The 57270-nt window shown below is 72.2% G+C and carries 52 protein-coding genes and 2 tRNA genes (2 of these 54 only partly in view); 28 read left to right on the top strand and 26 right to left on the bottom strand.

Annotated elements, in window-relative coordinates:
- Window positions 1-448: the 5' portion of a SigE family RNA polymerase sigma factor gene (locus KLP28_03520; protein ID QWC86778.1), read on the bottom strand. It extends 53 nt beyond the left edge of the window; the window shows 448 of its 501 coding nt (coding positions 1-448); its start codon is at window positions 446-448; its stop codon lies beyond the left edge, outside the window.
- A gap of 167 nt (window positions 449-615) precedes the next feature.
- Between KLP28_03520 and KLP28_03515 the strand changes: the two genes are divergently transcribed.
- The 7 genes from KLP28_03515 (at window position 616) to era (ending at window position 6352) form a co-directional block, all read left to right on the top strand.
- Window positions 616-996, top strand: coding sequence for a histidine triad nucleotide-binding protein (locus KLP28_03515; GenBank protein ID QWC85828.1), 381 nt, complete (start codon window positions 616-618; stop codon window positions 994-996).
- A 124-nt stretch (window positions 997-1120) separates the two neighbouring features.
- The gene (locus KLP28_03510) at window positions 1121-2182 is read left to right on the top strand and encodes a PhoH family protein (protein QWC85827.1); all 1062 of its coding nucleotides are present in this window, start codon (window positions 1121-1123) and stop codon (window positions 2180-2182) included.
- Complete coding sequence (gene ybeY, locus KLP28_03505) at window positions 2179-2799, top strand: rRNA maturation RNase YbeY (protein ID QWC85826.1); 621 nt, start codon at window positions 2179-2181, stop codon at window positions 2797-2799. Before KLP28_03510 ends, ybeY begins: the two co-directional genes overlap by 4 nt.
- Window positions 2796-4157, top strand: a complete 1362-nt coding sequence (locus KLP28_03500; protein ID QWC85825.1) for a hemolysin family protein — start codon at window positions 2796-2798, stop codon at window positions 4155-4157. The genes ybeY and KLP28_03500 overlap by 4 nt, the downstream gene beginning before the upstream one ends.
- Window positions 4158-4249: 92 nt before the next feature.
- Entirely contained in the window at window positions 4250-4561 is a 312-nt protein-coding gene (locus KLP28_03495) for a cytidine deaminase (GenBank protein QWC86777.1), read from the top strand.
- A gap of 7 nt (window positions 4562-4568) precedes the next feature.
- On the top strand, window positions 4569-5387 hold the full coding sequence (locus KLP28_03490; protein ID QWC85824.1) for a siderophore-interacting protein: 819 nt from the start codon (window positions 4569-4571) through the stop codon (window positions 5385-5387).
- 38 nt (window positions 5388-5425) lie between these two features.
- Window positions 5426-6352, top strand: a complete 927-nt coding sequence (gene era / locus KLP28_03485; protein QWC86776.1) for a GTPase Era — start codon at window positions 5426-5428, stop codon at window positions 6350-6352.
- Window positions 6353-6585: 233 nt separating this feature from the next.
- Here the strand turns inward: era and KLP28_03480 are convergent, their stop codons facing one another.
- The 5 genes from KLP28_03480 to KLP28_03460 form a co-directional block, all read right to left on the bottom strand.
- On the bottom strand, window positions 6586-7275 hold the full coding sequence (locus KLP28_03480) for an SDR family oxidoreductase (GenBank protein ID QWC85823.1): 690 nt from the start codon (window positions 7273-7275) through the stop codon (window positions 6586-6588).
- Between the two features lie 101 nt (window positions 7276-7376).
- Window positions 7377-8267 carry a septum formation family protein gene (locus tag KLP28_03475; GenBank protein ID QWC85822.1) on the bottom strand — a complete coding sequence of 297 codons (891 nt, stop codon included), beginning with the start codon at window positions 8265-8267 and terminating at the stop codon, window positions 7377-7379.
- A gap of 16 nt (window positions 8268-8283) precedes the next feature.
- Entirely contained in the window at window positions 8284-9171 is an 888-nt protein-coding gene (locus KLP28_03470; protein QWC85821.1) for a septum formation family protein, read from the bottom strand.
- Between the two features lie 89 nt (window positions 9172-9260).
- Window positions 9261-9752, bottom strand: coding sequence for a flavodoxin family protein (locus KLP28_03465; protein ID QWC85820.1), 492 nt, complete (start codon window positions 9750-9752; stop codon window positions 9261-9263).
- Between the two features lie 31 nt (window positions 9753-9783).
- Window positions 9784-10452, bottom strand: coding sequence for a hypothetical protein (locus tag KLP28_03460; protein QWC85819.1), 669 nt, complete (start codon window positions 10450-10452; stop codon window positions 9784-9786).
- Between the two features lie 255 nt (window positions 10453-10707).
- Between KLP28_03460 and leuA the strand changes: the two genes are divergently transcribed.
- A complete protein-coding gene (gene leuA / locus KLP28_03455) occupies window positions 10708-12432 on the top strand; it encodes a 2-isopropylmalate synthase (GenBank protein QWC86775.1) in 1725 nt (574 codons plus the stop codon).
- On the opposite strand, the gene KLP28_03450 is transcribed toward leuA, so the two are convergent.
- Complete coding sequence (locus KLP28_03450) at window positions 12419-14944, bottom strand: PAS domain S-box protein (protein ID QWC85818.1); 2526 nt, start codon at window positions 14942-14944, stop codon at window positions 12419-12421. The two genes, leuA and KLP28_03450, sit on opposite strands and share 14 nt — an antisense overlap.
- Before the next feature lie 154 nt (window positions 14945-15098).
- Here KLP28_03450 and KLP28_03445 point away from each other — a divergent pair, with 154 nt between their 5' ends.
- From KLP28_03445 to KLP28_03430, 4 genes are read left to right on the top strand one after another with little or no spacing between them, the layout of a single operon-like run.
- Entirely contained in the window at window positions 15099-15950 is an 852-nt protein-coding gene (locus tag KLP28_03445) for an alpha/beta hydrolase (protein QWC85817.1), read from the top strand.
- A 5-nt stretch (window positions 15951-15955) separates the two neighbouring features.
- Entirely contained in the window at window positions 15956-17584 is a 1629-nt protein-coding gene (locus KLP28_03440; GenBank protein ID QWC85816.1) for a HAMP domain-containing histidine kinase, read from the top strand.
- Between the two features lie 4 nt (window positions 17585-17588).
- Window positions 17589-18320 carry a DNA repair protein RecO gene (recO, locus tag KLP28_03435; GenBank protein QWC85815.1) on the top strand — a complete coding sequence of 244 codons (732 nt, stop codon included), beginning with the start codon at window positions 17589-17591 and terminating at the stop codon, window positions 18318-18320.
- A gap of 9 nt (window positions 18321-18329) precedes the next feature.
- Window positions 18330-19094, top strand: coding sequence for an isoprenyl transferase (locus KLP28_03430; GenBank protein QWC85814.1), 765 nt, complete (start codon window positions 18330-18332; stop codon window positions 19092-19094).
- A gap of 180 nt (window positions 19095-19274) precedes the next feature.
- Here KLP28_03430 and KLP28_03425 read toward each other — a convergent pair whose 3' ends face one another.
- Genes KLP28_03425 through KLP28_03405 form a run of 5 tightly spaced genes read right to left on the bottom strand, consistent with a single transcriptional unit; the run spans window position 19275 to window position 22952 of the window.
- Window positions 19275-19688 (bottom strand): transcriptional repressor, encoded by a 414-nt coding sequence (locus tag KLP28_03425; protein ID QWC85813.1) that lies wholly within the window; start codon window positions 19686-19688, stop codon window positions 19275-19277.
- Window positions 19675-20682, bottom strand: a complete 1008-nt coding sequence (locus tag KLP28_03420; protein ID QWC86774.1) for a metal ABC transporter permease — start codon at window positions 20680-20682, stop codon at window positions 19675-19677. The genes KLP28_03425 and KLP28_03420 overlap by 14 nt, the downstream gene beginning before the upstream one ends.
- Window positions 20682-21527 (bottom strand): ABC transporter ATP-binding protein, encoded by an 846-nt coding sequence (locus KLP28_03415; GenBank protein QWC85812.1) that lies wholly within the window; start codon window positions 21525-21527, stop codon window positions 20682-20684. Before KLP28_03415 ends, KLP28_03420 begins: the two co-directional genes overlap by 1 nt.
- On the bottom strand, window positions 21521-22588 hold the full coding sequence (locus KLP28_03410) for a metal ABC transporter substrate-binding protein (GenBank protein ID QWC85811.1): 1068 nt from the start codon (window positions 22586-22588) through the stop codon (window positions 21521-21523). The genes KLP28_03415 and KLP28_03410 overlap by 7 nt, the downstream gene beginning before the upstream one ends.
- Window positions 22589-22634: 46 nt before the next feature.
- Window positions 22635-22952 carry an antibiotic biosynthesis monooxygenase gene (locus KLP28_03405; protein QWC85810.1) on the bottom strand — a complete coding sequence of 106 codons (318 nt, stop codon included), beginning with the start codon at window positions 22950-22952 and terminating at the stop codon, window positions 22635-22637.
- 138 nt (window positions 22953-23090) lie between these two features.
- Here KLP28_03405 and KLP28_03400 point away from each other — a divergent pair, with 138 nt between their 5' ends.
- The 7 genes from KLP28_03400 to KLP28_03370 all read left to right on the top strand — a co-directional run bounded on the left by KLP28_03400 (window position 23091) and on the right by KLP28_03370 (window position 31972).
- A complete protein-coding gene (locus tag KLP28_03400) occupies window positions 23091-24503 on the top strand; it encodes a glycine--tRNA ligase (GenBank protein QWC85809.1) in 1413 nt (470 codons plus the stop codon).
- A 153-nt stretch (window positions 24504-24656) separates the two neighbouring features.
- On the top strand, window positions 24657-26531 hold the full coding sequence (gene dusB, locus KLP28_03395; GenBank protein QWC85808.1) for a tRNA dihydrouridine synthase DusB: 1875 nt from the start codon (window positions 24657-24659) through the stop codon (window positions 26529-26531).
- A gap of 185 nt (window positions 26532-26716) precedes the next feature.
- Window positions 26717-27775 carry a hypothetical protein gene (locus tag KLP28_03390; GenBank protein QWC85807.1) on the top strand — a complete coding sequence of 353 codons (1059 nt, stop codon included), beginning with the start codon at window positions 26717-26719 and terminating at the stop codon, window positions 27773-27775.
- 240 nt (window positions 27776-28015) lie between these two features.
- Entirely contained in the window at window positions 28016-29320 is a 1305-nt protein-coding gene (locus KLP28_03385) for a deoxyguanosinetriphosphate triphosphohydrolase (protein QWC85806.1), read from the top strand.
- Window positions 29321-29331: 11 nt separating this feature from the next.
- Window positions 29332-31254 carry a DNA primase gene (dnaG, locus tag KLP28_03380; GenBank protein ID QWC85805.1) on the top strand — a complete coding sequence of 641 codons (1923 nt, stop codon included), beginning with the start codon at window positions 29332-29334 and terminating at the stop codon, window positions 31252-31254.
- Window positions 31251-31796 carry a hypothetical protein gene (locus tag KLP28_03375; GenBank protein ID QWC85804.1) on the top strand — a complete coding sequence of 182 codons (546 nt, stop codon included), beginning with the start codon at window positions 31251-31253 and terminating at the stop codon, window positions 31794-31796. Before dnaG ends, KLP28_03375 begins: the two co-directional genes overlap by 4 nt.
- 100 nt (window positions 31797-31896) lie before the next feature.
- Window positions 31897-31972: transfer RNA gene (locus KLP28_03370), tRNA-Asn, on the top strand.
- A gap of 74 nt (window positions 31973-32046) precedes the next feature.
- On the opposite strand, the gene KLP28_03365 is transcribed toward KLP28_03370, so the two are convergent.
- From KLP28_03365 to KLP28_03340, 6 genes are all read right to left on the bottom strand, one after another.
- A complete protein-coding gene (locus tag KLP28_03365; protein QWC85803.1) occupies window positions 32047-33513 on the bottom strand; it encodes a SulP family inorganic anion transporter in 1467 nt (488 codons plus the stop codon).
- Between the two features lie 286 nt (window positions 33514-33799).
- Window positions 33800-34738, bottom strand: a complete 939-nt coding sequence (locus KLP28_03360; protein QWC85802.1) for a mechanosensitive ion channel family protein — start codon at window positions 34736-34738, stop codon at window positions 33800-33802.
- A gap of 3 nt (window positions 34739-34741) precedes the next feature.
- Entirely contained in the window at window positions 34742-35524 is a 783-nt protein-coding gene (locus KLP28_03355; GenBank protein QWC85801.1) for a PIG-L family deacetylase, read from the bottom strand.
- Between the two features lie 9 nt (window positions 35525-35533).
- Window positions 35534-38431, bottom strand: coding sequence for a response regulator (locus KLP28_03350; GenBank protein ID QWC85800.1), 2898 nt, complete (start codon window positions 38429-38431; stop codon window positions 35534-35536).
- Between the two features lie 79 nt (window positions 38432-38510).
- Window positions 38511-39743, bottom strand: coding sequence for an acyl-CoA desaturase (locus tag KLP28_03345; protein QWC85799.1), 1233 nt, complete (start codon window positions 39741-39743; stop codon window positions 38511-38513).
- A 53-nt stretch (window positions 39744-39796) separates the two neighbouring features.
- A complete protein-coding gene (locus KLP28_03340) occupies window positions 39797-40939 on the bottom strand; it encodes a ferredoxin reductase (protein QWC85798.1) in 1143 nt (380 codons plus the stop codon).
- A gap of 104 nt (window positions 40940-41043) precedes the next feature.
- Here KLP28_03340 and KLP28_03335 point away from each other — a divergent pair, with 104 nt between their 5' ends.
- Window positions 41044-42243: a helix-turn-helix domain-containing protein gene (locus KLP28_03335; GenBank protein ID QWC86773.1), complete on the top strand. Its 1200-nt coding sequence runs from the start codon at window positions 41044-41046 to the stop codon at window positions 42241-42243.
- On the opposite strand, the gene KLP28_03330 is transcribed toward KLP28_03335, so the two are convergent.
- Window positions 42241-42314: transfer RNA gene (locus KLP28_03330), tRNA-Ile, on the bottom strand. The two genes, KLP28_03335 and KLP28_03330, sit on opposite strands and share 3 nt — an antisense overlap.
- Window positions 42315-42461: 147 nt before the next feature.
- On the opposite strand from KLP28_03330, the gene KLP28_03325 reads away from it, so the two are divergent.
- The 5 genes from KLP28_03325 (at window position 42462) to KLP28_03305 (ending at window position 46985) form a co-directional block, all read left to right on the top strand.
- On the top strand, window positions 42462-42920 hold the full coding sequence (locus KLP28_03325) for a hypothetical protein (protein QWC85797.1): 459 nt from the start codon (window positions 42462-42464) through the stop codon (window positions 42918-42920).
- 52 nt (window positions 42921-42972) lie between these two features.
- The gene (locus tag KLP28_03320; protein ID QWC85796.1) at window positions 42973-43236 is read left to right on the top strand and encodes a hypothetical protein; all 264 of its coding nucleotides are present in this window, start codon (window positions 42973-42975) and stop codon (window positions 43234-43236) included.
- A 58-nt stretch (window positions 43237-43294) separates the two neighbouring features.
- Window positions 43295-45325: a fatty acid desaturase gene (locus KLP28_03315; protein QWC85795.1), complete on the top strand. Its 2031-nt coding sequence runs from the start codon at window positions 43295-43297 to the stop codon at window positions 45323-45325.
- A 242-nt stretch (window positions 45326-45567) separates the two neighbouring features.
- Window positions 45568-46554, top strand: coding sequence for a DUF808 domain-containing protein (locus KLP28_03310; protein QWC85794.1), 987 nt, complete (start codon window positions 45568-45570; stop codon window positions 46552-46554).
- Entirely contained in the window at window positions 46551-46985 is a 435-nt protein-coding gene (locus KLP28_03305) for a hypothetical protein (GenBank protein QWC85793.1), read from the top strand. Before KLP28_03310 ends, KLP28_03305 begins: the two co-directional genes overlap by 4 nt.
- 22 nt (window positions 46986-47007) lie before the next feature.
- Here the strand turns inward: KLP28_03305 and KLP28_03300 are convergent, their stop codons facing one another.
- The gene (locus KLP28_03300) at window positions 47008-48381 is read right to left on the bottom strand and encodes an NAD-dependent succinate-semialdehyde dehydrogenase (GenBank protein ID QWC85792.1); all 1374 of its coding nucleotides are present in this window, start codon (window positions 48379-48381) and stop codon (window positions 47008-47010) included.
- Between the two features lie 172 nt (window positions 48382-48553).
- Between KLP28_03300 and KLP28_03295 the strand changes: the two genes are divergently transcribed.
- A complete protein-coding gene (locus tag KLP28_03295) occupies window positions 48554-49087 on the top strand; it encodes a gluconokinase (GenBank protein QWC85791.1) in 534 nt (177 codons plus the stop codon).
- Between the two features lie 10 nt (window positions 49088-49097).
- On the opposite strand, the gene KLP28_03290 is transcribed toward KLP28_03295, so the two are convergent.
- The 4 genes from KLP28_03290 to KLP28_03275 form a co-directional block, all read right to left on the bottom strand.
- Window positions 49098-49469, bottom strand: coding sequence for a GNAT family N-acetyltransferase (locus tag KLP28_03290; protein ID QWC86772.1), 372 nt, complete (start codon window positions 49467-49469; stop codon window positions 49098-49100).
- A 152-nt stretch (window positions 49470-49621) separates the two neighbouring features.
- The gene (locus KLP28_03285) at window positions 49622-50437 is read right to left on the bottom strand and encodes an inositol monophosphatase (protein QWC85790.1); all 816 of its coding nucleotides are present in this window, start codon (window positions 50435-50437) and stop codon (window positions 49622-49624) included.
- The gene (locus tag KLP28_03280; GenBank protein ID QWC85789.1) at window positions 50434-52602 is read right to left on the bottom strand and encodes a S9 family peptidase; all 2169 of its coding nucleotides are present in this window, start codon (window positions 52600-52602) and stop codon (window positions 50434-50436) included. The genes KLP28_03285 and KLP28_03280 overlap by 4 nt, the downstream gene beginning before the upstream one ends.
- A gap of 42 nt (window positions 52603-52644) precedes the next feature.
- Window positions 52645-53832, bottom strand: a complete 1188-nt coding sequence (locus tag KLP28_03275; protein ID QWC85788.1) for an acyltransferase — start codon at window positions 53830-53832, stop codon at window positions 52645-52647.
- A 151-nt stretch (window positions 53833-53983) separates the two neighbouring features.
- Between KLP28_03275 and KLP28_03270 the strand changes: the two genes are divergently transcribed.
- Window positions 53984-54175 carry a hypothetical protein gene (locus KLP28_03270; protein QWC85787.1) on the top strand — a complete coding sequence of 64 codons (192 nt, stop codon included), beginning with the start codon at window positions 53984-53986 and terminating at the stop codon, window positions 54173-54175.
- Window positions 54176-54181: 6 nt separating this feature from the next.
- On the opposite strand, the gene KLP28_03265 is transcribed toward KLP28_03270, so the two are convergent.
- Both KLP28_03265 and KLP28_03260 read right to left on the bottom strand, forming a co-directional pair.
- Entirely contained in the window at window positions 54182-55240 is a 1059-nt protein-coding gene (locus KLP28_03265; GenBank protein ID QWC85786.1) for a formate/nitrite transporter family protein, read from the bottom strand.
- A gap of 22 nt (window positions 55241-55262) precedes the next feature.
- Entirely contained in the window at window positions 55263-56348 is a 1086-nt protein-coding gene (locus KLP28_03260; GenBank protein QWC85785.1) for a formate/nitrite transporter family protein, read from the bottom strand.
- A 69-nt stretch (window positions 56349-56417) separates the two neighbouring features.
- On the opposite strand from KLP28_03260, the gene KLP28_03255 reads away from it, so the two are divergent.
- Window positions 56418-57270: the 5' portion of a DEAD/DEAH box helicase gene (locus tag KLP28_03255; protein ID QWC85784.1), read on the top strand. Its footprint extends 1022 nt past the window's final position; the window shows 853 of its 1875 coding nt (coding positions 1-853); its start codon is at window positions 56418-56420; the stop codon falls past the right edge of the window.

Below are 57270 nucleotides of genomic sequence, written 5' to 3'. Positions count from 1 at the left end.
GGGTCTTCACCGACCCGCGCGAGATCTCGAGGACGGAGGCGATCTCCTCCTCCGACATGTCGCGGTAGTACCGCAACGTCAGCACCTCGCGCTGCCGACGCGGCAGGTCGGCGAGCGCATCGAGGACACGGTCGCGCCTCTCGGACGCGAGCACGGCGTCGTCGGCCCCCGGAGCCAGCGACTCGCGGGGGTCCTGTCGCTGGATCCACCGCGTCGCGACCACCCGACGACGCTGCGCCGAGCGACATCCGTTCACCACGCTGCGGTGCAGGTAGCCGACGGCGCCCGCGGGATCGTCCAGGCGGTCCCACCTGCGGTGCAGGGTGATGAACGCGTCCTGCACGACGTCCTCCGCGAGCAGCTGGTCGCGCACCAGGAGCACCGCGAGACGCACCATCTCGGTGTGGTGCGCGGAATAGAGGTCGGTGATCGCCTCGTCGGCGTTCATCACGACGCCGTTGCCTCCACGGAGGCGCACGCTACCGGCGGTCCTGCTCCACGACGGAGCGCTCACTGCCGGCGCGTACGACACTGCGATCTCCTCCCGCTCTCCGTGACCACCACGCGTTGCCGGCCGCTGCGGTTGACACCGCCGCTCGACTTCTCGGCGAGCGGATGGGCAGGCTGGGGGACATGAGCGACACCGACTGCCTGTTCTGCACGATCGTCGCCGGCGACGTCCCCGCGGACGTCGTGGCCGAGACCGACGCGTGCGTAGCGTTCCGCGACATCAACGCCCAGGCCCCCACACACGTGCTGGTCATCCCGCGCGAGCACCACGAGAACGCGGCAGCCCTGGCGGCCGAGGACCCGGATGTGCTCGCCGACCTCGTGCGTACGGCCCACCAGGTCGCCGCCGACGAGGGCCTGACCGACGACCTCGACGAGCGCGGTTACCGGCTCGTCTTCAACACCGGCGCGGGCATCGGGCAGAGCGTCTTCCACGTGCACCTGCACGTGCTCGGCGGACGCCCGATGAGCTGGCCGCCGGGGTGAGGGGCATCGCGTACGCGGCACCACGAGACGGAAGAAGCGGCCCTGCGCGCGCGTTACGTACCATGAGAGCCAGAACGGCCCAGTCCTGCTCACCCACACAGGAGGCAGCCCCCTCGGGGCATCCATGAGCGCAGCGAACCGACACGCAGACTCCCCGCGACACTCCTTCACCGTCCCGAACAGCATCAACATGGTGTCCCTGCTCGGGCCGCGTGACGAGCACCTGTCGCTGATCGAGCAGGCCTTCGACGCCGACGTGCACGTGCGCGGCAACGAGTTCACCGTGCGCGGCGAACCCGGTGAGGCCGCCAGCGTCGAGCGGCTGGTCGACGAACTCGTTACCATCCTCCGCACGGGGCAGGGCCTCACCACCGAGACCGTCGAGCGGGCGGTGGAGCTGATGCGCACCGAGACCCAGGAGCGACCCGCCGACGTCCTGAGCCTCAACATCCTCTCCAACCGCGGCCGCACGATCCGGCCCAAGACGCTGAACCAGAAGACGTACGTCGAGGCCATCGACAAGCACACGATCGTCTTCGGCGTCGGCCCCGCGGGCACCGGCAAGACCTACCTGGCGATGGCGAAGGCCGTGCAGGCGCTGCAGGCCAAGGCGGTCAACCGCATCATCCTCACCCGGCCCGCCGTCGAGGCGGGCGAGCGGCTGGGATACCTGCCGGGCACGCTGACGGAGAAGATCGACCCCTACCTGCGGCCGCTGTACGACGCGCTGCACGACATGCTCGACCCCGAGACGGTGCCGAAGCTGCTGGCCAGCGGCACCATCGAGGTCGCCCCGCTGGCGTACATGCGCGGACGTTCCCTCAACGACGCCTTCATCATCCTCGACGAGGCCCAGAACACCTCGCCCGAGCAGATGAAGATGTTCCTCACCCGCCTCGGCTTCGGCTCCAAGATCGTCGTCACCGGCGACACCTCCCAGGTCGACCTGCCCAGCGGCACCAAGTCGGGCCTGAAGGTGGTCGAGGACATCCTCGACGGCCTGGAGGACGTCAGCTTCCACAAGCTCACCGCCGCCGACGTCGTCCGCCACCGGCTCGTCGGCAAGATCGTCGCGAAGTACGACGAGTACGACGCCCGCCGCGAAGCGGCCCGGCTGCGCCGCGAGGAGCAGGCCGAGCGCGCGACGGCGCCGGAGTCGATCAGCGGCGGTCCGAGGCGCTCATGAACATCGAGGTCCTCGACGAGTCCAGTCCGGAGGGCGACGAACCCGGGTCTGCTGACCCGGGTGTCCTGGCCGACCCGGCCGATCGTGCTCCGTCGCCCGACGATGTCGCACGCCTGGCCGCGTACGTCATGCACGTTATGCGTGTGCACCCCGAGGCCGAGCTGGCCGTCCGTCTGGTCGAGCCCGACGTCATCGCCGCCCTGAACGAGCAGTGGATGGGCAAGGAGGGCCCCACCGACGTGCTCGCGTTCCCGATGGACGAGCTGCGGCCCGCCGCTCCCGGTGAGTCGCCGGAGGAGGGCGTGCTCGGCGACCTGGTCGTCTGCCCGGCCGTCGCGGCGCAGCAGGCCGAGACCGTCCGCGCCCAGGGCGACGCCGCGTACACGACCGCCCGTGAGGTCGAGCTGCTCGTCACCCACGGCATCCTGCACCTCCTCGGGCACGACCACGCCGAACCCGAGGAGCACCGCGTCATGTTCGGGCTCCAGGCCCAGCTGCTCGAGGCGTGGTGTGCAGGAGGCACCACTCCTGAGGGCTTCGACCCGCTCGCCGGACCCGAGGCGTTCCCTGCCACGACCACCTCGACCACGGCCTCGACCCAGGGCGGCAGCTCATGACCGCCGAGCTGCTGCTGATCGTCGCGACCGCCGTGCTCGTCGTGGCAGCCGGCGCCTTCACCACCACGGACGCCGCGTTCAGCGCGCTCTCGCGAAGCCAGGCCGAGGACCTCGCCGACGAGGGTCGCGCGGGCGCCAAGCGCCTCGTCGCGGTGCTGGACGACCTGCCGCGCCACCTCAACACCGTGCTGCTGCTGCGCATGGCGACCGAGGTCGGCGGCATCGTCACCGCGACCATCGCGGCCGTACGCGTCGGCGCCGGACCGATCGGTCTGATCGCGACGGCGCTGCTCATGGCGGTGCTGTCCTACGTCGTGGTCGCGGTCGCGCCCCGCACGTTCGGCCGCCAGTCCAGCGAGCGCGTCGGTCTCCTCGCCGCCGGTCCGGTCTCGCTCCTGACCAGCCTGCTCGGCCCGCTCGCCTCGCTGCTCATCAAGCTCGGCAACGTGCTGGCCCCGGGCAAGGGCATCGAGGAGGGCCCCTTCTCCTCCGAGGCGCAGCTGCGTGAGCTCGTCGACGCCGCCGAGGCCAGCCAGCTCATCGAGTCCGGTGAGCGGCAGATGATCCACTCGGTCTTCGAGCTCGGCGACACCCTGGTGCGCGAGGTCATGGTCCCGCGTCCCGACGTGGTCTTCATCGAGCGCCACAAGACGCTACGCCAGGCCATGAGCCTCGGTCTGCGCTCGGGCTTCTCCCGCATCCCCGTCATCGGCGACAACCTCGACTCCGTCGTCGGCGTCGCCTACCTCAAGGACGTCACCAAGCGTGTCTTCGACAACCGCGACGCCGAGTCCACCGAGAAGGTCGACTCGGTGATGCGGCCCGTGACCTGGGTGCCGGACTCCAAGCCCGTGGACGCGCTGCTGCGGGAGATGCAGGCGGAGCGTACGCACCTCGCGGTCGTCGTCGACGAGTACGGCGGCACCGCCGGACTCGTCACCATCGAGGACATCCTCGAGGAGATCGTCGGCGAGATCACCGACGAGTACGACGCCGCGCAGCCCGTGCTCGAGCACCTCGACGACGGTCGGCACCGCGTCACCTCGCGCCTGCCCGTCGACGACCTGCTCGACGCTGTGGGCGTCGAGGTCGAGGAGGAGGACGTGGAGACCGTCGGTGGTCTCATGGCCAAGCACCTCGGCAAGGTGCCGATCGCGGGCTCGGTCGTCGAGGCGCACGGGCTCCGGTTCGAGGTCGAGTCCACCGGTGGACGCCGCAACCAGGTCGCCACCGTGCTGATCACGGTGCTTCCCGACCCCGAGGTGGCAGGCGCGGTCGACGGGACCGCCCGGGTGCACAGGGCCGGCGGGGACGCAGTGCCCGTCGAGGAGAGCGAGTCGCGCGGGGTCCTACGCTGAGCCGCATGGCAGATCCCGCACCGCAGTCGGCAGGGCAGCCTGCACCCTCCACGGATGCCGGTCGTCTCGAGGACCCCGAGGACGCCAAGCTCGTGACGCTGGCCCGGTCCGCCCGGGCGCGTACGCGTGCCGCCCAGGGTGCCGCCGTGCGCGACCTCGACGGACGCACGTACGCCTCCGCGACCGTGGAGCTGCCGTCGTTCTCCGCGACGGCCGCCCAGGTCGCGGTGGCGATGGCCGTGGCCAGCGGGGCCCGCGGCCTGGAAGCCGTCGTCGTGCTCGACGACGGCGACGGCGGCCCGGGTGACGCCGACGTCGCCGTGACCCGCGACCTCGCAGGTGACGGCTGTCCCGTGCACGCGGTGACGGCGACGGGCGACCTGCGCGCCACGGTGACCACGTGAGCGCCCGATGAGCGTCAGGCCGGGCCAGCATGCCGGGCGCGTGGTGCAGCGCGAGCAGCTCTCCGCCCACCTCGTCCGTCTCGTCATCGGCGAGCTGGGCGGCTTCACCACCACCGGTGTCCCGGACGAGTGGGTCGCGCTGACCGTGCCGGGTCAGTTCCAGACCCGCTACTACACGGTGCGGACCTTCGACCCCGCGACCTCGACCATGGTGCTCGACGTGGTCGTGCACGAGCACGGCCTGGTCACCGACTGGGCGGCAGGGGACTGCGTCGGCGACGAGGTCGGCATCTCCTCGGCCAAGGGCTCCTTCGCCCTGCCGGAGGACGCCGGATGGGTCGTGCTCGCCGGCGACCTCACCGGTCTCCCGGCCATGGCACGCATCGGGGAGACCCTCGCGAACCTCGCGCCCACGGTGCCGGTGACCGCGTACGTCGAGTCACCCGAGCCCGCTGACGCCCTGCCCGACTACCTGCCCGGCACGATGCAGGCGCTCTGGTCGTCTCCACCCGACGTCGAGCAGTCGGGACTCGCTGACCTCGTCGCCGGCCTGACCTGGCCCGAGGGGCCCGGCTACTTCTGGATGGCGGGGGAGTCCGCGCAGATGCGGCGCATCCGTACGCACGCGCGGCGCGAGCTCGGCTGGAGCGGCGACCGGCTCGATGTCATGGGCTACTGGTCCGCCACCCGCGGGCGGCAGCGTCGCGCCGTCGACCCCGGCCCCATCTACGCGCGGGGCAAGGCGCTCGGCAAGTCCGACGAGGAGATCTGGGCCGAGTACGACGAGGCTCGCGACGAGGCCCGCGACGACAAGGACACGCGATGACACCCGGACCCCGCGGACCTGCTGCACCACCGCCGGAGATGCCGTCGTACGAAGGACACCGGTCGGGCTTCGCCTGCTTCGTCGGGCGCCCGAACGTCGGCAAATCGACCCTGACCAACGCGCTGGTCGGCACCAAGGTCGCGATCACCTCCTCCAAGCCGCAGACGACCCGCACGGTCGTACGCGGCATCGTGCACCGACCCGACGGGCAGCTGGTGCTGGTCGACACCCCCGGCCTGCACCGCCCGCGCACGCTGCTCGGCGAACGGCTCAACGACCTCGTCCACTCCACGTGGTCCGAGGTCGACGTCGTCGCGGTGTGCTTCCCCGCCGACGAGAAGATCGGGCCGGGCGACAGGTTCCTGGTCTCCGAGCTCGCGAAGGTGCGCCGCGGCCCGCGCGTGGCCGTGGTGACGAAGACCGATGCAGCCACACCGGACCAGATCGGCGAGCAGTTGCTGGCCGTGCAGGCGCTCGGTGAGGAGACCGGCACCGAGTGGGCCGAGATCGTGCCCGTCTCGGCACTGGAGGGTGAGCAGGTGGCGCTGCTCTCGGACCTGCTGCTCGGCATGCTCCCCGAGGGGCCTCCGCTCTACCCCGACGGCGACCTCACCGACGCCCCCGAGGAGCAGCTGGTCGCCGAGCTCGTCCGCGAGGCGGCGCTGGAGGGCGTACGCGACGAGCTGCCGCACTCGATCGCCGTCGTCGTCGAGGAGATGACGCTGCGCGAGGGCCGCCCCGAGGACAAGCCGCTGCTCGACGTCTACGCCCACCTCTTCGTCGAGCGCGACTCCCAGAAGGGCATCGTGATCGGCAAGGGCGGGTCGCGACTGAAGGAAGTGGGGTCCGAGGCCAGGCAGCAGATCACGGCGCTGCTGGGCACCCCGGTGCACCTCGACCTGCGCGTCAAGGTCGCCAAGGACTGGCAGCGCGACCCCAAGCAGCTGCGCCGCCTGGGCTTCTGACCCTCGCGCCTCCCCCGAGGGGTCACTTCCCGCGAGGGGTCCCTTTCGGCGAGGGGTCAGTTCCCGCGAGAGGTCACTTTCGGCGAGAGGTCAGTTCTCGCGGGACTGACGCTGACATGTCCGATGCGTACGACCCATGCCACCCCGCCCGGCGGCGTCGATCGCCCAAGAGCCTCGCGAGAGTCGACCTCTCGCGAGAACCGACGTCTCGCGAGAACTGACCTCTCGCGGTGTCAGGAGGTGGTGAGCTCCCCGCTGTCCATCTTGATCTCGGTGGCATCCCCGGCGAGAGCCTCGACGACCTGCTCGACAACCTTCCCAGCAGGCATCGGGTCGGGCATCTTCGGCGGCTCGGCCCCCATCGCGCGCTGCTCCAGCCCGGTATCGAGGTGCGGCGGCCGGATGTCGAGCACCCGCAGCTTCTTGCGGTTCTCCCGACGCAGCACCTGGAGCCAGACCGAGAGGGCCGACTTCGCCGCCGAGTAGTCGGCCATGCCTGCAGTCGGCATGTCGGCGAGGATCGCGGAGAAAACCGCGACCGTGCCCTTCTCCGCAAGGTGCGGCGCGGCGGCGCGTACGAGCGAGATAGGTGCGAGCACGTTGACCGCGAAGAGCTCCTCGGTCACCGCCGCTTCGGTGTCGAGCGCGGGGCCGAAGCCTGCGTTGCCGACGGTCACGACGATCGCGTCGAGGCCGCCCAGCTGGTCGGCGGCCTGGTCGACCGCAGCGCGGCAGGAGTCGACGTCGACGGCGTCGAAGCGTACGCCCTCGGTACCGCACCGCTCGGCGACGTCCGTGAGCCGGTCGGCGTCCCGCCCGCCAGGCACCACCTTCGCGTTCTTCTCGAGCAGCGCCGTCGTCAGCGCCCCACCCAGCTCACCGGTCGCGCCGGCCACCAGCACACGTGCTCCATCCAGATCCATGACCCACCTGTGCCCGGCACGCCGGTCGGCTATCCGGGCAGGAACGCGCTTCGCGGGAAGTGACCTCTCGCGGGAAGTGACCTCTCGGGGGAAGTAACCCCTTAGCGGGAGGGCAGCCAGCACGTGCCCAGACGACGCCCGTCGTTCCACTCGCCCCGCGACGGAAACTGTGCGCTGTAGCGGAATCGCACCGTGCCCTGCTCTCGCTGCGCGACGCGCTCGCACGCCGTGCGGGTCGTGGCGGCGACGGCGCCGCGTCCCGGGTACGACGCCTGCTCACCCCTGGCCCCTGCCGGCGCGACCGGCACTGCCGCGACCGCACGCCAGCGGTGCGCCCTGCTGCAGACGACCTCGCGCGAGCGTTCCGCGCCAGGCACGCCCGTCGAGCAGCGACCCACGCGACGCGGCGGGACGGCCGCGCCGTCCAGCGCGCCGCGGATCCCGCCGGGCAGCGGAGCGAGTCGTCCCTCGCGGCCGAGCAGAACGACGTCGCAGCGGAACCAGGACGCGCCCTCCAGGTACGCCTCGAAGCTCGGAAGCACCCAGACCGGTCGCAGCAGGGTCAGTGACCGGGTGCGTTCGGTGCCGCCGACGCGGTCGTCGAACGTCGCCTCGCACGACCGCGCCGCGTCGGCCTGCACCGCCGGGGCGTCGAGGGCGAGGAGGTGGCCGTCGGCGTACGCAGCGAGCCCGCCGACGGCCAGCGTGGTCGCGGTGTGGTCGCTTCCGCACGGCACGGGCCGCTGCACCGGCACGGTGCCGGTCGCGGCGACGGCCGCGCGGAACCCGTAGGCCCAGCAGTCACCCGTCTCGGGCGACACCGCCGCCTCCGCCGTCTCCGTCGCTTCGGGCGACGCCGTCGAGGGCACCGGTGACGGGGTCTCCACGGCCACCGAGGGCGTGCCCGGGACGAGAACGGCCATCACCGCCATCACCAGCACGGCCATGGCCGCGACGGCCATCGCGCGCACGAGCCGGAGCGAGGAGAGCACCCGGTGAGCGTACGACTCAGGCGCTGGAGCGGGCCCAGCAGACGGCGACGCGGTTGCCGGCCTTCCACTCGGCCTCGTGGAACCAGGAGTAGGCGAACTCGTACTCCGGCTGGTAGTCGAGATAGTCCGCCACCTGGTCCGAGCAGCCGTCGCGGGCCCGCGAGGCGACGATCTTGTCGCCGGGGTACTTCTCCTTGGGCCCGTTCGTCACCTTCACGAAGCGGATCGCGCGCCAGGTGTGCTTCTCGGTGCACGGGGTCGCGGGTGCCGAGGTGATCGTGGGGCCGTCCACGCACTGCATCCACTGCTCGACCGGCCCGCGGGCGAAGAGCCCCTTCGCGTCCCGCGGCAGGGGTGCGTACGACGCCGCGGCCGGGGTGCCGCCGACGATGTCGCAGCGGAACCAGCGGGCGCCGTCGGCCCACTGTTCCTCGGTCGGCCGGAACCAGGCCCACGAGACCAGCGAGCGCAGCCTGATCGACTCGTCGCCGCCGACGAAGGCGGCGAAGCGCCGGGTGCACTCGTCGTAGATGTAGGCGCCGAGCGCCGGGGAGTCCCACGCGGTACCGCGGGTGACGCGCTCGGGGAAGCTCCCCACGACGAAGGTCTGCGCGGTGTGCTTCTCGGCGCACGCGACGGGGTCGGTGTCGTCGGCCGGCTGGGCGACGTCCTCGGGGGTGAGGTCGCGGCAGGCGCCGAGCTGCGGCGCGTCGGCCAGCGCTGGGGCGTCGGACTGCTCGATCGCCCCGCCCGACCCGTCGGCAGCGTCTGAGGTGGGCGGGGACGACTGCCCGGCCGCCGAGGCGGACGGCGGGGTCTCGACGGGGTCGTCCTCGGAGCCGCCGCACGCTGCGAGGGGCAGGAGCAGCGCGAGCGACGCAACGGTCAGTCGGACTCGGGTCACGCGCAACCTCGCACTCGTGGCATTCGTCGCATCAGGGACGGTCATCGTAGCCGCGGTCACACAGACCGACGGTCAGCAACGACGTGCGTTCACGGCATCAGCAGTGCCGCCAGGGTGCCGCCGAGCTCGTACGCCCGCTCGGTCGCGGCGTCGTCGACGTCGCCGATCACGCTCAGCACCTCCGCGGCCTGCGTCCAGGGCAGGGCGCCGACGATGGTCTGGACCGACTGCTCCGCGCCGGTGGTGTCGTAGCGGCCGTGGACGCAAAGGCCGTACGGCTTCTTCCCGCCGCCACCCGCCGACCCCTCGCCACTGCCGTCGTCGGAGAGCGCGCCGCCGATGTCGAGGAAGGTCCGGTCGAACATGTCCTTGACCATCCCGGCCATGTAGCCGAAGTTCGCGGGCGTGAGCAGCAGCACGCCGTCGGCGTCGATCAGGTGCTCGGCCTGCACGTCCGCGACGGAGCGTACGTCCACCTCGACGCCCTCGATCGCGTCGTCGGTCGCGCCCGCGTGCAGGGCGTCGCGGAGCGCGGCGACGTGCGCGGTCGGGGAGTGGTGGGCGATCAGGAGCGTGGTCATGCGGACGAGCCTGCCTTGTCGGGCCCGCGCGTCACAGCAGACGATGCCCGTCCGGGTCCACCCCGACCGCGCCGTGCTCGTCGAGGAGCGTGCGCAGCCGCACCGCGTCGGTCTCACGCAGCCGAAGCACGGCCAGGTGAGGGTCGAGCGAGTCGATGTCGCGCACGAGGCCGGCGTCCTCGAGCGCCCTCACCGCATTGTTCAGCGGTCGCGTATCGGCCATCCACGCCGGATCGAAAGATCGCTGGCGGCGTGCCAGCTGCGTCATCGCATCGGTCAGCGACTCCGGTCGGGTTCCGACCCAGACGGCGAGACGCGAGATCGTCGCCGGCGAGAAGGCCCGCTTTGGTGCACCCGCCGACTCCCAGCACTCCTCCACCTGCGGATCCCACACCGTGACGCCATGTGCGGCAGCCGCACGCCGGATCACGGCCTCACCACGTTCGACGCCGTCGAACGTCATGACGATCTCGACGACCCATCCCTCGGGCTCCAGGGTTCCGCTCATGGCCCAGGGCGGTGGGGGCTCGACGTCGAAGGCGGCCGGGTCATCGGGCGCCTCGGCGCGCACGGCCGTCACGAAATCCAGCAGCGCCTGCGGGGGAGCGTCCGAGCGCCGCGCCAGGTCGTCCCAGATCTCCTCGGCGGCGTCGGCGTCGACGGGAGCGCTTCCGATCCAGCACCCCACGTCGTAGGACATGCGGCGAATCTAGCCCTCAGCACCGGCCGGGTCGGGAGGCCTGACTTCCGGCGTACGCGTCATCCGCGTAGGGTGAGTGTCCTCATGAAGATGCGCAGCCTCCTCCTTCGCTGCCGCAGCGGGGCCTGACCGACCGGCTCCCTCGCTGCGGAGTCGCGTGATGCCCGGTCAGCCCATCCGGGGCACGTCCCCGTCACGACCAGCACCAGCGAGGAACCCATGAGCGACTACATCTCCACCCAGGCCCCCAGCGGCATGCCCTTCGGCCGCTACGCGCCGTTCGACCCCGTCGACCTGCCTGACCGCACCTGGCCCGACGGCCGCATCACCAAGGCCCCCCGGTGGCTCTCGACCGACCTGCGCGACGGCAACCAGGCGCTGATCGACCCGATGACGCCGGCGCGCAAGATGGCGATGTTCGACCTGCTGATCCGCATGGGCTACAAGGAGATCGAAGTCGGCTTCCCCAGCGCGAGCCAGACCGACTTCGACTTCGTGCGGCAGCTCATCGAGGGTGACCGGATCCCCGACGACGTACGCATCTCCGTGCTGACGCAGGCGCGCGAGGACCTCATCGAGCGCACGGTGCAGAGCCTGGTCGGCACCGACCGCGCGACCGTGCACCTCTACAACGCGACCGCGCCACTGTTCCGCAGCGTCGTGTTCGGCGTCGACCGCGACGAGTGCCGCGCGATCGGCGTCCGCGGCACCGAGCTGGTCGTGAAGTACGCCGAGCAGCTGCTCGGCGACCAGGTCTCCGCCGGGCAGTTCGGCTACCAGTACAGCCCGGAGATCTTCACCGACACCGAGCTGGAGTTCGCCCTCGACGTCTGCGAGGCCGTCAGCGACGTGTGGCAGCCCGAGGCGGGCCGGGAGATCATCCTGAACCTGCCGGCGACGGTCGAGATGAGCACGCCGAACGTGTACGCCGACCAGATCGAGTTCTTCAGCCGCGGACTGACCCGTCGCGAGCACTCGGCGATCAGCCTGCACCCCCACAACGACCGTGGCACGGCCGTCGGCGCCACCGAGCTGGCCCTCATGGCCGGGGCGGACCGCGTCGAGGGCTGCCTGTTCGGCCACGGCGAGCGCACGGGCAACGTGTGCCTGGTGACGCTGGGCATGAACCTGTTCAGCCAGGGCGTGGACCCGCAGATCGACTTCTCCGACATCGACGAGATCCGCCGCACGGTCGAGTACTGCACCCAGCTGCCGGTGCACCCGCGTCACCCGTACGCCGGCGACCTCGTCTACACCGCCTTCTCCGGCTCCCACCAGGACGCGATCAAGAAGGGCCTGGAGGCCCTCGAGGTCGAGGCCGCCGCCGTCGGTCACCCGGTCTCGGAGCACCCGTGGAAGGCGCCGTACCTGCCGATCGACCCGAAGGACGTCGGACGCACGTACGAGGCCGTCATCCGCGTCAACAGCCAGTCCGGCAAGGGCGGGGTGGCCTACATCCTGAAGTCCGAGCACAAGCTGGACCTGCCGCGCCGGCTGCAGATCGAGTTCTCCCGTGCGGTCCAGCAGGTCACCGACGACTCCGGCCTCGAGATCACGCCCGCGCAGATCTGGGAGCACTTCCGGGGGGAGTACCTCGACCGCACCGCCCCGCTGGAGGTCACGGCCGTCCGCTCCACCTCGACCGCCGACAGCGCCGACCACCTCGAGGTCGACATGGTCGTCGACGGTGAGACCCGCACGATGACCGGCACCGGCAACGGCCCGGTGGCCGCCTTCGTCGACGCGGTCAACGAGCTCGTCACCGAGCGTCAGGAGGCGGGCGACGCCGACTGGCTGCGTCGCGGGGAGGTGCGGGTGCTGGACTACACCGAGCACGCGATGAGCGCCGGAGGTGACGCGGTGGCCGCAGCGTACGTCGAGTGCGCCGTCGGCGACAGGGTGCTGTGGGGCGTCGGCATCGACGCCAACATCGTGACGGCGTCGCTCAAGGCGATCCTCTCGGCGGTCAACCGCTCCTGAGCGGGCCGGGCCGCAGCTGACGTTGCTGCGGGAAGACGACGTCGACCTGGGTGCCGGCGCCCTCGGTGGAGCGCAGCACCAGCTCGCCGCCGTGCAGTCGCAGGATCGTCTCGGCCAACGACAGGCCGAGCCCCGGCCCCTGGATGGCGTGCTCGTTGGCGTTGCGCGCCCGGTAGAAGCGCTGGAAGACGTGCTCCACCTCGTCGGCGGGGATGCCCATGCCCTGGTCGCTGACCCTGACCCGGATGCCGTCCTCGTGCGGCTCGAGGCACACGGTCACCTCGGCGCCGTCGGGGGAGAACTTCAGGGCGTTGTCGACCACGTTGCCCAGGGCACGGCGCACGTGCTCGCGGTCGCCCTGCACCCGGCAGGGCGTGGTCTCGTCGAGCAGGTCCTGGAAGACCAACGACTGGCAGCGCGTGTGGGCGGTGGGTGAGAGATCGGCGAGCACCCCCTGCAGCTGGGTGCGCAGGTCGACGGGGCCGGTGTCGGTGGCACCGCCCTGCTCGAGGTCCGAGAGGGTCACCAGGTCGTTGGCGAGATCGCGCAACCGGTAGCCGTTGCGGGCGATGGCGTCGAGCAGGCACCGGGTGGCGTCGTCGGTGACCTCTTCGCGGACGACCTCGGCGTAGCCGACGATGCTCGAGATGGGCGTACGCAGCTCGTGGCTCACGGTGGTGACGAACTCGTTCTTCGCCCGATCCAGCGACCGCAGCCGGTCGACGGCCTGCCGTTCGCGCTGCAGGGCGGCGAGCAGGATCTCCTGCGAGCGCCGCCGTTCGGTGACGTCGCGGGCGACGACGAGGTAGCCCGTACGACGGCCGGCGCCGTCGGTCACCTCGTCGAGGGTCTGGCTGACGGCGACGCGCTCGCCGTCCGCGCACTCCCACCACCAGTCGTGCGCGGGACGCTCGGGCCCGGTGCCGAGCACGTCGAGGATGCGCGCGGTCTCGGCGGCCGGGGACGCCGCCGGGTCGATGACGACCGAGCCGTCGCAGGTGCCACGGGCGATGAGGGTGGTGAAGGCGGCCCCGAGAGCGTCGTCGGCCTCGAGACCGAGCAGGTCGACGGCGCCGCGGCTGAAGACGGTGATCGTGCCGTCGGGGTCGAGCCCGATCGTCGCCGTGCTGGAACCGGCCTCCAGCATCCGGGCGAGGAGGTCGCCGGTGTGGCGCTCGTCGGTGACGTCGATGCCCGTGAGGACCACCGACCCGGGCTCGCCGGGGCCGGTGTCGAACGCCGAGGCCGTGAGGCGTACGCGGCGCACCTTGCCCGAGGTCGTCGCCAGCTCCCGTTCACCGCTGAGGTCTGCCTCGGCGAGGCGAAGGCCCTCGGCGAAGGCCTGCTGGGCGAGCGCTCGGTTCTCCGGAGGGGTGAGCGTCTCCCAGATCGGACGCCCCTCCAGGTGCGCGGCGCTGAATCCCGTCGCCCGGGTCACGGCGTCGTTGACGAGCAGCACCGTGCCGTCGGCGGCCACGACGGCCGTGAGGGCGTCGGTCGACCGCAGCACGGTGCGGGTGAAGTCGGCCTCGCGTCGGGCGGCCTCGGCCGCGTCACGCTGCTGAGCACTGGCGGTGGCCACCACCAGCGCGGTGAGGGCCAGCGCGCTGAGGTAGAGCTGCAGGGCGATGGTCGCAGCGGTCCAGTCGGGGTAGGTCCCGCCGACCCCGACGGTGAACGGGCCACGTCCCACGCTGAAGGCCAGCACCGCCACCACGGCGACGACGGTCGACTGGATGGCGGTGGCCCGCGGGCTCTGACGGACGGCCCCCCACAGCAGCACCGGCAGGAGCGCGACGGCGACACCCGCGCCGCTCGCGGTGCCGAAGACCCAGAGCTCGACCGCCACCAGGACCGCCCACTGGGCGTACTGCTCGCGGGAGCGGCGCCAGGCGCCGGCCGGGGTGAGGAACAGCGGCCCGAGGCACAGCGCCGCGGTGACGTGGCTCAGCGTGGTCTGACCGACGAGCTCGAGGTAGTCCGCCTCCGGCAGGAACACCATGAGCGGGGCCAGGCCGGCAGCGAAGACGACGGCGCCGGCCAGGTCGGCGAGCAGCAGCCGTCCCACCGCACTGACCGAGGTGAGCAGGGCGCTGCCGGGCAGCCCTCGCAGCACGAGTGCGATCACCAGGCTCTCGAGCGCGGTGAGGAGCCCCATGCCGATGCTCAGGTCGACCTGGCGTTCGGCGAGCACCTGGCCGAGCGTGATGGTGCCGGCCACCACGGGCACCAGCACCACCCACTGGCGGCGCGGTGCCTGCAGCAGCAGGCCCACCCCGACGAATGTGGCGGGCCACCAGATCGCCAGCGAGGACTCCGGCGGGCTGATCACCACCGCTCCGAGGGAGGCTGCGAGCAGCCAGCCCAGGAGCCACAGGTGGCTGCTGGGCCGCAGGTCGTCGGCGCCGGGGTCGACGTACCCGACGGGATTGCCGAGCCTCCCCACGCGGTGGGACCGCCGCACCCGCGGCGCGCCGAGAGGCGCGAGCGCACGGGGTGCGGTGGTGGCCATGGGCACATCCTGGCGCGCCTGAGGGTCGGGTGGATGCACTACGGGTCAGGTGAGGTCTTTGGTCCCCTCTTGTCCGTCTCCTCGGCCCTGCCCCACTCGTCCCTTCGTCCTAAGCCTCCCGGTGAGGCGCCGCGATTCCCCTACCCTGAGGATCATGAGTCTGGTGTCCGAGCGCGTCGGTCAGTTCTTCTGTGACGGCGACCGCCTCGAGTTCACCGAGTACGGCGGCGGGGACCGTTGGGTGGTGCTGTTGCACGGCCAGCTCATGCCGCGGCGCATGTGCCAGCCGCTCGCCCGCGTGCTGGCGGCCGCCGGGCACCACGTCGTGGCGCTGGACCTGCTCGGCCACGGGCGGTCCGACCGACCCGCCGACCCGACGCTCTACTCGATGACGGCGTTCGGGGAGCAGGTCATCGCGCTGCTGGACCACCTCGGCGTCGAGCAGGCGGTCGTCGGCGGCACGTCGCTGGGCGCCAACGTCTCGCTCGAGGTCGCCGACGCCGCGCCCGAGCGCGTCCGCGGCATCATCGCCGAGATGCCGGTGCTCGACAACGGCCTCGAAGCGGCCATCGTCGCCTTCGCGCCCCTGATGTTCGTCGGCCGGCTCGCGCCGGTCCCGGTCAGCGCGCTGCGGCGGGCCTCCCGCTCGGTGCCCCGGGGCCTGGTGCCGTTCTGGGCCGGCATCGTCCTCGACACCCTCAACCAGCGGCCCGCCCCGATGGCCGCCGCGGTGCACGGGCTCTTCTTCGGTCGCGTCGCACCCCCCAGCGCGCGGCGGCGCGCCATGCAGGTGCCGGCGCTCGTCGTCGGGCACCGCCGCGACCCGATCCACCCGTACGCCGACGCGGCCCTTCTCGCCGAGGAGATGCCCCGCGCCAGGTTCGTCCCGGCGAAGGGCATCCTCGAGTGGCGCTTCTCGCCCGAGCGACTCGACGAGGCCGCGGTCGAGTTCGTCCGCGACTGCTGGACCGAAGCGGAGCAGCGACCGCACCTGGTCCTGTCCTGAGCGACATGCACGACAGGTCCGACCACGATCGGCTCCCGACCGCCCTGCAGAGGCGGTCCAGCACGATCGGGCAGGGCCCCGAGCTGCTGGTCCACCTGCTGATCATGGCCGTGCTCGGGGCCGAGGTGCTCGCGCGGGCGGTCACGGGGGAGGAGCCCGGGGCGCTCGCGCTCGCGGCCGGGGTGGTCGCGGCGATCGACACCGTGCTGATGGCGGCGGCGACGCGAAGCACCCGGGGACCCCGCGCCCAGACCCTCGCCTTCGTCGCGGCCCTCGGCAACCTCCTGGTCTTCGGGCTGCTGCTGGCCGCCGTACCCGATCTGGTCGCAGGGGCCCTGGTGCTCCTCACCCTCGTCTACCTCGGTCGGCTGCGACACCGTGCCGGGGTGCACGCCGCGGCCGGGGGTGTACTGCTGCTCTACCTCGGGCCCTCCCTCATCGCGGGACGCTCGGACGTGGCCGGTGCTGCAGGTCTCGCTGCCGTGGGCCTGCTGCTGGCGCTGTTCGTCGCGGTGGCCACCCGCGCCTGGGACGAGGACCGCGCCCGGCTGGACCGCCAGCGATCGGTGGTCGAGACGCTGATCCAGACCGTCGACGTCGGGCTGGTGCTCATGGACGCCGGGGGACGCTACGAGCTGATCAACCGTCGCCATGAGGAGTTCATCCGCCTCGCCTACCCCGACGGTCGCGACGACGAGGACGGGCCGCTGCCCGGTCACGTCTACGCCGCGGACCGCACCACCTGGCTGCCGCCCGCCGCACGGCCCTCGGTGCGTGCCGCGGCGGGGGAGGAGTTCAGCGGCGAGGTCATCTGCATCGGCCCGCGGGGCTCGGTGCAGCAACGGGCCGTCGCGGTGTCCGCGCGCGCCGTCCACGACGAAGCGGGCGTACGCCAGGCGACGGTGCTGGCGTACCACGACATCACCGAGGCGCTGCGTGCGCTGCACGCGAAGGACGACTTCATCGCGATGGTCTCCCACGAGCTGCGCACCCCGCTGACCTCGATCCTGGGGTACCTCGACCTCGCCCAGGACGCACCCGAGGTGCCGGCGCAGGTCCGCAGCCACCTCGACGTCGCCGAGCGCAACGCCCACCGACTGCTCGGACTCGTCGCCGACCTGCTCGACTCGGCCAGCCACGGCGACAGCAGCATCGAGCTCGCCATGCAGACCCTGCGGCTCGACCGGCTCGTCGCCGAGACCGTCGCCGAGCTCGAGTCGTATGCGCGGGAGCACGACATCGAGGTGCGCTGCGACCTGGAGGAGGTGCCGCCGCTGGTCGGTGACGGGCTGCGCCTGTCCCAGGTCGTCGCCAACCTGGTCTCCAACGCCGTGAAGTACGCCGACAGCTCCCGCGTCGTCGACGTCTCCGTCCGTCGCCACGAGGGTCACGCCCGGCTCGTCGTCGTCGACCGCGGCCGCGGCATGAGCCCCGAGGAGCTCGAGCAGGCCTTCTCGCGCTTCTTCCGGTCGCCGTCGCTGGCCGACCAGTCCATCCAGGGCGTCGGGCTGGGCCTGCCCATCACCCGCACCATCGTCGAGCGGCACGGCGGACGCATCAGTCTCGAGAGCACCCCCGGACACGGCACGACCGCGACCGTGGACCTGCCGCTCACCGTCGACCGGGCAGGCTGAGACCGTGCCCCTCTACCGCGACGAGGCCGTCGTCCTGCGTACGCACAAGCTGGGTGAGGCCGACCGGATCCTCACCCTGCTCACGCGACGCAGCGGTCGTGTCCGCGCCGTGGCCCGCGGCATCCGGCGCACCACCTCGAAGTTCGGTGCGCGTCTCGAGCCCTTCAGCCACGTCGACCTGCAGCTCGCCGAGGGCCGCACGCTGGACGTGGTCACCCAGGCGGTCACCCTGACCCCGTTCGCCCTGCGCCTCGGCGGTGACTACGAGCGGTACACCGCCGGCACGGTGATGCTCGAGACCGCGGGCCGCGTCGTGCCCGAGGAGGGCGAGCCCGCCACGGCACAGCACCAGCTGCTCGTCGGCGCCCTCCGTGCCCTGACCGGCGGGGAGCGTACGGCCACCGAGGTGCTCGACTCCTACCTGCTGCGCGCGCTGGCGACCGCCGGCTTCGCGCCCAGCTTCGAGGCCTGCGCACGGTGCGGCGAGCTCGGCGACCACCGCGCGTTCTCAGCGATGGCCGGCGGGATCCTGTGCACCGGCTGCCGGGTGCCCGGGGCCGCGCACCCGCAGCCGGAGACCGTACGCCTCCTCGGCGCGCTGCTCACCGGCGACTGGGACACCGCCGCGGGTGCCGACGCGCGCCATCGCCGTGAGGCGTCCGGCCTCGTCGCCGCGTACGTCTCCTGGCACCTCGAACGCGGCCTCACCTCCCTGGCCCACCTCGACCGCGGCTAGGTTGCGCCCGTGCCACGTCCCGTCCGCGAACCCCACCCGCACCCGTCCGGGGCCACCGCCCCGAGGCTGCCCGCCGACCTCGTCCCGCACCACGTCGCCGTCGTCATGGACGGCAACGGCCGGTGGGCCAAGGAACGCGGTCTGCCCCGCACCGCCGGCCACGAGCGCGGCGAGCACGCGCTCTTCGACGTCGTGGAGGGCGCGATCGAGGTGGGGGTCAAGGCGATCAGCGCGTACGCGTTCTCCACCGAGAACTGGTCACGCAGCCCCGACGAGGTGCGGTTCCTGATGGGCTTCAACCGTGACGTCATCCGCAGGCGCCGCGACGAGATGCACGAGCTCGGGGTCCGGGTGCGCTGGGCCGGGCGACGTCCGCGGCTCTGGCGCTCGGTCGTCAAGGAGCTCCAGGTCGCCGAGGAGCTGACCGCAGCCAACACCCGGATGACGCTCACGATGTGCGTGAACTACGGCGGACGCGCCGAGCTCGGCGACGCGGCCCGCGCCCTCGCCCAGGACGTCGCCGCCGGCCGGGTCGACCCGGACCGGGTGACCGAGAAGACCCTCGCGCGCTACCTGTACGTGCCCGAGCTCGCCGACGCCGACCTCGTCTGGCGCACCTCGGGCGAGCAGCGGCTCTCGAACTTCATGACCTGGCAGAGCGCGTACGCCGAGTTCGTCTTCTCCGACGTGCTGTGGCCCGACGTCGACCGCCGCGACCTGTGGCGAGCGGTCGAGGAGTACGCGCGGCGCAACCGGCGGTACGGGTCGGCCTGAGAGCCGGACGCGGGGGCGCCGGTCCGTGAACCGGAGACGGCGTGCGACCCAAGCGTCAAGCGGCTTGGCCGCGGCGCGGCCCGGCGGTCGCAACCCCCGGGACGGCCGTGGCCGCGACGCGCCGCCGCAGCGCAGGGCGTACGCGGTCGCAGGGACGCGGATCAGTGCCCCCGCGGCCCCTCAGGCCTGCCCGCAGCTGGCGCAGATGCCGAAGATCTCCAGCGTGTGGGAGACGTCGGTGAAGCCGTGCTCGGCCGCGACCGCGTCGGCCCACCGCTCCACCGCCGGCCCCTCGACCTCGACCGTCTGTCCGCACGCGCGGCAGACCAGGTGGTGGTGGTGGGTCATGCTGCAGCGGCGGTAGGCGACCTCGCCGGACTCGGTGCGCAGCACGTCGACCTCGCCCGCGTCGGCGAGGGCCTGCACGTGGCGGTAGACGGTGGCGAGACCGACGTTGTCGCCGGACCGTGAGATCGCGGCGTGCAGCTCCTGCGCGGTGCGGAAGTCGTCGAAGGACTCCAGGGCGGCGGTGACGGCGCGACGCTGACGCGTGGGACGCCCGCCCCCGTCAGGGCGCTGCTCAGTGCTCGTCATAGTGCTCTCCGTGCGGTGCGTGACGGTGGCCGTCGTGAACGTAGTCCACATGGTCGCCGTGCACCACCGCCGGGTGACCGCAGTCGGGGCCGTGGCGGTGGGGGTGCTCCCCGGTCTCGACGTGCTCCTCGTCGTGGGCGTGGGCCGCCGGGAAGGGCGTCCGGGCGCGCGCCCGTCGCCGCATCACGTAGCCGACCGGCCAGCTCAGCATGAACATCGCCAACGCCAGCAGCACGATCGTCGCGCCGGTGGCCACCTGCGCGTCGTAGGTCACCGACAGCCACGCAGCCACCAGCAGCCCGCCGACCGAGGCGATCACACCGAGCACCACCGCGAGCGCGAGCGTACGCCGGAAGGTCCGCATCACCTGCTGGCTCGTCGCGACCGGCACCACCAGCAGCGCGGAGACGAGCAGCAGTCCGACCGTGCGCATCGCGACGGTGACCGTCACGGCGGCGAGCACCGCGACGAGGAGGTTGTAGCGGCGTACGTCGAGGCCCGCGACGCGTGCGAAGTCGGGGTCCTGGGCGACGGCGAACAGCTGCGGTGCGAGGCCGATGCCGAGGGCGACGACCAGGACGGCCAGCGCGATCGTGAACCACACGTCTGCTGCCGCGAGCGTGGTCAACGACCCGAAGAGGTAGGAGTTCAAGGTGCTGGCGCTCTGACCGTCCAGCCCCGTCAGCAGGATGCCGCCGGCGATGCCGCCGTAGAAGAGCAGTGCCAGGGCCACGTCGCCGCCGGTGCGGCCGCGCTCCCGGATCAGCTCGATGGTGATCGCACCCAACGTCGCGACGACCACCGCCGTCCACGTGGGCGCGAGCCCCGTGACCAGTCCCAGCGCGACCCCCGTCACGGCCACGTGCCCGACCCCGTCGCCCATGAGGGCGAGACGGCGCTGCACCAGGTACGTGCCGACCACCGGCGCAGCCAGACCGGTGAAGACGGCCGCGATGAGCGCGCGCTGGAAGAACTCCAGGGCGAACAGGTCGATCACGGGTGCTCCTCGTGGCCGGACCGGGCCAGGTCGAGCGGGTGGTCGGCGGCGGAGCCGAAGGGGTGCGCGACGTGCGGCAGGTGGTCCACGGGCGTACGCGGTGCGTGGTGGCCGTGGTGGGTCTCCCCGGCCAGGTCGGCAGCCGCGCCCTCGCGTCGGACGCGACCGTCACCGAGCACGACGGCCCGGTCGATGAGCGGCGTCAGCGGACCCAGCTCGTGCGCGACCAGCAGCACGGTGACGCCGCGGTCCGAGAGCCTCTCCAGGGTGCGGGCGAGCGCCTCCTGGTTCTCCGCGTCGACGCCGGCGGTGGGCTCGTCGAGCACCAGCAGGTCCGGACGAGCGGCGAGCGCCCGCGCGATGAGGACGCGCTGCTGCTGCCCACCCGAGAGTGAGGAGACGGGCTCCTCGGCGCGGTGCGAGAGACCCACGGTCTCGAGCGCCTCGTCGACGGCCGCGCGGTCCTCCGCGCCGAGCCGCCGCATGATGCGCCGGTGACCGAGGCGACCCGAGGTGACCACCTCGTGGACCGAGGCCGGCACACCGGAGCCCGCTCCTGCTCGCTGCGGCACGAAACCGACCCGTCGCCAGTCGTGGAAGCGCTCCACCGGCTCACCGAACAGCTCGACCCGGCCCCGGGTGGTGGGCAGCAGCCCGACCACGGTGCGGACGAGGGTCGACTTGCCCGACCCGTTCGCGCCCAGCAGGGCCACGAACTCACCGGACCCCACGCGCAGGTCGATGCCCCGGAGCACGGGTCGCCCCTCCAGGGCGACCGCGACGTCGTCGAGGGCGACTGCGGGCGGGTCGGTGCGCGGGTCGGCGGGGTCGGGGCTCAGCATCCGTTGGCGCGCTCCAGGGCAGCGAGGTTCTCGCGCATCAGGGACAGGTAGTCCTCGTCGGCGGTCTCGTCGGTGAGGCCCTCCAGCGGGTCGAGCACGGCGGTCTCGACACCCGTGTCGGCGGCCAGGACCCGGGCGGTCTGCGGGCTCACGAGTCGCTCGTAGAACACGGTCGTGATCCCCTCCTCCGCGATCAGGTCCTGCAGCCGCGCCAGGTCTCCGGCGGTCGGCTCCGCGTCGGGCGAGATGCCCGTGACCGGCTCGAACTCCAGACCGTAGCGCGTGAGGTAGCCGAAGGCGTCGTGGTTCGTGACCACCACGTCACGCTCGCACCGGGCGAGTCCGTCGGTGTACGCCTGGTCGAGCTCCTCCAGGGAGGCGACCACGCGGTCGGTGTTGGCCTCGTAGGCCTCGGCGCCGTCGGGGTCGAGCGCGGCCATCCGCTCGCCGACCGCCGACGCGAGCTCCGCCATCCGAGCGGGGTCCTGCCAGAAGTGCGGGTCGAGGTCGCCCAGGTCACCGTGGTCGTGGTCCTCCCCGGCGTGCTCCCCGGCGTGCTCGTCGGCGTGCTCGTCCGCGTGGTCCTCCCCGGCGTGCTCGTCCGCGTGCTCCTCACCGTGCTCCTCGCCGTGCTCCTCGAAGGGCTCGAGCTCCACGACCTCGGCGACGTCGAGGGCCACGCCGTCGAGCTGCTGCGCGATCGCGGCGTCGACGGCGGGCTGGAAGCCGGCCTCGTACACGACCAGGTCGGCGGCGGAGACCTCAGAGGTCTGCTGGACGCCGAGCTCGAGGTCGTGCGGCTCGCCGCCGGGTGTGGTCAGGTTGACGACGTCGGCGCGGTCGCCGGCGATCTGCTCACTGACCCAGGCCAGCGGGTAGAAGGCCGCCACCACCTGGGGGGAGCCCTCGACGGGCGCGATCTCCCCCGCGGACGCGCTCGAGACCCCGGTCGTCCCCTCATCGTCGGAGAGTCCCAGTGCTCCGCAACCGGTGAGCGTGAGGCAGCCGGCGGTCACGGCCGTGGCGAACAGGGACAGGCGGGGTGCTCGAGACGTGCGCATGAGCCTCATTCTCAACCGAATGAGAATGAGAGTCAAAACGAGCGGGTCACGTGGCCCGCGGCTGCTCGCGGTTCAGCTCGTGCCCGGGCGCCACGATCTCGTACGCACTCGGCTCGTCCAGGGCGCGCGAGAGCAGCGGCACCGCGCCGAGCTTCACCTCGTAGGACGACAGTGCCCGCCGGTAGGCGCCGACGCTCTCCCAGCGCGTGGTCAGGGTCCACAGCACGGGGTCGTCGACATTGCGGCCCACGTCGCCGTGCAGGTATCCCGGTCGCGCCGCCAGCAGCGCGTGGGCCGCGGCGAGGCCGTCGCGGAAGGTCTCGGCCTCGGCCGGGGGGACGTGGAAGCGGGTCACGACGAGCACGGCACGAGCGTACGGAGGTCGCGGCGCGGCCCGGTGGGCGATCACCTGACGGGACTCGCCTACCCTGGCTCCTCGGCCGACCGGCCGACCGACACCGCCAGCCAGGCGGTGCGCCCCGAACGCCCGAGGATCTCACCAGTGGCCAAGAAAGCCCCGTCCACCCTCGACCAGGTCGTCTCGCTCGCCAAGCGCCGGGGGTTCGTCTTCCCGTGTGGCGAGATCTACGGCGGCACCCGCTCGGCCTGGGACTACGGACCGCTCGGCGTGGCGATGAAGGACAACATCAAGCGTCAGTGGTGGCGCTCGGTGGTGCAGGCGCGTGAGGACGTCGTCGGTCTCGACTCCTCGGTCATCCTGCCCCGCGAGACGTGGGTGGCCTCGGGTCACGTCGGCACCTTCTCCGACCCCCTGACCGAGTGCCAGAGCTGCCACAAGCGGTTCCGCGTCGACCACATGCAGGAGGCGGAGGCAGACAAGCGCAGCGCGAAGTCCGACGAGGAGGTCGACCCCGACTCGATCGACATCGCCGAGCTGGCCTGCCCGAACTGCGGCAACCGCGACACCTGGACCCCGCCGCGCGAGTTCAACATGATGCTGAAGACCTACCTCGGCGTCATCGAGGACGAGTCCGGGCTGCACTACCTGCGTCCCGAGACCGCGCAGGGCATCTTCCTCAACTTCGCGAACGTCGTCACCACCGCTCGCAAGAAGCCGCCGTTCGGCATCGCCCAGATCGGCAAGAGCTTCCGCAACGAGATCACCCCCGGCAACTTCATCTTCCGCACCCGCGAGTTCGAGCAGATGGAGATGGAGTTCTTCGTCAAGCCCGGCGAGGACGAGGAGTGGCACCAGTACTGGATCGACGAGCGCACGCGGTGGTACACCGACCTCGGCATCAGCCCCGAGAACCTGCGACACCTCGAGCACCCGGCCGAGAAGCTCAGCCACTACTCAAAGCGCACCGTCGACATCGAGTACCGCTTCGGGTTCGCGGCCGGCGAGTGGGGAGAGCTCGAGGGCTTGGCGAACCGTACGGACTTCGACCTCAAGAGCCACTCCGAGCACTCCGGCACCGACCTGTCCTACTTCGACCAGGCGGCCGACGAGCGCTACACGCCGTACGTCATCGAGCCGGCGGCGGGCCCGAATCGCGCGATGATGGCGTTCCTCGTCGACGCCTACACCGAGGACGAGGCGCCCAACGCCAAGGGCGGTGTCGACAAGCGCACCCTGCTGCGGCTCGACCCGCGACTCGCCCCGGTCAAGGCCGCCGTGCTGCCGCTGTCGCGCAACGAGGACCTCACCCCCAAGGCCAAGGGGCTCGCGGCCGAGCTGCGCCAGCTGTGGGACGTCGACTTCGACGACTCCGGCGCCATCGGACGTCGCTACCGCCGCCAGGACGAGATCGGTACGCCGTACTGCATCACCGTCGACTTCGACACCCTCGAGGACGATGCCGTGACCATCCGCGACCGCGACTCCATGGAGCAGGTGCGCGTCGGTCTCGGGCAGGTGCGCTCCTGGCTCGGCGAACGCCTGCTGGGTTGCTGAGGTCACGCGGGCGTCGACGTTGGTCGACTCGACCGCGTTGGGCACAATGACGCCCGTGACGACCCTCGTACGCGCCTCCGCCTCCCGCCCCCGCGTCCGCCTGCGCGCCCTGGCGCTGACCGCCGCGGCCGTGATGCCGCTGGTGCTGGCCGGATGCTCCTCGGAGACCGACCCCGACGCGGACGCCACCGGCTCGGGCTCGGTGTCCCCGACGCCGTCGGAGGCGGCCGCCGCGCCGACACCGACCGGCTTCGAGGTGCCGGAGGGCGTCGAGCTGACCGAGCCCGGCAGCGAGCTGAGCCTCGGGGAGGCCGCGCAGGTGGCCGTGGAGCCGAGCCGGGCGCGCGGCACCGTGCTGTCGATGACGGTGGAGGAGATCCAGCGCGGGCGCACCGAGGACCTCAACTCCTACGTGCTCACCGAGCGCGCCGAGAGCGCGACGCCGTACTACGTCGACGTCAGCGTCACCAACGAGGGCCCGGGCAGTCTCGGCGACTTCGCCGTGCCGCTGTTCGGTCAGTTCGACGACACGGCGCTGGTCAGGAACACCACCTTCGCGACCACCTTCGACCGCTGCCCCTCGACCGCGCTGCCCCGGCAGTTCGGTCCCGAGCGGACCGTCGAGCGCTGCCTGGTCTTCCTGGTCCCCGACGGCGGCGACCTGCAGGGTGTGGCCTTCGCGCGCGCCGGCTCGGACCCGATCGCCTGGTCGGGCTCCATCACCCCACCCCCGGACCAGACCGGCAACGGCAACAACGGCAATGGCGGTGGCAACGGTGGCAACGGCGGCAACGGCGGCAACGGCGGGGGCGGCAACGGGTGACCTCGGTCCTGGCACCTCCCGGGTCCGACGCGTCGCACCCCGCACCGGCCACGCCCACGCCCACGCCGGCAGGGCTCCCCGGTCCGCTCCGCCTGGGTACGCTGGAGATCCCCACACCCGTCGTGCTCGCCCCGATGGCGGGCATCACGAACGCCGCGTACCGCCGGCTCTGCCGTGAGTCCGGAGCAGGTCTCTACGTCTGCGAGATGATCACCAGCCGCGGCCTCGTCGAGGGCGACGAGACCACCCGGTCGATGCTGGTCTTCGACGAGCTCGAGGACGTGCGTTCGGTCCAGCTCTACGGCACCGACCCGCACTACGTCGGTGAGGCCACCCGCATCCTCTGCGGGGAGTACGGCGTCGCCCACGTCGACCTCAACTTCGGGTGCCCCGTCCCCAAGGTCACTCGCAAGGGCGGGGGAGCCGCCCTGCCGTGGAAGGCGGATCTCCTCGCCGCGATCCTCGGCTCGGCGGTCGAGGCGGCCGCGGCGTACGACGTGCCCGTCACCATGAAGACCCGGCTCGGCATCGACGCCGACCACCTCACCTACCTCGACGCCGGTCGGGCCGCCCAGGAGAGCGGCGCCGCCGCCATCGCGCTGCACGGGCGCACCGCCCAGCAGGCGTACGCCGGACACGCGGACTGGGAGCCCATCGGGGAGCTCGTGTCCGCCCTGGACATCCCCGTGCTCGGCAACGGCGACATCTGGGAGGCCGAGGACGCGCTGCGGATGACGCGTACGACGGGCGCGGCCGGCGTCGTCGTCGGCCGCGGGTGCCTCGGCCGCCCCTGGCTGTTCCGGGACCTCGCCGCCGCGTTCGCCGGCGAGGAGGTGCAGGTGACCCCGCCGCTGGGCCACGTCGCCGACACGATGCGTCGCCACGCCGAGCTGCTGGTCCGTCACACCGGCAGCGAGGAGCGGGGCTGCAAGGAGTTCCGCAAGCACGTCAGCTGGTACCTCAAGGGCTTCCCGGTCGGCAGCGAGGCCCGTCGCGAGATGGCTCTGGTCTCCACGCTCGCCGAGCTCGACGCGTGGCTCGCGACCCTGGACCGTGCTGCGGAGTTCCCGCGGTCCGAGCTCGGCACCCCGCGTGGGCGCCAGGGCAGCCCCCGACGGCGCGTCGCCCTGCCCGAGGGATGGCTGGACGACCGCGAGACGCCCGGACTGGACGCCGAGGACCTGGACTCCGGCTCCGGCGGCTGACCCTCCACCGCTGCGCCGACACCTCACCCGGACGTGAGGCGCGCCACTCCCGACCCCCCTCGAGTAGCGTCCGTTACCAATCCGTGATTGATTGTCGGGCGTTCCGGCCCACCTCGCCCCGGCCCCCGGCCGCGGCCGCGAGCGGAACCCCGTCCTGTCATCGACACCCCGAGGTGAGTTCCTCCGTGCCCCGGTACACCCCCAAGCACCGCGCCGCCGGCAACCCGCTGCGCGACGCCCTCGTCCCCGACGCCCTCGCCGGCACCTCACGCACCGCCTCCCGCGCTGCGATCTCCGCCGCCGTCACCCTCCCGCTCGCGACCGCCGTGCTCGGTGGCGGCACTGCCGCGTACGCCGACGACAGCGTGGGCAGCACGGGCGCCGCCGCCCAGTCCGCGTCCCTCCTCGTCCGCCCCGACAGCAGCACCGCGCTGCCGCCGGCGTACGCGGACGTCCGCACCCTCGTCCCCGGCGCCCAGGTCGCCGAGCCCGAGCTCGCCCCCCAGCCGGGACTCGTCGTCCGCGGCGGCATGGAGCTCGAGCCCCGCACCACCAGCCCCTCACGGTCCAGCGAGCGCGACGCCGCCGGCCCCGAGGTCGCCGCCACCAAGGTCGAGGACAAGCGCTGGGCCCGCGAGGACGTCAACCTGCGGCTCGGTCCCGGCGAACGCTTCAAGGCGGCGGGCGCACTCGACTTCCGCGACGGCGTCGGCGTCACCGGCTTGACCTCCGGCAAGTGGCTGCAGGTCAAGCGCGAAGGACGCTCGATGTGGGTCCACCGCGCGTTCATGGCCAAGGAGCGCCCGCCCAAGCCCGAGCCCGTCGTGGTCGAGAGCACCGGCACCAGCGAGTCCACCGAGTCCGCCACCTCCGGCAGCAGCGCCGCGCCCGCGTCCTCCGGGGTCTGCTCCAACGGCACGTCGGTCTCCGGCGGCGCCAACGTGATCGCCGTCCACAACGCGATCTGCGCGGCGTTCCCCTCCATCACCAGCTACGGCACGTACCGCGCCGACTCGACCTACCACGCCACCGGCCGCGCCATCGACGCCATGGTCTCCGGCGACCTCGGCTGGCAGGTCGCCGAGTACGTCCGCGCCAACGCCTCATCCCTCGGCGTCTCCGAGGTCATCTACGCCCAGCAGATCTGGACCGTCGAGCGGTCCAGCGAAGGCTGGCGCCCCATGGAGGACCGTGGCTCCGCCACCGCCAACCACTTCGACCACGTGCACGTGAGCACGTACTGATGGTTCGTCCTTCGGCCTCACTGTTGCTGCGCTAGGGACCTCGTCTTCCTCCCTGCGCGCGAACGCCGCCACCACGACTTCGTCGGGTGGCGGCGTTCGTGCTCGTCCGTCCAGACGAGGTCGCGCTCCGCAACGGGTCACACCCTGTGGCTCGGTGGTCGAGGTGCGAGACGATGGCCGAGCCGCGAGATCCCGTGAGCCGAGGTGCACGCCGGAGCACCCCGGTAGGGTGCGTGCGCCATGGGTGAGCGCTGGGACCATCTCTACTCCGAGGCCGACCGTGCGCGCCGCGTCGCCGAGCCCGTCAAGCGGGTCGACGCCCCCGAGCGCACGCCCTTCGAGCGCGACCGCGCCCGCGTGGTCCACTCCGCCGCCCTGCGACGCCTCGCCGACAAGACACAGGTGCTCGGGCCGCACCGGGACTTCGTACGCAACCGGCTCACCCACTCCCTCGAGGTCGCCCAGGTCGGCCGCGACGTCGCCCACGTGCTCGGCTGTCACCCCGACCTCGTCGAGACCGCCGCCCTTGCCCACGACCTCGGCCACCCGCCGTTCGGTCACAACGGCGAGGTCGTCCTCGCCGAGCTCGCCGCGACCTGCGGCGGCTTCGAGGGCAACGCCCAGACGCTGCGCCTCCTCACCCGGCTCGAGGCGAAGTCCGTCGACGCCGACGGCGCCTCCGCCGGCCTCAACCTGACCCGCGCCACCCTCGACGCCTGCACCAAGTACCCCTGGACGCGCGAGGCGGCCTCACCCCCGACCATGCGCCACGCCGACGGGTCACCGCGGGGCGTGCCGAAGTTCGGGGTGTACGACGACGACCTCCCCGTCTTCGCCTGGCTGCGCGACCGCGAGCCCGCCACCCGTACGTGCGTCGAGGCCCAGGTCATGGACCTCGCCGACGACGTCGCCTACAGCGTGCACGACGTCGAGGACGGTGTCGTCGCCGGCGGCATCGACCTCACCGTGCTCGACGCCGCCGACGCACGGCAGGCCGTGTGGGAGACGGTGCGCGACTGGTACCTGCCCGGCGCGGCGGACGACCGGCTCGAGGACGCCTGGGCCGCCCTGCGCGCCGTCGGGTCCTGGCCGGAGGCGACCTACGACGGCACCCGTCCGGCCCTGAGATCCCTGAAGAACCTCACCTCCGACCTCATCGGCCGCTTCTGCGGGGCCGTGGAGAGCGCGACGCGCGAGGCCTACGGCGACCGACCCCTCGTACGCCACGACGGCGACGTCGTCGTCCCCGGTGCGACCCTCACCGAGATCGCCGTGCTGAAAGGCGTCGCCGCGCACTACGTGATGAGTGCCCCCGAGCGGGTGGCCACGATGGAACGCCAGCGGCAGCTGCTCGCCGAGCTGCACGAGGCGGTGTCCGCCGGCGCCCCGGACACCCTGCTTCCCGACCTCCGTGAGGACTTCGAGGCCGCGACCGACGACGCCGCCCGCGGCCGGGTGGTGCTCGACCACGTCGCCTCCCTCACCGACGGGGCCGCCGTCCACAGCCATGGCCGGCTGACCGGTCGGCCCACCTCACGGCCGTAGACTCACCCCTCGTGGCACAGGGGCGGATCCGCAGCGAGGACATCGCCGAGGTGCGTGAGAAGGCGCGCATCGACGAGGTCGTCTCCGACTACGTCACGCTGCGCAACGCCGGGTCCGGTGCGCTGAAGGGTCTGTGCCCCTTCCACGACGAGAAGTCGCCGTCCTTCCACGTCACGCCCTCGCGCAACCTGTACCACTGCTTCGGCTGCCAGGCCGGCGGCGACGTCATCAGCTTCGTCATGGAGATCGACGGGCTCACCTTCACCGACACCGTCGAGCAGCTGGCCGGCAAGTACGGCGTGACGCTGCGCTACGAGGAGGGCGGGCCCACCCCCGAGCAGCGCCGCGAGGCGTCCATGCGACCGCGCCTGCTCGAGGCCCACAAGCTTGCCGCGGAGTTCTACGCCGAGCAGCTCGCGAGCCCCGACGCGCTGCCCGCCCGCCAGTTCCTCGCCGGTCGCGACTTCAACCGCGACGACGCCGAGCACTTCGGGGTCGGTTTCGCCCCCACCGGCGGACGCGACCTGGTGGCACACCTGCGGGCGAAGGGCTTCGACGACGACGAGCTCATCACCGGCAACCTCGCCAACCGCGGTCGCTACGACCGCTTCCAGGGTCGGCTCATGTGGCCGATCCGCGACACCTCCGGCTCCACGATCGGCTTCGGGGCCCGCAAGCTCTTCGACGACGACCGCATCGAGGCGAAGTACCTCAACACCTCCGAGACGCCCGTCTACAAGAAGTCGCAGGTGCTCTACGGCCTCGACCTGGCGCGCCGTGAGATGGCACGCACCCGCCAGGCCGTGGTCGTCGAGGGCTACACGGATGTGATGGCCTGCCACCTCGCCGGCATCACCACCGCCGTCGCGACCTGTGGCACCGCCTTCGGCGAGGAGCACGGCCGCGTGCTGCGCCGGCTGCTGCTCGACCACGAGGACAACCGCGGGGAGGTCATCTTCACCTTCGACGGCGACGAAGCAGGTCAGCGGGCGGCACTGAAGGCCTTCGCGGGCGACCAGCAGTTCGCCTCCCAGACCTACGTCGCGGTCGAGCCCTCCGGCATGGACCCGTGCGACCTCCGCCAGGCACAGGGCGACGCGGCCGTACGCGAGCTCGTCGCCCGTCGCGAGCCGCTCTACCGCTTCGTGCTCGGCAACGTGCTGCGCCGCTTCGACCTCGACCGGGCCGACGGACGCATCGACGCCGTCCGCGAGGCCGCACGCCTCGTCGCCTCGGTCCGCGACCGGTCGAAGGTGACCGCGTTCGCCCAGGAGATCTCCCGCCTCGTCGGTGCCGACGTGGAGACCAACCAGGTGCTCGACGAGGTGCGCCGCGCGCAGCGTCGCGACGACGCGGGCGAGAGCGCCCCGGCCCCGGGAGCGCCGCGTACGCCGCCACGCACCGGTGGCCAGGACTCCGGGCCCGCAACCGAGGCGCCGCCCGTCCAGGCATGGCCCGACCCCCACCTGCAGCGGTTCGCACTCGAACGCGAGATGCTCCGGCTGGTGCTGCAGGCCCCCGCCGTCGCCGCGGAGCACACCGTCGAGCTCGACGCCGCCGACTTCACCCACCCGCTGCACGCCATGGTCTGGCAGGCCGTCGCCTCGCTCGGCGGGCCGGCCGCTGCGGGAGCGACCGAGTGGGTGCACCAGGTGCGCGCACGCACCACCGAGCAGGTCGTCTCCGGTGAGGTCGCGGCGCTGGCCGTGGAGCCGCTGAAGCTGCGCGGCGAGCCGACGGGCCGGTATGCAGCCCGCCACGCGCTCGGACTCCAGGAGCTCACGACGGTCCGACGCATCACCGACCTGAAGTCACGGCTGCAGCGCACCAACCCGGTGACGCAGCAGGCCGACTACAACCGCATGTTCGGCGAGCTCGTCGCTCTCGAGCAGGCGCGCCGTGCGCTGCGCGAGCAGGTCGTGGGGGAGGCATGAGGCCCCCCTGGAGCCCGTGGCGACGCGACACGGCCGCGCCGCCGCGTGACGTGCTCGACGCGGGCGGGGTCCGCAGCCGTGAGGTGATGGCCGCGGCCCCGAGCGGTCCGCTGTGGCTGGTGGCGACGCGTACGCGCCTGCTGCTCCTGGCCGCGGTCGGTGACGGCGAGCAGCGCACGGTCGAGCTGCTCCGCGACGTCGACTGGGTCGACCTCGACCTCGCGGACTGGGAGGCCGAGCAGGAGCGCCTCACGATCGTGCCGTCGGACGCCACCGTCGCTCCGTGGACGGTCGACCTGGCCGCGACCGACGCCAAGGACCTGCTGGTGGTGGTGCGCGAGCGCCTGAGCTCGACGATGGTCCTGGAGCGCCACGCCTCCCTCGACGGTCGCCGCGTGACCGCGGTGGGACGTCGTCGTACGCCCGCCGATCCCGTGCAGTGGCGCGTGCGCTACGCCGAGGGCACCGACCCCGACGACCCCGACGTACGCCGCGCCGCCGCGCGCCTGCTGGCGAGCGCCCAGGATGAGGTCGGGGGCTGAGGTCGGGCCGGAGCAAGGGCTGGGGCTGGGGCTGGAACCGGTTCGCGGGGGCGGGTGGCTGCTTGCTACGATTCATCGGCACCGCGCGAGCCGCGGTCATTCCCCTGTAGCTCAATTGGCAGAGCATTCGGCTGTTAACCGGAGGGTTGTTGGTTCGAGTCCAACCGGGGGAGCCACCCAGGGCCCGACACCGACGCCTCGCGTCGTGGTCGGGCCCTGTCTCGTCAGGAGCACCGCGCGTCGGCGCGGGTCAGTGGCTGCCGAGGCGTCCCGAGAGCCTGTCGTGCATCGACAGGCTGGCCTCGTTCAGGCCTTCGATGTGCACGTGCTTGCCGCGCGTCGCGTACGAACCCCGCACCGCGTCCAGCGCCGCCACGGTCGAGGCGTCCCAGACGTGGGAGTGCGTGACGTCGATGACCACCCGGTCGGGGTCCTCGTCGTAGGCGAAGCGCGTCGCGAGGTCGTGGCTGGAGGCGAAGAACAGCTCGCCGTGCACGACGTACACCGCCTCGGTCGCGCCGCCCTCGACCTCGACCAGCCGACGCTCGATGCGCACCTGCGAGGCCATCCTCCGCGCCAGGAGGCTGGTGGCCACGAGCACGCCGGCCGCGACGCCGAGGGCGAGGTTGTGGGTGAGGACGGTGACCGCGACCGTGGTCAGCATGACGGCGGTCTCGCTGCGCGGCATCCGCCGCAGCGTGCCGGGCCGGATGCTCTGCCAGTCGAAGGTGCCGACCGCGACCATCAGCATGACGGCGACGAGGGCGGCCATCGGGATGGTGGCCACGACGTCACCGAGGCCCACCACGAGAGCGAGCAGGAAGGCGCCGGCGAGGAAGGTGGAGATGCGGGTGCGGGCCCCCGAGGTCTTCACGTTGATCATCGTCTGGCCGATCATCGCGCAACCGCCCATGCCGCCGAAGAAGCCGGTGATGACGTTCGCGGCGCCCTGGCCCCACGACTCGCGGCGCGGGTCGGAGGAGGTGCCGGTGACGTCGTCGACGATGCGCTGCGTCATCAGCGACTCCAGCAGGCCGACCATGGCGATGCCGAGCGCGTACGGCGCGATGATCTGCAGCGTCTCCACCGTCCACGGGATCGACGGGATGCCGAGCGTGGGGAGGCTGTCGGGCAGCGCGCCCTCGTCGCCGACGTCCGGCACGGCCACCGACGCCAGCACGGTGAAGAGCGTCAGCGCGACGATCGCCACGAGCGGTGAGGGGACCACGGTCGAGAGGCGCGGCACCAGCACGATCGCGGCGATGCCGACGGCGACCATGGGGTAGACCAGCGCGGGCACGTCGACCAGGTACGGCAGCTGCGACATCGCGATCAGGATCGCCAGGGCGTTGACGAAGCCGACCATCACCGATCGAGGGACGAAGCGCATCAGACGCGCCACCCCCAGCAGACCGAGGACGATCTGGATCGCCCCGCCCAGCACGACCGCGGCGATGAGGTAGTCCAACCCGTAGTCGCGCGAGAGCGGTGCGACGACGAGGGCGATCGCCCCGGTCGCCGCCGAGATCATCGCCGGGCGACCCCCGAGGAACGCGATCGAGACCGCCATCGTGAACGAGGCGAACAGACCGACCCGCGGGTCGACGCCCGCGATGATCGAGAAGGAGATGGCCTCGGGGATGAGCGCGAGCGCCACGACCAGGCCGGCCAGCACCTCCGTACGCAGGGCACGGGGTGACCGCAGCGCCTCGCGCACGGTGTGGACCGGAGCCGGTGTGGCGGGCTCGACGGGCAGGTCGATGTCGGGGACGGCGTTGCTGATGGTGACTCCTCCGGGCGGACACAGCGGTGCGCCCTCGTCTGCGGTGAGAAGAACGGGGTGGCACGGCGTGGACCTGAACGGTCACCGCCTCCGGCGCGAGCTGAGTCGCACCATCGCGGTCACCGAGACTACGTCGTTCACACCGCACCGGCCGAGTCGAGCCCACGTGTGATCGGACACGTGGGCGTCGACCCCGTCCGACCCCCCAGCCCCGGCCCGGTCAGCCCGCGCGCAGGCTCCCGCCCGGCGTCAGCTCGCCGGAGTCTTGCACCGCGGCCTTGAACGACGGGGTCGCCTGCAGCGCCACGATGTCGCACGGCATCTCCACGCCGGCCTCGTCGAGGCGCTTCTTGACGGCGATGATCGCCGCCGACAGGGCGACTCGGGAGGAGTGCTGGTCGGGTGCGCACCAGAAGCGCACGTCGATGTCGACGGTGGAGGTGTTCAGCTCGACGACGAGCGCCTCGGCGTCGCGGTCGTGGTCGACCTCCTCGACGCCTGTCAACGCGCCGAGGATCAGGGCGCGCGCCTCCTCGGCGTCGTTCTCGTAGGCGATGCCGACGACGAAGTTCTGTCGCCGGTTCTCGAAGTGCGTACGCACCGTGATCGTCGCCTTGTAGACGTCCCGGTTGGGGATGAGCACCAGCTGGCCGTCGAAGGTGCGCAGCCGCGTCTCGCGGATGCTGATGGCCTCCACGGTCCCCGAGACCTCGCCGACGTCGATCTGGTCACCTGACCTGAACGGCTGGCGCAGGATCAGCAGCAGGCCCGAGAGCAGGTTCTCGAGGATGTCCTGGAAGGCGAACGCGGCCGCGACGGAGAAGAACCCGAGACCGGCGAGCATGTTGACCGGGCTCACCGAGGGGAACAGCATCACGATCGCCGCGGCGACCAGCAGGAGGCTGACGAACCAGCCCACGAGCTTGGAGATGACCCGGGCGAAGCTCGGGGTCTGCCGCGGCTTGAAGTAGGCGTGGAGCCCGGCCGCGACGAGCTTGCCCAGGGCGTACGCCAGCACGAGCAGCACCAGCGCGGCGATGACGCGGGTGAGCAGGAGGTCGAGACCGCCCATGAGGTCCGAGAGCCGCTCGACGACACCGGCGGAACCGCCCCCGGCGCCGGTCCCGTCCGCGACGCGGAAGAGCAGGAAGTCGACCATGACTCAGCCTCCCCAGCCGGTGTCGAGCAGCTCGAACGCCACGGCGTACCGCGTGCCCAGCCGCTGGCCGCTCTGCCGTGCCATGCCCTCGAGGAACTCCTCGGGGTCGAAGTCGTCCCAGCCCAGCCCCTCGATGTAGGCGCGGTGCTCCTCCAGGCTCGCCACGCCCGCAGCGAGGTGGTCGGTCACGTCGACACCGTGCCGGGCCTGGGGGGAGGCCGAGACGAGCACGCCGCGTACGCCGTCCCACTTCTCGAGGTCTCCGTCGGCGAGCTGCTCGGGGAAGACCCAGCGGTTGCCGGCGTCCCGGACCGCGTCGACGAGCGCCTTGCCGACGGCGATGTGGTCGGCCTGGTTGAGGTTCGTGCCCCCGAAGGTCTCGCGGTGGTTGATGGTGACGGCGACGTCGGGGCGGTGCTTGCGGACCACCGCGCAGATCTCGCGGCGCAGCGCGACGCCGTACTCCAGGATCCCGTCGGGGAGGCGCAGGAACTCGACCTCGTCGACACCCACGACGCGTGCGGAGGCGATCTCCTCGGCCTCACGCACCTCACGGCACTCCTCGGGGTCGAGACCGTCGATGCCCGCCTCACCGGAGGTGACCATGCAGTAGACGACCCGCTTGCCCTGCGCCGTCCACCGGGCGACGGCGCTGGCGGCGCCGTACTCCATGTCGTCGGGGTGCGCGACCACGCACAGCGCGGTCTGCCAGTCCTCCTCGACCGCGGTCAACGGGGGAGGAGCGTCCTGCTCGGTCGGCTCCGTGGGCTCGTCCGTCTCGGCCATGGGCCGCTTCTACCCCGATGTCGGGCCGGGCACCCGGGTCGCCGCCACGAGCGCGACCAGTCCGCGGCGCACCGCGAGGTCGAGGGCCGCCAGCGCCTTCAGCCCGTCGGCGCGGTCCCCGGGCGGGTCGTTCTCCATCGCTCGCGCCACCTCACCGACCTCGCGCAGGCCGATGTTGAGCGCTGAGCCGGCGAGCTTGTGGACCACGAAGCGGAACCGCTCGGTGTCGCCCGCCTCGAAGGCCTCCCGCGCGGCCATCACGGCTGCGGGGGCGCTGGCGCCGATGTTCTCGACGGTCCGGTCGAGGTAGGACCAGGCGGGCTCGTCCATCATCCTGAGCTCGGCCAGGCGTCCCTCGTCCAGCACGGGCATCGCCGTGGGCGGCGCGGAAGGCTCCGCGAGGTCGACGGGGACCGAGGGCGCGGGGATCGACGCGGCGATCGACGCGGCGATGTCGCCGCGGGCCGTCCCGTCGGTCCACCGGCTCACGGTGCGGGCCAGCAGGCGCAGGTCCACCGGCTTGACCAGGCAGTCGTCCATGCCGGCGGCCAGGCACTGCTCGCGCACCCCCGCCACAGCACCTGCGGTCAGCGCGACGATCGGCGTCCGGCGGGCTCCGGCGTGACGGGCTCGCAGGGCCCTGGTCGCGGCGTAGCCGTCCATGCGCGGCATCTGCACGTCCATCAGCACGAAGTCGTGGCGCTCGGGGTCGAAGACACGGACGGCCTCCTCGCCGTCCTCGGCGATGTCGACGGTGTGGCCGAGCACCTCCAGCAGGCGACGCGAGATGACCTGGTTGACGTCGTTGTCCTCGACCACCAGCACACGGCGCGAGGGCCCCGAGGCGGGGAGCTCTCCCGCCGCCCGGGCGGGAGCGAGGCCCCGGACGGCCTCCGGCGCGTTCTCGACACCGGACCGCGCGAGGTCCAGCGCATCGCCGAGCGCCACCGTGGTGGCGGGTTTGACCAGCCTGGCGGTGCCCGGGCGGTTGGCCAGCAGGGTCGCCACGACGGGCGAGTCGGGCGCGAGGACCACGAGCGGCACCTCGGGGGGCAGCGCCTGGAGCAGTGCGCCCACGGCGGCCTCCGCCCGGGTGGCCTGCAGCGGTAGGTCGACGACCAGCGTCGCCCGGTCGTCGCCCTCGTCGCCCTCGCCGTGTCGGCGGGTCCTCCGCAGCGCCTCGACCGGGTCCGCGTCGTCGTCGAGCGCGGTCACCTCGGCGCCGTGGTGGGCCAGCTGCCAGGAGAGCAGGCGGCGACGCCGCTCGCCCGGACCGGTCAGCAGCACCGGAGTGGGGCGTGAGCGTCCCTCGCTCGCGGCCGGTTCGTCACGGTCGAGGACGACCTCGGCGGTGAAGGTGCTGCCGCGCCCCGGTCGGCTCACGGCGGTGACGTCGCCGCCCATGGACCGCGCGAGCCGCCGCGCGATGGACAGGCCGAGGCCGCTGCCGCCGTGGGTGCGGGTCGTCGAGGCGTCGGCCTGGGTGAAGCTGTCGAAGAGACCGTCGAGGACCACGGGGTCGATGCCTGCCCCGGTGTCGCGCACGGCCACGGACAGGCGGACGCGCCCGTCGTCGTCGCGGGCCGTCACGGCGACGTCGATCTCGCCGGAGGGAGTGAACTTCACCGCGTTGGAGACCAGGTTCGTGACGATCTGCGCGAGACGTGCACCGTCGCCGCGCAGCGAGGCCGGCACCTGCGGTGCGCATGCGGTCGTCAGCTCCACGCCGCGCGACCTGGCCTGGGCCCCGAGCATCACGGCCGCCTTCTCGACCGTCTCACGCACGTCGAGGGCGGTGTTCTCGAGCACCAGGCTGCCGGCCTCGACCCGACTCAGGTCGAGCACGTCGTCGACCAGACCGATCAGGGTCGTGCCGGCGTCACGGACGCTCTGCACGAGGCGACGCTGGTCGGCGTCGAGCTCGCTGGCGCCCAGCAGCTCGGCCATGCCGAGCACCGCGTTCAGCGGCGTGCGGATCTCGTGGCTCATCACCGCCAGGAAGTCCGACTTCGCGCGCGAGGCGGCGAGGGCCTGGTCGCGGGCGGCTGCCAGTGCCGCCTCCGCGCTCTCGCGCTCCAGCACCCGCTCCAGCTGGGTCGCGGCCCGTCGCGCCACCTCGGTGGTGAGCTCCTGCTGCTCGGTCCGGACGTCGCTGTGCAGGCCGACCACGGCGTAGACCTCGCCCGCCAGGCGCAGCGGGAAGGCGAGGTCGGTGAGGGCCTCGTTCCACACCACCTCGCCCGAGCGCCACGCCCGCTCGGCCAGCGCCACCTCTTCGGGGCCCGGATCCTGCTCGGGCAGCAGGCTCGGCACCTGCATGGTCACCAGGCCGTCGGGGGCGGTGCGGTGGGCGTACACCTCACCCCACGCCGGGTCGGCCAGCACGATGGGGCGCAGGGCGACCAGCGCCTCCTCGAGCGTTGTCGCCTCGTTCGCCACCGTGGCGACCGCCTCGCTGGTGACGTTGACGATCACCTGCTTCTCGAGCTCGATCTCCAGACGCCGGGTGACGGTGACGTCCTGGATGGTGCCCCAGCGTCGAGGCAGACCGTCGACCACGTCGAAGCGCGAGCAGCCGCGGACCCACCGCCACGCCTGGCCGTGCGGTCCGGGGTCGCCGTCGGGGATACGGACGACGTACTCGGCCTGACGGCCGTGGGCGCGGGCAGGCAGCACCTGGGCGCGCAGCGCCGGCTGGTCCTCCGGGTGCACCACCGACATCCACGCCTCGGGGCCCGCGGCCACGACCTCGGGAGGGAAGCCGAAGAGCTCGGTCAGGCCCTCGGCACCGACGACCTCGCCGGTGACGGGGTCCTCGGCCCAGCTGACGAGGCTCGCCATCCGCTGCCCCTCGGCCATCGTGCGGTGGCTGCGGGCGAGGTCGTCCTCGCCGCGTGCTGCTCCCATGTGTGTGACCTCCTCGTCACATTCTGGCCGCGGGAGCGAGGACGTGTCAGGCGGATCGCCGGTTCTCCGGCGGCGCAGGTCAGGCGGCGCGGCCCCGCGCGTCCTGCACGTCCGACCCCGGGGACGCGAGGCGGGTCACCTCGGCGAACCGGCGTACGCCACGACGCGGTGACAGCGAGCCGAGCGCGCGACGGGCGCGGCCGGTGCGCTCCTCGACGAAGCTGTTCGGCAGCGACAGGCGCACGACCTTGGCCCAGGCGGACGCGACCTGCTTCGGCAGCGGACCGGTGACGTAGGGCAGGTCGTAGTCGCTGAAGATCTGCTGCACCTGCGGGGCGATCTCGGCGTACCGGTTGCTCGGGAGGTCGGGGAAGAGGTGATGCTCGACCTGGAAGGACAGGTTGCCCGTCATCAGGTGCATCGCCTTGGAGCCGGAGATGTTGGCCGCGCCGAGCATCTGGCGCAGGTACCACTCGCCCTTGGTCTCGCCCTCGATCGACTTCTTCTCGAAGGTGGAGACGCCCTCGGGGAAGTGACCGCACATGATCACCGAGTGGGTCCACAGGTTGCGGACCAGGTTGGCGACCACGTTGGCCGTGAGTGTCGTCGGCGCCGAGGGACCCGACAGCAGCGGGTGCACCACGTAGTCCTTGGTGGCCTGGCCGCGGATCTTGCGCAGGACCTCCTTGTAGCGACGCGTGAAGTCCGGGTCGTTGCGACGTTCCTTGGTCGACAGGTTCTTGCCGAGCTCGAGGTCGTAGGCAGCGATGCCGTACTCGAAGAAGCAGGCGTTGATGAAGTTCCAGAGCGGCTGGGCCAGGTAGAACGGCACCCAGCGCTGGTCCTCGTCGACGCGCATGATGCCGTAGCCGAGGTCGTTGTCCTTGCCGACGACGTTCGTGTACGTGTGGTGCAGCACGTTGTGGCCGTGCTTCCACTGCGACGACGGCGAGGCGTTGTCCCACTCCCAGGTGGTCGAGTGGATCTTCGGGTCGCGCATCCAGTCCCACTGGCCGTGCATGACGTTGTGGCCGATCTCCATGTTCTCGAGGATCTTGGCCACCGACAGCCCGGCCGTCCCGAGCAGCCACGCCGGCGGGAAGAGCGAGGCGAGCAGCACGACGCGGCTGCCGGCTTCGAGGCCGCGCTGGGCCTTGATCACCCGGTGGATGTACGCCGCGTCGCGCTCCCCGCGGTCGGCGATGACGTCGGCTCGGATCGCGTCGAGACGGCGGCCGATCTCCTCGACGTCCTCGGGGGTGAGGTGCGTGGTGGGGTCGGCGTCGGCGGGCTTCTTCTGCAGGACGGTCATGGTGCTCCTCGGGTGGGGGCGGGTCGTGGGGGAGTCGGGGTGGGGGTGGCCGGTCAGCGGTCGATGACGCAGTCACCGGCCGCGGCGCTGATGCAGGTCTGCACGTCGACGCCGTCGGCGGCGGTGATCACGTCACCGGTGCGGAGGTCGCGTACGGCACCGCTGCGCAGGGGCGAGACGCAGCTGAAGCACACGCCCATGCGGCAGCCGGACGGCAGCATCACGCCGGCATCCTCGCCGGTGACCAGCAGCGGCGACCCGCCGTCGTTCTCGGCGGTCACGCCTGAGGCGGCGAAGGTGACGGTGCCGCCCTCGCCGACGGCGACCGGCTCGACCCTGAACTGCTCGACCAGCAGATCGAGGTCGCGGGCGCCGTGGTGGGCGTCGAGGGCGTCCAGGAGCCCGGCGGGCCCGCACGCGAGCGTCGTGCGCTCGGCGAGGTCGGGCACGAGGGTGGTGAGGTCCTCGAGGTCGAGGACGCCGTGCACGTCGTCGTGGCGGGCCAGCAGCCGTACGGCGCCCGCAGCGTCCAGGGCGCGCAGGTCGGCGAGGAAGATCGAGTCGGCCTCGGTGGGTGCGACGTGCAGCACCACGATGTCGAGGTCGGCGCTGCGTGTCGGGCGCACGACCCCCTCGTCGGTGACGGGGAACAGGTTGCGCAGCATGCCGATCACGGGCGTGATGCCGGAGCCCGCGGTGACGAAGAGCAGCTTCGTCGCGTCGGTGGGCAGCACGAACGCCCCGGCGGCCTGCTCCAGGTGCAGCAGCGTGCCTGGTCGGGTGCGGTGCACGAGGTAGGGACTGACCGTGCCGTCCGGCACGGCCTTGACGGTGACGCTGATGAGGCCGTCGGCACGCGGGCCGTGGGTCAGGGAGTAGGCGCGCCACTGGCGCACCCCGTCGACGTCGACGCCGAGGCGTACGTACTGCCCCGGCACGTGGCCCTCCCAGGAGCGACCGGGCTGCAGGAGGAGCGTGGCCGCGTCGGCGGTCTCGTGGCGGACGGCGACGACGCGGGCGCGCAGGTCGGCGCCGGCGCGCAGCGGCGCGACGAGGTCGAGGTAGTCGGCCGGGACGAGCGGGGTGACAGCGGCGCGGACGACCCGTCCGGAACCCCGGCGCAGGCGGTCGGCCACCGTGCCGCGTCCGCCGGACGCGCGTCCGGAACGCGGGGAGCCGTCGTGGATGAGTGCCATGAGTTCACTCTCCCCGCACCGGCACTCAATGTATTGAAGGATCGAGGTGAAGTTGTGACAGGATCTTGTGCGTGAGTGATAAATCCATCGACCAGGACGACAGTCTGCAGGTCTCCGGTCCAGTGCTGCACGCACACGTCGTCGAGGCCCTCCGGGGTTCGCTCCCGCGCGTGGGCGACGACGTCGTGCGCGCGATCCCCGACCAGGTCCCGGCGTACGCCAGCGCACTGTCGGGGGAGATGGGAGCCACCATCCGGGAGGCCGTGCGCCAGGCGCTCGACGGGTTCCTGCGCCTGGCGTCCCAGGAGACCGGCGAGGGCGCGCAGCTCGCCGTGCCGATGACACCGGTGCGCGAGGCGGCGTACGCGCTGGGGCGCGGCGAGGCCCGCTCGGGGCGCACGGCGGACGCCCTGCTCAGCGCCTACCGCGTCGGCGCCCGCGTCTCGTGGCACGAGCTCTCCGCCACCGCGGTCACGGCGGGGGTCGGGACCCTCGAGCTCGCCCGGTTCGCCGAGCTCGTCTTCGCCTACATCGACGACCTCTCGGCGGCCTCGGTCGCCGGTCACACCGACGAGCTGGCGGCGACCGGGATGCTCCGGGAGCGCCAGCTGCGGCGGCTCGGGGCCCTCCTGGGACGCGGCGCCGACGAGGACGCCCTGCGCGATGCGGCGCAGACCGCCGGCTGGGAGCCCCCGGACACGCTGACCGCGGTGCTCGTCGGGTCCGCGCACGTGCGCACGGTGCTGGCACAGCAGGACGACCGCACGCTGCGTCTGGACGGCGACGAGCCGGGCACGACGTGCCTGCTCGTGCCCGACGTCGGCGGCGCGGGTGGGCGCCGGGCCCTGCTCGCGGGTCTCGGGGGATCCCGGGCGACGGTCGGGCCCGAGCGTCCGTGGCAGCGCGCCGTCGACTCGCGGACCCGCGCCGAGCGCGTACGCACGCTCGTCGGCGTCCCGGGTGCGGGGGTGCACGACGCCGAGGACCATCTCGTCGAGCTGGTGCTGACCGCCGACGCCGAGGCGCTCGCCGACCTCACCACGCGCACCCTGCGGCCGCTGCGCGAGGAGACCGCGGGCAGCCGGGAACGACTCGTCGCCACGATGCGCGCGTGGTGGGAGCACGGCGGTCGTCGTGCGGAGGTGGCCGAGGCGCTGCACGTGCATCCCCAGACGGTGCGCTACCGCATGGGCCGGGTCCGGGAGCTGTTCGGTGACGCCTGGGAGGACCCCGCCGTGGTGCGGGCGCTCGGTGTGGTGCTGGCCGCGCCGGTCCCCGCGGACGTCGACGCGACCGTCTCGTAGGCCGGGCGGGGCTCGAACCCGCGACTGGGCGATTATGAGTCGCCTGCTCTAACCGGCTGAGCTACCGGCCCGTGTGCCCGCCGGGGGCGGACCCGGGTGAGGATACGCCGTACGCCTCTCGCCGGGTCACGGCGCGTTCGGCTGTGCTCTGCCACCGACACTGGCAGTATCGGGCGCCGGGCGCCCTGCCCGGTCCTCCCACCACCCTTGGAGCTCCCGTGCGCCGTCCTGCCCTCCTCGTCTCCTCCGTCCTGCTGGCCGCCGGCCTGTCCGCCTGCGGCGGCGACGACGTGGCCGCCTACTGCGACCAGGTCGAGCAGAGCGCCGACCTGCTGGAGTCCTCACCGACCGAGGCCGAGGACGTCGAGCAGTTCTTCAGCACCTTCGAGCGTCTCGCGGAGGCGGCCCCCGAGGAGATCTCGAGCGAGTGGCAGATGCTGAACGAGTCCTTCCAGGGCCTGCAGCAGGCGATCGAGGACAGCGGCTTCACCACCCAAGAGCTCGCCGACCTCGGTGGCAACGCCCAGGACGTCGACCCCGAGCGGCTGCAGACGCTGCAGGAGAACATCGCCGAGGCCGAGCAGGAGTTCAGCGGGCCGGAGTTCGACCAGGCCTCCGAGCGCATCGACAGCTTCACCCAGGAGAACTGCGGCGTGGAGCCCTTCTCGGGCTCCTGACGCGTCCCGAGGGGGCTCCACGCGTGGCCACCGCGGGCGTACGCTGCCCTGCATGGCCACAGGACTCGACGACGGGGGAGACCCCCTCGACGGTGACTACGAGCTGATCACGCCCGAGCACTTCCTGCCCGGGAGCCGGCTGCCGGACGCCGATCGTCGGATGGGCATCGACCAGTGGACGGGCGAGGCCGGTCTGATCTCGCTGGCGGCCTCGATGGACCGACGCAACCCGGTGCACCTGGCGGCGGCGTGGCTGCTGCTCGGGGTGCTCGTGCTGCCGACGGTCTTCCTGATGTGGATCGTGCTGCACGGCTGAGCGCCCTCGCGCTTTACAGGGTTGCCAATAATGTCAACCTGAGCGCATCATGGTGGTCATGAGTGTCGCCAGCGCCGCCACCGCGTCCACCGGCTCCACGCCCGTCCGGGGGCTTCCCGACCCGGGAGAGCGCGTCCCACCGGTCGCGTGGCCCACCGTCGCCCTGATGGTCGGCACCCTCGTCCTGCTGGCCGCCGAGGTCGCGCTCTTCGTCGCCGGGGCGCCACTGTGGGTCACGGTGCCGATGGGCACGGCGGTGACCTTCCTGGCCTTCTCGGTGCTGCACGAGGCGACGCATCACGCGGCGAGCTCCGACACGCGTCTCAACGACGCACTCGGCCGACTCTCGGTGGTGCTCGTGGCGCCGTACGCGTCGTTCCCGATGATCAGGTTCATCCACATCGAGCACCACCGCAACACCAACGAGCCGAAGGCGACCGACCCGGACGCGTGGACCTCCGAGGGCCCCGCGTGGCAGCTGCCGCTGCGGTGGCTCACGATCGACCTCTGGTACGCGGTCTTCTACGTACGACGCCTCGGCTCGAGGCCCCGGGCCGAGAAGGCCGAGACGCTGGCGGTGCTGGCGCTCTTCGCCGGCGCGCTCCTCGCCCTGGGCCTCGGAGGCGTCCTCGCCGAGGCCGCGCTGCTGTTCTTCCTGCCGCAGCGGCTGGGCCTCGGGGTGCTCGCCTGGTGGTTCGACTACCTGCCCCACCACGGACTGACGGTGACCCAGCGGGAGGACAGGTTCCGCGCCACCCGCGTGCGGGTCGGCGGCGAGCGCGTGCTGACGCCGCTGTTCGTCTACCAGAACTACCACCTCGTGCACCACCTCCACCCGAGCATCCCGTTCTACCGCTACGTACGCGCCTGGCGTCGCAACGAGCAGGCGTACCTCGACCGCGACGCGGCGATCGCGACCTGGTTCGGCACGTCCCTGACGCCGGCGGAGTACCGTGCCTGGCGCCGCATGACCGACCCCGTCGACGGGGTGCCCCCGGTGGGCCGCAAGGCCTTCCACCAGCTGCGTGTCGCCTCCGTGGAGCCCCAGGGCTCCGAGGGCGTCGCGGTGGACTTCGAGGTGCCGGAGGACCTGCGCGAGGCGTACGCGTACGAACCCGGCCAGCACGTCACCCTGCGGGTCCGGCTCGACGGACGGGAGGTGCGGCGTACGTACTCGCTGTGCGACGCCCCGGCCCCGGGACGTCTGCGCGTCGGCATCCGGCAGCACCCCGAGGGTCTCTTCTCCACCTGGGCCAACACCCGGCTCGGGGCCGGGGACGTGCTCGACGTGATGACACCGAACGGCGAGTTCGGCGACCTGCCCGACGGCATCGGACACGGCCATCTCGTCGGCGTGGCGGCCGGATCCGGCATCACGCCGGTGAAGTCGCTGCTCGAGGCCCACCTGGCCGCCGACCCCGCAGCCACCGCGACCCTGCTGCTGGGCAACCGCACCCCGCAGACGGCGATGTTCCGCAGCGAGCTGCATGAGCTGGCGCGTACGCAACGTCTCAGGCTCGTCGAGGCCTTCGACGCCGGCGACTCTGTGGACTCTGTCGAGGGGCTGCCTGCCCGCCGGGTGGACCCGGACCTGGTGGACGAGGTCTGCGACGTTCCCCGCGGTGCCGTCAGCGAGGTCGCGGGGTGGCTGCTGTGCGGACCCGCGCCCATGGTCGAGGCAGTGCGCGACCACCTGAGGACGGCGGGGGTGCCGGAGCAGCGCGTACGCACCGAGCTGTTCGCCGCAGCGACCTCGACCGACGCCGGGGACGTCGACGGGGACGTCGACGGGGACGTCGACGTGGAGCGCGTGGTCGCCGACGTCGAGATCCGCCTGGACGGCCGCTCCCACCGCGTCGAGGTCGACAGCACCCGCGGCACGGTGCTCGAGGCGGCACTCGACGACGGGATCGACGTCCCCTACTCCTGCGCCGGTGGCGCGTGCGGCACCTGCCGCGGGAGGTTGCTCGAGGGGCAGGTCGCGATGGACCAGAACCACGTGCTCGACGACGACCAGGTCGAGGGCGGTGCGGTGCTGGCCTGCCAGTCCCGACCCCTGACCGAGCGCGTCGTCCTCGACTTCGACTGAGCACCCCTCTCGGCCACGCCGGACCCTCTCGGCCACGCTGGCCCCTCCCGCCGACTCCTGAACGCCCGCGTATGCGGGTGTCCAGGTGCTTCTGCGGGTCTGTACGCCCGCGCAAGCACCCAGGAGGCCGCGTACGCGGGCGTTCCGGAGGCCCGGGGACCGGCATACTGCGAGGGGTTCGACGTCGTGATCGCACCCGCACCCGTAGTCGTACCCGTACTCGCACCCGTTGGAGGCACCCCGTGGCCGGAGGACTCTTCGCCCTGCTCGACGACGTGGCGGCCCTCGCCAAGCTCGCGGCCGCCTCCGTCGACGACGTCGGCGCCGCCGCGGGTCGGGCGACCGGCAAGGCGGCCGGGGTGGTCATCGACGACACCGCGGTGACACCGCAGTACGTGCGCGGGGTCGCCGCCGAGCGCGAGCTGCCGCTGGTGCGCCGCATCGCGACGGGCTCGATCAAGAACAAGCTCGTCTTCATCCTGCCCGTGCTCCTGCTGCTCTCGGAGTTCGCGTCCTTCCTGCTCACCCCGCTGCTGATGCTCGGCGGCCTCTACCTCGTCTTCGAGGCCGGGGAGAAGATCTTGCACGCCTGGAGCCACCGGGGTTCGCACGCGCCGGATGCGGCGGAGTCCGCCGAGCCGGCTGAGCCGGAGCCCGCGGACGAGGACACGATCGTCTCGAACGCCGTGCGCACCGATCTGATCCTCTCGGCCGAGATCATGGTCATCGCCCTGGACTCCATCGACTCCGAGAGCTTCTGGTCCCGGCTGGTGATCCTGTTCGTCGTCGCGGTCGCGGTGACCGTCGGCGTGTACGGCGTGGTCGGCCTCATCGTGAAGGCCGACGACGTGGGGCTGCGTCTGGCCGAGTCCTCGCGAGCCGTCGTCGCGAAGGCGGGTCTGCGCCTGGTGGCCGCGATGCCTGCTGTCATGAAGGCCATCTCGGTCATCGGTACCGCCGCGATGCTGTGGGTCGGCGGGCACATCCTGGTCATCGGTCTCGACGAGCTCGGCTTCACCCTCCCGTACGACGCGGTGCACGCGGTCGAGGAAGCCGTACGCGACGCCCTCGAGGGCGCCGGTGTGCTCGCCGGTGTCGCCGCGTGGGTGGTCGACACCCTCGGCTCCGCCGTCGTCGGCGCCGTCGCCGCGGTTCCCCTCGTGGCGGCCGCGACGTGGTGGCACGGCCGGGGCTCGCACGAGGGGGCCGACCACGGGGCCACCGCGTGAGGGGCACCTGGGAGGACGTGAATCGCCGCGTCGTCGGGTCGCTGCTGGCCCTCGACCTCGAGGACAAGCTGATTCTGCGCGAACGCGTGCCGAGCCCCCGCAAGAAGCTCTTCGGCAGGACCCCCGACCGCCCGCCCCATCGGTGGGTCGCCGTCACCGCCCAGCAGAGCCTGCTCTTCGCCGAGTGCGTGGGGGCCACGCGTCACGGTGGGGACTGGGACATCGACGAGGCGACCGAGGCGCGACTGAAGCGATCGGGGTGGCAGCCGCCGTGGAGCGACGAGTTCAGCGAGTACACGCTCGAGCGCCCGCTGATCCAGGCCCCGGAGGTCGCGGTCGCCGTGGCCAGGGCGCTGCGCGACCTCGGGTGCGAGGTGGCCGACCTCGAGGTGGAGCTGACCCGCGAGGACCCCGACGCCGGGCTCTACTAGCCCGACGCCGGGGTCGGTCGACTCAGGCGTCGACGAAGATCGTCTTCGCGTTGACGAACTCCCGCATGCCGGCCTCGCCGTGCTCGCGGCCGTAGCCGGAGTCCTTCACGCCACCGAACGGCAGGTGGGGCTTGGCGAGGTTGAACCCGTTGATGTTCACCATGCCGGTGTCGAACTCCGTCCGGGCGAGCTCGGTCGCCCGCTCGACGTCGGCGGAGAAGATCCCGCCGCCGAGGCCGTAGCGCGAGTCGTTGGCGATGCGCATCGCGTCCTCGTCGTCCGCCGCGCGGATCAGGGACGCCACCGGACCGAAGAGCTCGTCCTCGTACGCCGGCTGGCCGGGGGCGACGTCCTCCAGGACGGTCGCGGGGTACCAGGCGCCGGCGCGGTCGGGCACCTCGCCGCCGACGGCGATCCTCGCGCCCTTGCTCACCGACTGCGTGACCTGCTCGTGCAGTTCGTCGCGAAGGTCGGTGCGCACCATCGGGCCGAGCTGGCATCCCTCGTCGGTCGGGTCGCCGAGCTCGACCGCGCCCATCGCCTCGACGTACGCGTCGCGGAACGCGTCGTAGACGGAGTCGACCACGATGAACCGCTTGGCCGCGACACAGGTCTCGCCGTTGTTGGCGATGCGCCCCTGCACCGAGGTCTGCACGGCGTGCTCGATGTCGGCGTCGGAGAGCACGACGAAGGCGTCGTTGCTGCCGAGCTCGACGACGGTCTTCTTCAGGTGCTTCGCGGCCAGCGAGGCGACGTACGACCCGGCGCCGTCGGAGCCGGTCAGCGTGACGCCGCGGACCTCGGGTCGCGCGATGACGTCGTCGGACTGCTCGATGCTGATCTTCAGCACGCGGAACGCGTCGGTCGGGACACCGGCCTCGTGGTACAGCTCCTCGAGGCGCAGCGCCGAGCCCCACACGTCGGGCGCGTGCTTGAGCAGCACGGTGTTGCCGGCGACGAGCTGGGAGACGCTGTAGCGGATCACCTGGTAGAGCGGGAAGTTCCAGGGCTGGATCCCGTAGATGACACCGGTCGGCTGGTAGGTGACGATCGCGTGGCCACCGTCCTTGTCCTTGCGCTCCTCGGCGAGCGCGGCGGGGCCGTTGTCGGCGGTCCACTCGCAGATCGCGGCGCACAGCTGGACCTCGTCGGAGCCCTGGGAGATGGGCTTGCCCATCTCGGCGGTCATCAGCTCGCGCAGCTCCTGCTCGTTCTCGCGCAGCACGGTGGCGAGACGGCGCGCGACCTCGGCGCGCTCCTGGATCGGGCGGCGGCGCCAGGCGTCGAAGGCCGTGTCGGCGGCCTGGACGATCTCGACCACCTCGGCGTCCGTGTGGTGCTCGTAGGTCTGCAGGTCTTCGTTGGTGGCGGGGTTGCGCGTGGTGGTGCTCGGCATGAGAGGTCCTCTCCGGACGGGTGGCTCCCGCGGTGCCGCGGGTGCGCCAGCCATCTACCCAGGCGACGGGATCCTCGACACGTGCGCAGCGGGGTGAGCAGACGCACCCGGCGCGGAGGAATGCTCGGGGTCGACCGCGCGTCGCCGGCGCGTCATCGGGCACCCTGCGTCCATGAGCGCGCGGGTGGTCGTCTGCATGGGGGTGAGCGCCACCGGCAAGACCTCGGTGGCCGCCCGGCTCGCCGAGCAGCTGGGATGGGCGTTCGAGGAGGGCGACGACCACCACCCGCAGGCCAACATCGACCTGATGGAGGCGGGGACCCCGCTCGTCGACGAGGACCGGTGGCCCTGGTTGGAGGAGCTGGCGCGCATCGCGGCCGCGTCCGTCGAGGAGGGACGGGACCTCGTCCTCACCTGCTCGGCGCTCAAGCGGAGCTACCGCGACGTGCTGCGCTCCCGGGTGCCGGCGGGGGCGATGTTCTTCGTGCACCTCGCGGGCGCCCCCGACCTGTTGCGGGCGCGCATGCAGCAGCGTACGAAGCACTTCATGCCCACCTCGCTCCTCGACGACCAGCTCGCGACCCTCGAGCCGCTCGGACAGGACGAGCGGGGAGCCGTGGTCGACGTGGCGCCCTCCCTGGAAGAGGTCGCCGATGCGGCGTACGCAGCCGTCATCCGAGGTCTCGAGATCGAGCAGTCGGCCTGATCGAAGGACCTCAGTGGTCGCCGTCGTGGCGCACCATGCGGCGTTCGAGGCCGACAGCGTCCTGCTTGGTGGCCCCGTCCGCGACGAAGCCGTGCTTCTCGTAGAAGCGGATGGCGCGGTGGTTGCCCTCGAGCACCCACAGGTGCGCAGAGGCCCCGCCGATGGCTGCCTGCAGGAGGGCGAGTCCGACTCCCTGCCCGTGCGCCTCAGCCCGCACGTTGAGCGCTTGGAGTTCCGTGTCGGGGATCAAGGCCTGGGTGGCGTCGCGGCCAGGTCCGCAGGAGACAAAGCCGATCAGACGCTCACCGGAGCGCACGACGAGGAACCGGTCGCGGTCACCACGTGCCGCCGCTGTCAGCGTCTCGCGCCACCGCTCCACCATCCGCTCCCTCCCGGACCGTCGCCGCGTCAGGAGCTGCGGCGGGAGCAGGTCGCCGTACGCCTCCTCCCACACGTCGAGAAGGAGGTCGGCGAGAGCCTCGGCATCGTCGATTCTCGGTGGGACAGGGGCAGTATCCGCCCACGGTGCGTCGCTCACAGCCCCGGCAGCGCGTGCACCAGGCCTCGCACCAGGTCGTAGGTCTCCCGGTCACCGGCGGCCACGAGCCCGGCGCCGTCGTCGGTGCGCTGGGGGGCGTACGCGTCGCCGGTGAAGGTGCCCACGACTCCTCCCGCCTCGGCGAGCAGCAGCTGTCCGGGGGCGTGGTCCCACGGCTTGGCCTTGGCGAAGAGCGCGTAGTCGGCGGCACCCTCGACGAGCTTCGGGTAGTCGACCCCGCAGCAGACCCAGGTCAGCTCCAGGGCCCGCAGCGTGCCGATCGCACGGCCCAGCCACGAGCGCCGGGACGTGACACCACGCAGGTCCTCGGCGCGGGTGTCCGTGCGGTCGGGTCGCGTCAGTCGTTCACCGTCGCGCCAGGCGCCGGCACCGTGCTCCGCGACGTACGCGTGCTCGTGCTGCGGCTGCCAGATCCACGACCGCACCACCGCACCGCCCTGCAGCTCGGCCGCCATGACGGCGTGGTCGGGGGAGCCCTTGACGAAGTTCTTCGTCCCGTCGACCGGGTCGACGGTGAAGGCGTGCTCGGCCTCGGCGAAGCGGGTCAGCAGCGACGCGTCGGCGGCCACGGCCTCCTCCCCGAGGACCATCGCGTCGGGGTACGCGGCACGCAGCCGCGCAGTGATGAGCTCCTCGGCCTCCCTGTCGGCGACGGTGACGAGGTCGCCGGGGTTCTTCTCACTGACCTCGTCCTCGTCCAGCGCACGGAAGCGCGGCGTGACGACCTCCGCGGCGACTTCCTGGAGCATCGCCAGGACCGCGTCGGTGTCCATCCCGGCCGCGCCGCTCACGGCGTGCCGTCCGCGAGCCCCAGCCGGTCCAGGATCCAGGCGAGCGTGAACGCCCGATCGGCCCAGGACTTGTAGCGACCGGACACGCCGCCGTGCCCGCCGTCCATCTCGGTGCGCAGCAGCACCTCCGGCCGCCCGTCCGCGGCGGTCGCGCGCAACCGGGCCACCCACTTGGCCGGCTCGACGAACATCACCCGGGTGTCGTGCAGCGAGGTCGTCGCCAGGATCGGCGGGTACGCCTGCTCGGTGACGTTGTCGTACGGCGCGTACGCCGCGATCCACTCGTACGCCTCGGGGTCGCCCTCGGGGTTGCCCCACTCCTCGTACTCGGTCACCGTCAGCGGGAGGCTCGAGTCGAGCATCGTGGTCAGGTTGTCCACGAACGGGACGGCGGCGGCGATGCCGTCGAAGGCGTCCGGCGCCTGGTTGGCGACCGCCCCCATGAGCAGTCCGCCGGCCGAGCCGCCCTCGGCGACGATGCGACTCGACCAGCCCTCGGCTCGCAGGAAGCGTGCGACGGCGACGAAGTCGTCGAAGGTGTGCTGCTTGGTCTCCATCTTCCCGTCGTCGTACCAGCCGCGGCCCATCTCGCCGCCGCCGCGCACATGGGCGATGACGAAGGCACCTCCGCGGTCGAGCAGGGAGAGCCGGGAGGTGGAGAAGCCGGGGTCCATCGAGGCCTCGTAGGAGCCGTAGCCGTACAGCAGCGTCGGCGCCGGGCGCGCCGCGTCGCTGCGCACCACCAGCGAGGCGGGCACGAGCACCCCGTCGACCGAGGGCACCCACAGCCGGTGCTGCTCGTACGCCTCGACGTCGAACTCGCCGGTGAGCTCGTTGCTCAGCACTGGGGTCTGCTTGAGCAGGGTGAGCTCGCCGGTGCGTACGTCGTACTGGTGCAGCGCCGGGGGATGACGCAGCGAGGTGTGGGCGACCTGCAGCACGGGGGCGTCGAAGACTCCCGGCCCGCCCGCGTGCACCGTGTGCACCTCGCCCTCGAACTCCACGAGCCGGTCGTCGACGACGCCGTCGACGAGGTCGAGTCGCAGCACGCGTACGCGGGTCAGCCCCCCGCTGCGCTGGTGGACCAGGAGGTGACCGGCGAAGGTGTCGACCCCCTCGATCCGGGTGCCCGGCGTGTGCGGCAGCAGGTCCGTCCAGTCCTCCGGAGCCGTCGGCTCGACCGGGGCCAGCGAGACCGCTCCGTCGGGACCCGTGAGGTTGTGGGTGACCACGAAGCAGTCCTCGCCGCCGATGACGGCGTGGCCGACGGAGTACTCGAGGTCCTGACGACGCTCGGCGAACACGCGCCAGCCGAGGTCGGGCCGCTCGGTGTCGAGGAAGCGGATCTCCGAGGTCGACTTGGACTCCGCCCCGATCACCAGGAAACGGCCCGACCGCGACCGGCCGACACCGACGAAGAACCGGGCGTCGGGCTCGGCGAAGACGACCTCGTCGTCGGCCTGCTGCGTGCCGAGCACGTGGCGGTGCACGGTGTCGGGACGCCAGGACTCGTCGACGGTGACGTAGTAGAACGACTCGCCGTCGGGCGCCCAGGTCGCGCCGCCCATGAGGCCGGTGAGCTCGTCGGGGAGCAGCTCGCCGGTGCGCAGGTCCTTGACCCGCAGCGTGTAGCGCTCGTCGCCGACGGTGTCGACGGCGTACGCCAGCAGGTGGCCGTCCAGCGTCACCGAGGCCCCGCCGAGCGAGAAGAACTCGTGTCCCTCGGCCAGCTCGTTGAGGTCGATCACGACCTCCTCGCCGGGCAGGGCCGGGGTGTCGGGGGCGACGTCCTCCGCGGGACGGGGCGGGGTCCAGTCCTCGGGGTCCGTCACCGGCACGCGGCAACGGGCGCCGTACTCCTTGCCGGCGAACGAGCGCGAGTAGTACCACCAGCCGTGCAGCCGCGACGGCACCGAGAGGTCGGTCTCCCGGGTGCGCAGCCGGATCTCCTCCACGAGCCGCTCGCGGAGGTCGGCGAGGTGGGCGGTCGAGGCCTCCGTCCAGGCGTTCTCCGCCTCCAGGTGTGCCAGCACCTCCGCGTCCTCGGGGTCACGCAACCAGTCGTACGCGTCGGTCCGCTCGTGCCCGTGCCAGGTGCGGGTGACGGGACGGGCGGGCGCCAGCGGAGGCCGGGCCGGCGAGGAGGAGGCGTCGGGAGAGGTCACCCGACGACCCTATGCCGCTCCGCTGCCGACCCTCGGCCGCCTCTAGGACCGACGCCGTGGCGCGGTGAACAGCCACCCGGCCACCCGCCACCGCTGCTGCAGGCGGGCCACGACGGCACAGGTGAGCAGCGTCGCCCCGAGCACCAGGACGAGCGAGAGCCACGGCTGCTCCCGGGGCTCCAGCGCCACGTCGACCGCGGCGTACCAGGCGCCGATGACCAGCCAGTGCGCGACGTAGAAGACCAGCGACTGACGACCCACCCACGCCAGTGCCCGCTCGCCCGGCCGGCCTCGCGACGCGCGTGCAGCCAGCACCAGCAGCACCATCGCGGCCGACGCCGGCACCAGCGAGAGGGGCGTGTACCGCGTGGGGTGCAGCACCACGGCCCACCACAGCAGCGGCGAGGCCAGCACCAGCAGGGCCAGGAACGTGGCGGGTCTGCGCAGCGGTGAGGTCCACAGGCGGGTGAGAGGAGTGGGGAGCCCGCGCTCCAGACGTCGGGCGAGCAGGTCGCCGGCGAGGAAGAAGGTGGCCAGGCACAGGGCCCGTTCCAGGTGCGGTGACTCCCCGAGCGAGCTGAGGAGCCACCCGGTGCCGGCGAGCGTGAGCAGGTGTGCGGGGCGCGCGTGGGGGATGCTCAGCAGCAGCAGCGCGAGGAGGTACAGCCCGACGAGAAGGTGGAGGTACCACAGCACCGAGACGGGCGAGACGATGATGTCGGTGAGGCCGTGCGTCCGGTGGAAGCCGCCGTCGACGTGGGGGAAGAGCTGCCACGTGCCGAGGTAGACCAGCGACCACACGACGTACGGCCACGCGATGCCGCGCAGCTTGCCGGCGGTGAAGGCGCGCGGACCCTTGGCGATGGACCGGCTGAGCAGCATGCCCGAGAGCAGCATCAGCAGCGGGATGCGGATCGGTGCGAACGTGTCGACGAGCAGGTTCAGGGGCGTCTCGTCGATACCGAAGAGCCGCCACCCCTGGGCGCGGACGTGGGTGAGCACGACCAGCACGATGGCCGTGCCTCGCAGCACGTCCATCCAGGCCTGGCGAGGCGGTCGGGTGGCAGCAGTCGGGGCGCCCGGGGCGCTCGCCGGGACGGGTGCGTCCGACGTCGTCCGCGGCACCGGCGGCGCGACGCGCAGCACCTGCGTGACGGCCTCCCGCGTACGACGGGCCTCGCCCTGCAACGGGGAGAGCGACCTGACGTCGCGCGATGATCCGGTGTCCACGGTATCGAGAATAGGTCCGCCCAGACCCTGCTCCGGCGGCTCACGCGGCCGATGTGACCCGGGTCAAGATCAATCGTGACCACGGCGTGACCGACACCCGTCACGCCCCACCCGGAGGGGTGCCCGTACGCGCTCTGTCAGGATGAGTCGCATGGGCGCTCGCATCCTCGGTCTCGGCGTGGCCGTCGGCCTCCTCGTGCTCGGCGTGCTGCTGACCGCCTTCGCCCTCGGCTGGGTCGGCGGCACGGCGATCGAGGGCAGCAGGACCTACGCCGTCGTCGGTCCGTTGTTCGCGGGCCTCGGGGTGGCGCTGGTCGTGGTCATCGCGCAGAACCGTCGCTGAGCGGCCTCAGTCCGTGTCGCGCTCGCGCGGCCTCGCCCGGCGGAAGCGTCTGGCCTTCTCGCTCTCGTCGAGCTGGTCGAGCTCGTCGGCCTTGCGCTGAGCCTTCTCGGTCTCCTCCCGGGCCTGCTCGCGACGCTCGCGCTGGATCTGCTGGCGGCCGTCGGCGTTGCGCGCCGAGGGTTCGGGGGAGAGGCGCTCCTGCATCGCCTGGCTCCGCTCCTCCAGCAGACGGTCCTTGCTGCGGAGCAGGCGGAGACCGGTGACGAGCACCAGCCCGCCGATCATGTTGCCGATCAGGACGTACCAGATCCAGCCCAGCCACGTGCCGTAGTCGAACGGGGCGTCCCCGGTGTGCAGGGCGCCGAAGATCAGCAGCGAGTCGAGGATCGAGTGGAACAAGCCGGTGCCCACGAGCAGGAACGCGATCGCGATCGCCGCTCCCATCTTGCCGGTGATGTCGCCCGTGCCCGCCTGCATCCGCGTCAGGAGCGTCATCGCGGCGCCGGCCAGCACCGCGAGCGCCATCCCGCGGGCGCCGAAGCCCACCAGCACGTACTCGCTGGCCAGCTCGATCAGACTCTCGTGGAGCCCCGGGAAGGCGATGACCACCAGCCACATCACCAGCCAGCCCCCGAGCAGGTTCATCACGAGCACGCCGCCCCACAGCTTGGCGAGGTGGATGGGCCGGGCCCTCCGCGCGGCCACGGCGACGATCGGGATCATGAATCCCTCGGTGAAGAGCTCGCTGCGGGCCAGCAGCAGCGAGAGGAACCCGATCGAGAAGGCGAGCCCGCCCAGCAGGTGGCTGCCGGTCTCGCGGTAGACGGCGACGAAGGCCAGCACGCCGAGGGCGACCTCGGTGCCACCGAAGAACCCGGTGACCAGCACCTCGGTGGTGGTGCGACCCAGCCGTTGGGCGCCCTCCTCGACGAGTCGGTCGAAGGCCGCGTCGAGCTCGTCCTCCAAGGGTCCCTGGTGGCGTCCGCGATCGACGTCCCCGCCGGCGGCGGGGACGTCACCGGGTCCGCGTACGGGGTCGTGGTCCTCGTCGGCGGGGAAGCTCAAGCCGAGGCTCCTCTGCAGTAGGTCAGGCGTCGTCGCGCCGGTGCGGCCCGGCCTCCTTGAAACGGTCGGCCTTCTCGTCGTCGTCGAGCTCGCGCACCTTGCGCTCGGCCTCGCGGTTCTCCTCCTTGCGCTGCTCGCGGCGCTCCCGCTCGATCTGCTGACGGCCGTCGGCGTGGTTGGCGACGGGCCCGGGTGTCAGCGACTCCTTGAGGACCCGGTTGCGCTCCTCGCCGAGCCGCTCCTTGCTGCGGATCAGGCGCAGCATCGTGACCAGCACGAGACCGCCGACCATGTTGGCGATGAGCACCCACCAGAACCAGCCGAGCCAGTCGACGTAGGAGATGTCCGGGAAGCCGATGTGGATGCTGCCGAACAGCAGCAGCGAGCCCACGATCAGGTGGTAGAGGTGGCCGGCGCCGAGAAGGAAGCCGACCGCCACGGCCGCGACGATCTTGGGCAGCATCTCGGCGCTGCCGCTCTGCATGCGGGTCATCAGCGTGATCGCGGCTCCACCGAGCAGCGCCAGCGACACGCCCTCCAGGGACAGGCCTGCCTCGAGGTATCCCAGCGCCAGCTCGTTGATGACGTCGTGCATGTCGGGGTAGGCCCACACGATCAGCCACATCATCGCCCAGCCGCCGACGAGGTTGGCCACGAGCACGCCGCCCCAGAGCTTCGCCAGGTGCACGGTGCGGGCGCGCTTCGCCGCGACCGAGATGATCGGTACCAGGAAGGCCTCGGTGAACAGCTCGCTCCGCGCCAGCAGCAGCGCGATGAAGCCGAGGGAGAACCCGAGGCCGCCGAGCAGGATGTTGTCGGTCTCGTAGTAGATGAGCACCAGGGCCAGCACACCGACACCGATCTCGGTGCCACCGAAGAACCCGGTGATCAGCACGTCGGTCCAGGACCTGCCCAGACGCTGGGTGCCCTCGTCGACCAGTCGGTTGAAGGCGGCGTCCAGCTCGTCCTCGAGCGGACCCTCGGTGCCGTCACGCTGAGGCTTCCTCGCGCGCGCGTCCGCGGTGGCGTCGGCGTCGAGCTCGGACGCGTGCTTCGCGTGCGGGTCGCGGTCCTCCGGGGTGGACTGCGGCGGGGTCGCGAGCGTCATGACTCCTCCTCGGAGGCGGGAAGGATGCCGGATGACATCTCGGTATCTATGCCCACCCGGCGACCGAGGATGCCTCCTCGACGCGCGTCGTCCGCCTGTGACGGGCCTCGCGTGCCCGCGATTCGGGCCAGGAGCCGTCGAGGCCCTACCCTGGGGGGATGCTGTGCGAGACGCTCCGTGACTGATCCCCAGACTCCGGACGCCGCGCCGGTCGACTTCGCCTCGCTGGGCCTGAGCCGTCCTGTGCTCGAGGCGTTGACCGAGGTGGGCTACGAGACCCCCTCCCCGATCCAGGCGGCCACGATCCCGGCGCTCATGGACGGCCGCGACGTCGTCGGTCTGGCGCAGACCGGCACGGGCAAGACGGCCGCGTTCGCGCTGCCCCTGCTCTCCCGCATGGAGGTCTCCCGCAAGGGCGGTCGCGCGCCCCAGGCGCTCGTGCTCGCGCCGACGCGCGAGCTCGCCCTGCAGGTCGCCGAGGCCTTCGAGCGGTACGCGGCCCACGTGAACCTGCAGGTGCTCGCGGTCTACGGCGGTCAGGCGTACGGCGTGCAGCTCTCCGCCCTGCGTCGCGGCGTCGACGTCGTCGTCGGCACGCCGGGTCGCATCATGGACCACCTCGAGAAGGGCACGCTCGACCTCACCGAGCTCCGCTACCTGGTGCTCGACGAGGCCGACGAGATGCTCAACATGGGCTTTGCCGAGGACGTCGAGACGATTCTGGCCGACACCCCGGGTGACAAGCAGGTCGCGCTGTTCTCCGCGACGATGCCGCGCACCATCCGCCGGCTGGCCCAGCAGTACCTCACCGAGCCCGCGGAGATCTCCGTCAAGGAGAAGACGCAGACCGCGACCAACATCCGGCAGCGCTGGCTGCTGGTGTCGTGGCCGCAGAAGGTCGAGGCGATGACGCGCCTGCTCG

It is taken from the genome of Nocardioidaceae bacterium (assembly GCA_018672315.1).
Lineage (GTDB): Bacteria > Actinomycetota > Actinomycetes > Propionibacteriales > Nocardioidaceae > TYQ2.
Note: the sequence above shows the minus strand (reverse complement) of the source record. Positions and strands in the feature narration are given on the sequence as shown.

What these genes read in the sequence shown, in the direction of transcription:
- KLP28_03425 (QWC85813.1), bottom strand. Translation starts at nt 19,688, where the DNA reads ATGACGAGCACTGAGCAGCGCCCTGACGGGGGCGGGCGTCCCACGCGT.
- KLP28_03315 (QWC85795.1), top strand. Translation starts at nt 43,295, where the DNA reads ATGAGTGTCGCCAGCGCCGCCACCGCGTCCACCGGCTCCACGCCCGTC.
- KLP28_03260 (QWC85785.1), bottom strand. Translation starts at nt 56,348, where the DNA reads ATGACGCTCGCGACCCCGCCGCAGTCCACCCCGGAGGACCGCGACCCG.
- KLP28_03410 (QWC85811.1), bottom strand. Translation starts at nt 22,588, where the DNA reads ATGCGCACGTCTCGAGCACCCCGCCTGTCCCTGTTCGCCACGGCCGTG.
- KLP28_03290 (QWC86772.1), bottom strand. Translation starts at nt 49,469, where the DNA reads ATGGTGGAGCGGTGGCGCGAGACGCTGACAGCGGCGGCACGTGGTGAC.
- dusB (QWC85808.1), top strand. Translation starts at nt 24,657, where the DNA reads ATGCTCCTCGGAGACCGACCCCGACGCGGACGCCACCGGCTCGGGCTC.
- KLP28_03500 (QWC85825.1), top strand. Translation starts at nt 2,796, where the DNA reads ATGACCGCCGAGCTGCTGCTGATCGTCGCGACCGCCGTGCTCGTCGTG.
- KLP28_03270 (QWC85787.1), top strand. Translation starts at nt 53,984, where the DNA reads ATGGGCGCTCGCATCCTCGGTCTCGGCGTGGCCGTCGGCCTCCTCGTG.
- KLP28_03415 (QWC85812.1), bottom strand. Translation starts at nt 21,527, where the DNA reads ATGCTGAGCCCCGACCCCGCCGACCCGCGCACCGACCCGCCCGCAGTC.
- KLP28_03340 (QWC85798.1), bottom strand. Translation starts at nt 40,939, where the DNA reads ATGGCACTCATCCACGACGGCTCCCCGCGTTCCGGACGCGCGTCCGGC.
- KLP28_03445 (QWC85817.1), top strand. Translation starts at nt 15,099, where the DNA reads ATGAGTCTGGTGTCCGAGCGCGTCGGTCAGTTCTTCTGTGACGGCGAC.
- era (QWC86776.1), top strand. Translation starts at nt 5,426, where the DNA reads ATGCCGTCGTACGAAGGACACCGGTCGGGCTTCGCCTGCTTCGTCGGG.
- KLP28_03490 (QWC85824.1), top strand. Translation starts at nt 4,569, where the DNA reads ATGAGCGTCAGGCCGGGCCAGCATGCCGGGCGCGTGGTGCAGCGCGAG.
- KLP28_03510 (QWC85827.1), top strand. Translation starts at nt 1,121, where the DNA reads ATGAGCGCAGCGAACCGACACGCAGACTCCCCGCGACACTCCTTCACC.
- KLP28_03440 (QWC85816.1), top strand. Translation starts at nt 15,956, where the DNA reads ATGCACGACAGGTCCGACCACGATCGGCTCCCGACCGCCCTGCAGAGG.
- KLP28_03320 (QWC85796.1), top strand. Translation starts at nt 42,973, where the DNA reads ATGGCCACAGGACTCGACGACGGGGGAGACCCCCTCGACGGTGACTAC.
- KLP28_03450 (QWC85818.1), bottom strand. Translation starts at nt 14,944, where the DNA reads ATGGCCACCACCGCACCCCGTGCGCTCGCGCCTCTCGGCGCGCCGCGG.
- KLP28_03480 (QWC85823.1), bottom strand. Translation starts at nt 7,275, where the DNA reads ATGGATCTGGATGGAGCACGTGTGCTGGTGGCCGGCGCGACCGGTGAG.
- KLP28_03300 (QWC85792.1), bottom strand. Translation starts at nt 48,381, where the DNA reads ATGCCGAGCACCACCACGCGCAACCCCGCCACCAACGAAGACCTGCAG.
- KLP28_03465 (QWC85820.1), bottom strand. Translation starts at nt 9,752, where the DNA reads ATGACCACGCTCCTGATCGCCCACCACTCCCCGACCGCGCACGTCGCC.
- KLP28_03295 (QWC85791.1), top strand. Translation starts at nt 48,554, where the DNA reads ATGAGCGCGCGGGTGGTCGTCTGCATGGGGGTGAGCGCCACCGGCAAG.
- KLP28_03515 (QWC85828.1), top strand. Translation starts at nt 616, where the DNA reads ATGGGCAGGCTGGGGGACATGAGCGACACCGACTGCCTGTTCTGCACG.
- KLP28_03385 (QWC85806.1), top strand. Translation starts at nt 28,016, where the DNA reads ATGGGTGAGCGCTGGGACCATCTCTACTCCGAGGCCGACCGTGCGCGC.
- KLP28_03350 (QWC85800.1), bottom strand. Translation starts at nt 38,431, where the DNA reads ATGGGAGCAGCACGCGGCGAGGACGACCTCGCCCGCAGCCACCGCACG.
- KLP28_03460 (QWC85819.1), bottom strand. Translation starts at nt 10,452, where the DNA reads ATGTCCTACGACGTGGGGTGCTGGATCGGAAGCGCTCCCGTCGACGCC.
- KLP28_03345 (QWC85799.1), bottom strand. Translation starts at nt 39,743, where the DNA reads ATGACCGTCCTGCAGAAGAAGCCCGCCGACGCCGACCCCACCACGCAC.
- ybeY (QWC85826.1), top strand. Translation starts at nt 2,179, where the DNA reads ATGAACATCGAGGTCCTCGACGAGTCCAGTCCGGAGGGCGACGAACCC.
- leuA (QWC86775.1), top strand. Translation starts at nt 10,708, where the DNA reads ATGCCCTTCGGCCGCTACGCGCCGTTCGACCCCGTCGACCTGCCTGAC.
- KLP28_03355 (QWC85801.1), bottom strand. Translation starts at nt 35,524, where the DNA reads ATGGCCGAGACGGACGAGCCCACGGAGCCGACCGAGCAGGACGCTCCT.
- KLP28_03375 (QWC85804.1), top strand. Translation starts at nt 31,251, where the DNA reads ATGAGGCCCCCCTGGAGCCCGTGGCGACGCGACACGGCCGCGCCGCCG.
- KLP28_03360 (QWC85802.1), bottom strand. Translation starts at nt 34,738, where the DNA reads ATGGTCGACTTCCTGCTCTTCCGCGTCGCGGACGGGACCGGCGCCGGG.